Origin of the sequence: Streptomyces sp. NPDC001231, assembly GCF_042896885.1 — a bacterium.
GTDB lineage: Bacteria > Actinomycetota > Actinomycetes > Streptomycetales > Streptomycetaceae > Streptomyces.
The window spans coordinates 158,524-203,163 of record NZ_JBIAXS010000016.1 but is presented as its reverse complement, the minus strand read 5'-3'; the positions used below and the strand labels follow the sequence as shown (position 1 = coordinate 203,163).

Genomic DNA, 44,640 nt, shown 5'->3' with positions numbered 1-44,640 from the left:
AACAAGCAACGGGCCAGGCGCCACGACGTCGGCAAGACCGTCAAACGCGCCGAATCGATCAAGGAACACCAAGCCCAGCGAGGTTAAACGCCAAGCTGAGAAGGCGTAACGGACCTCACCACTCGAACAACCCCGGCACGGTCACCCGGCCCCACCGGAGTCGTTACAAAGGAATTAGCGCTCAGAGTGCTGGTGAAGCAACCGGATCCCGGAACTGATCGACTCAGCCGCCGCTCTTGCGCCTGAACGACCGCTGGCTCGCAGCCGGGCCGTGCGCCGCACGCACTTTCGACGCATTGGGGTTGGCGGCAGCATCGGCGGCGTCCGCCTGCGCACCGCGCTTGCGCGCCAGGGCTTCGCGGAACTTGCGCTTGAGGTCGTAGTTGCCGTCGCTGTCCGGCGTCAGAGAGGACGTCTCCGGGGTAGCCGGCTCCGAACCTTCCGTAGATACGGGCTCTGCGGTCATGGTGACCTCCTGGGTTCGGGGGTGGGCAAGCACAGCTTGTCATGCCGGGCGTAGTGCGGGGCGCCGGCAACATCATCCTGCTCCGTTGCGGCGGGTATCTCTTTCGTGGTCGAGGGCGTTCGCTTCGCAAGTGGGGGCACCGGACGGGCTTCGGGCCGGGCCGAGGGCTCGAGCCCGTAGCCAGGACATTCACTGCCAGGGCAACGGCTCTCAGCCGTTGCGACGCACGAGGGCGGCCTTGCGGGCCTCGGCGAGCTTGCGGGCCTCGCCGCCCTTTCGGGACTTGCCGCCGGCGCCGCGGGCGCGACGGGCGCCCTCGACGCCACCCAGCCGATCAGCCACCGCCTGCCGTGTCCGAGACCATGCAGGGCTACGACATCTTCACCCGCAGCGCCGAGACCGGCGCCCTGAAGGTCGTCCTCACCAACGACTGACCGCTTCCGCAACGGCCGTCAATCCGGGTCCCGTCCTCCCCTACGGGCCCGGCTTGACGGTCTTCATCGTGAAGTGCGAGGTGACGTTCTTGATCCTGGGGATAGTCATGACCCGTTGACTGAGGAACGTCTCGTAGGCGGAAAGATCGGCGACGGCGACGAAATAGTCCGGGCTCCCCATCCGCGACGCCGAATGGGATACCCGGCTCCATGAGGACATCGGCCTCTTGCTCTACGCGCGAAACGGCCGACGGCGTCGCGCGGGCGTCTCTCATAAATGACCCTTTGCCAGAGCAAGATCAAAAACGGGAGGTGTGGGGTCGTGGAGATTCTGGCGCCCTGGGCCAGTAGTCGGTTTTCGAGGTCCAGCGGGCGCCGACGACGACCGGTGGAACAGTCGCACGGCTGGCCGGGACGCAGGCGCCACTGTCCACGGTCTGGACATGAGCTGCCGTGAGCGGTGCGGCAGAGACATGGTCAGGGCGGTCGCTGCGGCATCGAGGGGGCAAGGGGCGAGGTGGGCCGCGTTGTGGTGCGGGCATGCGTGAGTGCCATACCGACGACCAGTCCGATGGCGATGGCGGTGACGATCGTGATGAGTTTCTGCAGGTCTTGGAAACCTTCGATGACGTAGCCGCCGGCCAGGGTGGTCAGGCCACGCAGGCCCAGCGAGCCGACGGTGAGGGTGAAGAAGCCAGGAAGGATGAGGATCAATCGAGGCGGGCGGGCGGGGTTGCGGTCCAGCAGATTGGCTGCGGCGGCCAGCACCACGGCAGCGACGAATGTGCCCCCGGTCTCCCGGATCAGCTTGGTGAACAGTGACTGCACCCCGACGGTGGCGTAGACCAGCACAAGGAGAGTCCCGAAGAAGCGGTGGGGGATTGCGAAGGCCAGGACCGTGCCGGCGGTGAAGGCGATCCCGCCCAGGATCAGTGCCCACTTGGGCAGGTCGGCGCTGGCGGCGGTGTCGAAGAGGGCGTTGAGGGGGGTACCGGTGACGAATATGCCCAGCAGGACGCCGAGGTAGAGCTGGACGAGCAGAAATATGGAGTAGACGAGCCGGATCGCGCCAGTGGTGATGAGGCCGACGGCCAGCTCGGTGGTCGATGCGCTCAGGAAGTCACCGGGAACGAAGTAGAACAGCGCCGGGAGCATCAACAGGACCGGGCCGCCGTGTGCCGGATCGCCGGTGAACACTTCGATGGTCACGACGGAGACAACGGCTGAGACCACCAGAGGGAGGACTTTGGACAGTCGCGGCGCATGAACGGCGGCGACCACGAGCGCCGCGGCGATCGCGCCCAGGACGGCTGTGGTGGTGATCTCGTACCAGGTGGGCTGGACCAGCGGGGCGAAGCCCAGGGAGAACAGCAGGACGCCGAGGAACTTGAGCCACCAGGGGTACGGAGGCGGTGCGGCCTCGATGCGCGCCAGCCTGCGGTCGGCCTCGGCCACCTTGAGCTTGCCCGCCTCTACGTCGGCCAAGAAGGGCTTGAGCTCCGCGGCTTGGTCCAGCCGGATCACCTCCGGGAAGCCGTGCACGCAGACCGTACGCATGCGGCCGTCGGCCGCGACGATCGAGAGCACGGCTGCTTCGGGCACGAGGACTACGGACGCCTGGCCTCCGAAGGCGTGAGCGCTGGTGCCCACAGCCCGCTCGATGGAGTAGGCGCCCTCGCCGGAAGAACGCAGCAGCAAGGCGGTGAGACGGGCCAGGAAGGCGGTCAGATCGTCCAGGCCGGCGGCCGCATGCCCCATGCCCGCCTCCTTTGCCGGCGCCGGGAACACCAGGGTGCAGGGCGCTAAAGGCGTCGTAGTCCGTTACGGCTTCAATCGATAGGTCGGTGGAAAGAACTGCACTGCCCATCGGCGGAAGTGGAAAATTTCGCTGCCCCCGTGTGATCGGAGGATGTCGACCGTCCGCCTGGCCTCGTTCTTGCCCCGCACCGGAACGAAGATCAGCCATTTGCCCTGGCTCAAGGCAGCAGAGTGAGCCGCTACCGTTTCGCCTTCGTACCCCCCATGCTGCAGCCCACGCATGAAACGGCCGTAAAGGCCATGAGAGGTTCCCTTGCTGTCCAGGAGCCGCTGCCCTTCCGGCCCCTTCAGCACGTTCACGTGGGACAGATTGATCCCGACTTTTTCCAATTGATGACAGGCAGCCGTATACCGTTCTTCGTTATCCAGAACGGCAGCTACACGTTTCATGGGGTACAGGTAGAAGCGCTCTTCGTTCATCCGTGGCTGACCCATATGAACCCCTTCGTGTCGCTTCTCGTCGAGGGTGACGTACCCAAACCCGCATGCTTCACGGTTTTCGCGGGAGCACAGTGAGAACCCGGACCACGTGATCCCGGAATTCCTCCATGAAGTCTCGGAGGAAATGTTCCGTATGCTCGTCGACGACTTCACCATCACTGGTGAAAACATCGGGCCTGAATTTGATATACGCCTCCGGCGCATTCATTTGCGGGGAGTCACAGAAGCTCAGGACAGCGCGCAGGCTCTGCTGGGCGAGGGCAGTGCCGAGGGCGCCGGGGGACGCTCCGATCACAGCGGAGGGTTTGTGCGCGAATGAGTTGCTCCCCCAGGGGCGACTGGCCCAGTCGATGGCGTTTTTGAGGGCGCCCGGAATGGATCGGTTGTACTCAGGGGTCACGAACAGGACGGCGTCAGAGGAGGCGATGGCATCCTTGAGCGCCTTGCCCTCGGCGGGGTAGTCGCTGTCGTAGTCGTAACTGTAGAGGGGCAGATCCTTGATCGGGATCTCAAAGAATTCCAAATCAGATGGGGCCAGCCGGATCAGAGCTTTCGAGAGCGTCCGGTTGATGGAATGAGTCGCCAGACTTCCCACGAAGTAGCCGACCCTGTACGTAGTCATCGGTTCCTCGATTCGATGCGCGTCTTGCGTTCTTGCGTATCGCGCGCTCGGACGGGCAGGGAGTTCCGCAAGGAACGAAACCACGGCCGGGAGCGGAGCGCGTGCTGGCAGATCCGTCCAGGTGACCGCGTGCGTCCACCGCCGACCACCCGCATTCCTTAACGGAGGTGTGAAGCGCGGCGCTGAGAACCGCAGCCGCGCCAGCTGCGCAGACTGCCGCCGAGGCGGTCGATTGCTCTGTGCTGCGGCATCAGAGGCGAACCGGCCGGAAGGCTCATCGGCTCATACGGCCCGGTTTCCCGAGATGGGTGAGTGCGGCTGTGACCAGAGCCTGGACGCCGGTGTCCAGTGTGGGCTGCAGGACTGGTGCGAAGCGGGGGCTGTGGTTGACCGGGATCTCCTGAGCCACGGTGCCGCGTTGCCGGGCGGCCTGGTAGGCGTCCGGATCGACACAGCCCAGGGCCCAGTAGGTGTACGGGGCCCCGAAGGCGTCCGGGATCCGGCTGAAGTCCTCGCTGGCGCTCTGCAGCTCGATGGTGACCGCGCGCTCCCCGAACATCGCGGCGAAAGCGTCGGAGACCTCGCGAGTCACCACGTCGTCGTTGACGGTCGGCGGAAAGCGGGTGCCCTCCTCGATCTGCGGCGCACGAGTCGCCCCGGAAGCCTCACACTCTGCATCGACGATGCGCCGCACGGCGGCCAGGACGGCCCGTGCTCGCCACCCAGCGTGACGGAAAATCGGGCGCATCCTCCACTCTTCGTGTCCGTAAGCTGACTCAGCGTACGGGGTGCCGTACTCGCCCCCACCCGCATCCGGCCACCACTCTGGCGCCATGGAGAGCGAGGAGAGACCGTCCGGTCCCGCAACGGGAGCCACGGCAGGCAAGGAGCTGTACGCACCCGCCCATCTGGTGCGTGCGGCGGTGCTGGGGGCGCTGATCGCGGCACGTCGGCAGCCGGCCATCAATAACACAACTCAGCCAGTCTATTAACCGGGTTCAGTTATGCTGTGACCCGGAAATCGCCGTCCGGCCCGGCCGGACGGTGCGCAAGACCGTCACTTCGGAAAGGTCTCGATCGATGACGTCACACGTCCAGGACACGTACGGCACCCAGGAGGCCGTCGGACTCGACGACGCGCTGGCCCTGGAGCGTGCGTACGTCGCGGTGTGCCGCGAGGCGATGACCCGTCAGGTGGACGATGCCCAGTACCAGGTCGTCGCGGGCGAGGACGTGTCCGGCGACGGCGCGAGCGCCGAGGCGCTCGGACGCTACCTGCGCACCCGCGCACGGCAGATGGCGGAGGAACCCGACAGCCCGCTGTTCTTCGGCCGGCTCGACTTCGAGGACTCCGACGAGGCGGGAGACCACCGGCGGCAGCGGTACTACGTCGGCCGCAGGCGGGTCTCGGAACACCCGTCCGCACCGCCGCTGGTGATCGACTGGCGCGCTCCGGTCTCCCGCACCTACTACCAGGCGAGCGCCCTGGAGCCGCGCGGAGTCGCGGTGCGGCGGCGCTTCGGGTGGGCGCCGTGGAGCCACGGCGCTCCGGAGGACCTCACCGGGCTGGAGGACGAGCACCTCGACCACGCCCGGGATGACGGCGACACGGCGAGCGCGATCGTCGCCGCCGAGATCGAGCGACCCCGCCTCGGCCCGATGCGCGACATCGTCGCCACCATCCAGCCGGAACAGGACAACCTCGTCCGCAGCGAGCTGACCGAATCGGTCTGTGTCCAGGGCGCACCGGGCAGCGGGAAGACCGCCGTCGGCCTGCACCGCGCCGCGTACCTCCTCTACACGTTCCCCCAGCGGCTGCAGCGCAGCGGTCTGCTCATCATCGGGCCGAACCGGACCTTCCTGCGCTACATCTCGGAGGTGCTGCCCTCGCTCGGCGAGATCGACATCGCCCAGCTCACGGTGGAGGACGTGGTCACCCGGCACCCGGTCCGGCGGGTGGACGCGGAGGACGTCAGCGCCCTCAAGCACGGCGACCGGATGGCCACGGTCCTGGAGCGGGCCCTGTACGCCCGCGTCCGGCATCCCGAGGAGTCCATCGCGGTCACCGACGGCTCGTACCGCTGGCGGGTCGATACGGGCGAGCTGGCCCGGGTCATCGACGAGGTGCGGGCCATGGGGGTGCCGTACGCGGTCGGCCGCGAGCACGTGCGCTCGCGGGTGGTGACGCTGATCCAGCAGCAGGCCGAACGACGGGCCGGTCCGAAGAGCGTCACCTGGGCCCGGAAGATCGGCCGTTCGAAGCCGGTCGCCGCGCTCCTGGAGGTCGCGTGGCCGGTGGCGCGACCGGAGGAGGTGGTGGCCTCGCTGCTGAGTGATCCGGCGGTGATGGAGACCGCGGCGGACGGCGTGTTCGACGCCGCAGAACAGGCGGCCCTGCTGTGGGCCAAGCCGCCGAGGTCGGAGAAGAGTGCCCCCTGGTCGGTCGAGGACATGCTGCTGCTGGACGAGGTCGCGGGGCTCGTCGAACGCCCCGAGGGCTTCGGCCACGTGGTCGTGGACGAGGCCCAGGACCTGTCGCCGATGCAGTGCCGGGCGATCGCCCGGCGCAGCGCCTTCGGCTCGATCACGGTGCTGGGCGACCTGGCCCAGGCCACCGCGCCCTGGTCGGCGCGGACCTGGCAGGAGCAGCTCACGCACCTGGGCAAGGCGCAGGCCACGGTCGTCCCGCTGACCACCGGTTTCCGGGTCCCCGCAGCCGTCATGGAACTGGCCAACCGGCTGGTGACCGACCTCGGCGTCGACGTGCCGCCGGCCCGCTCGCTGCGCCGCGACGGCGAGTTGACGGTCAGCGCGGTCGACGACACGTCGGCCGCCACCGTGTCCGCCGTCCGCGCGGCTCTCGAACGCGAGGGGTCGGTCGCCGTCATCGCCGCCGACGACGCGGTGGCCGCCACCACGGCGGCCCTGTGCGAGGCGGGCATCGAGCCGGCGACCGCCGAGGAGGTCGGCACGGCCGCCCGGGTGAGCGTGCTGCCCGCGACGGTCGTCAAGGGCCTCGAGTACGACCATGTCGTCGTGGTGGAACCGGCCGCGATCGTCGAGTCCGAGCCGCGCGGTCTGCACCGGCTGTACGTCGTAATGACGCGGGCGGTGTCCCGGCTCGACGTCCTGCACGCCCGGCCGCTGCCGGAGCCGCTCGCCGGCTGACGGTCGTGGACGCGTGCGTCCGAGATGTGCGGCCCGGGACTCCCTCGAAGACGCGCATGCGGCCCACGAGATCGCCGACTCGTCCGCCAAGCGGCAGCAGTGCGCCGAAGGCGAGGATGTAGGAGGTCACCACCCGCTGCCGGCTCGCGTCCGACATCCCGGTGTCCTGCTGGGCCCCGGGGACGCGCAATGTTCACGATGGTCATGTCCAGCATGACCATCAGCTGAGCCAGGGCGATCACCCCCAGCCCCCACCACCGGTAGCGCACCGACCTCTCCGTGGAGGCCGCTGTTGACTGTGCCGTGCCCTGACGCCCTTCCGTCACACCAGGGGCGGTGACCCGTCCCGTCCGTGTTCCGCTGGCGGACACTGGAGCAGATAAATTAACCAAGTCAATTCACAGACTCGGTAATCTGATTGCCTGGGTAAGAGATGTGCTAGGATGGCCTGGTGAATGCGCCGATGGGCTTGCGGGAGCGCAAGAAACAGCGAACGCGAGAGACGATCTCCGATACGGCGATCACGCTCTTCTTGGAGCACGGGTTCGACCAGGTCTCGGTCGTCGACATCGCGGCCGTGGCCGAGGTCTCCAAACCCACGCTGTTCAAGTACTTCCCCACCAAGGAAGACCTGGTCGTCCACCGGTTCGCCGACCATCAGACGGTGAGCAGCTCCGTCGTGGCGGAGCGGCCCCCGGGAATGACCGCGATCGACGCCCTGCACCAGCACTTCCTGAACGGGCTGGCGGCGCGGGATCCCATCACGGGGCTCAACGACGACGAGGGCGTCCTGGCCTTCCACAGCCTCGTCTACTCCACGCCGAGTCTCGTGGCGCGCGTCAGCCAGTACCTGGCCCAGGCCGAGGAGGCGCTGGCCCGGACCCTGGTCGACGCGCTCGACACGGGCCGCGAGATCACCGCGGCCCTGCTGGCCGGCCAGGTGATCGCCACGGAACGCATCCTGGCGTCGGAGAACTGGCAGCGCATCGTCGCCGGCCGGTCCGCGGACGAGGTCTACTCCGAAGCGGTGGCCGACGCCGACCACGCCTTCGCCCTGTTGCGCCACGGCTTGGCGGGGGTCGCCCCGCAGAAGTGAACGACGACGGCGCCGCCTCCGAAGAGGCGGCGCCGTCGTCGTCCTGCCGTCGTGTGCCGGGTCAGTCCGCCTGGTCCGCGGGCTTCGCCGCGTCGTGGCCGGGCTCCGGCCCGGACAGGTTGTTGTGCCGCTCGATGTAGTCGGCCAGCCGGTCCATGCTGTCCGTGCCGCGCTCCCGGAAGGCACTCGCCTGGGCCGTCATGTCGACCGGGGACTTGTTCTGGCCGAGCTTGTACACGCCGTCGATGCGCCCGATCGGAATCTCGAACCCCTGGATGAGCCGGAGATATTCGTCGAACAGCGCACTCGCCCGACGTGGCAGCGACCAGGGCCGCTTCGGCGCGAGCCTGCTCTCCTGATCCTCGATCAGGTCGACCAGCAGGCGCAGGGCGCGCACATCGTCCAGGAGCCGCGGCCGTCCCATGACGTGCACGGCCGCACAGGCACAGGTGGGGAAGTGCGGCCGGCTGGCGTAGTGGTCGGGCGAGATGTAGGCGCTGGGCCCCAGGAACGCCACCACCACCTCGACGTTGCCGGCGAGCGCCTCTCAGATCGGGTTGCCCCGCGGCAGATGCCCGCGCGGCTTGCCGTAGGGCCAGGCGTGCCGGTCGAGCACGAACGGATATGCGGACGGCGGCGGGCCGGCCCTCCACCGACAGCGCCATCAGGCCCAGCACCCTCCCCGGGTCAGCACCGCGGCGCGGCTGCCGCACCTGCGCTCGGTCGAGAAGCGACTCGACCTGGAGGAGGTGGTCGAGGCGCTGCTCGGTTCGGCGCAGGTGCTTCGTCACGGGGTGGCCGAGGAGGGGCCCGTCGCCGCCGACGGCCGCCCGGCACCGGCGTGACCGCGTGGTCGTCACGCCACGGGCGAGGCGCCCACGTGCCCGGGTCCGATGAACGCCACGGTCCTGCTCACCGGGCCGCCTCCGCGGTGGTGCCAGGGCCGGCGAGGCCCAGTTCACGGTCGCCGAGCGGGGCGAAGAAGCGGTTCACGTCGGCGTCGGTCACCTCGGCGAGGGTCTTGGGGGACCAACGCGGGTCGCGGTCCTTGTCGATGACCTGGGCGCGGATGCCCTCCACCAGGTCGGGGCTGCTCAGGGCGGCGCAGGAGACGCGGTACTCCTGGTCGAGGACCGGCTCCAGCGATCCGAGACGGCGGGCGCGGCGCACGGCGGCCAGGGTGACCTTCACGGCGGTCGGTGACCTGGTGAGCAGGGTTTCGGCCGCCTCCTTGGCGGCGGGCTCGCCGTGGTCGAACAGCCGGCCCAGGATGTCCTCGACCGTCCCGGCGGCATAGCAGGGGTCGATCCATTCCCTCTGCGCCTCCAACTCCCCTTGCGGCAGCGGTCGGGCATGGCGCGCCAGCACCTCCCGTACGGGCGTGCCTGCGAGGTCGTCGACGAGGGCCGGCAGGGCCGCTGACGGCACGTAGTGGTCGGCGAGCCCGCAGAGCACGGCGTCGCCGGCGCCGATCTGCGCACCGGTCAGCGCGAGATGGGTGCCCAGTTCCCCTGGGGCGAGGGCCAGCAGATGGGTGCCGCCGACGTCGGGGACGAAGCCGATACCGGTCTCCGGCATCGCGATCCGCGAGCGCTCGGTGACGATCCGGACGCTGCCGTGCGCGGAGACGCCGACGCCGCCTCCCATCACGATGCCGTCCATGACGGCGACGTACGGCTTCGGGTAGCGGGCGATACGGGCGTTGAGGCGGTACTCGTCGCGCCAGAAGGCGGCCGAGGCGGTGCCGTCCCGGTCGCGGACGTCGTCGTGGATGGCGCGGATGTCACCGCCCGCGCACAGGCCGCGCTCCCCCGCGCCGGTGATGACCACGGTCTCCACGGCCGGGTCGTGCTCCCAGGCCGTCAGCGCCTCGTCGATACGGCGCACCATCTCGCGGTTGAGGGCGTTGAGGGCCTTCGGCCGGTTGAGGGTGATGTGGGCGGCCCGCCCGTCGGTGTGGAACAGGACGGGTTCCTCGGCGGCGGTCATCCGAACGCCTCCGTCCGGCCGCGGGCCACGATGACACGCATGATCTCGTCGGTTCCTTCCAGGTTCTGATGGACGCGCAGGTCACGGACGATCTTCTCAAGGCCGTACTCGCCGAGGTAGCCGTAGCCCCCGTGCGGTTGGAGCGCCGGTCGGCGACCGAGTTCCTGGTGCGCGTTGGCGCGATCACGCCGTGCATGCCGTGCACGCCGTGCACACCGGGCGTCGGAATCGGCGGATCCGCGCGGTCCTCGGGTCCTGGAGCCTCCTGCAGTCGAGGTATGTGCATCGTCTCCCTGCTGCCCGCCGCGACCGACATCGTCGCCGAACTCGGGCTGTCGGAGCAGTTGGCCGGCCGGGGCCACGGGTGGTACGCGGGGCGGAGGTGCTCGCCCAGATCCTGCACGGCGTACAGGCCGGCGAGGCAGTCACACCGGCCGAGGCCCGCCCGTTTCCCGGCCGGTGACGACGGTCGGCCTCCTCGCACGTGCGGACCTCCCCGCGCGTGCGGACCTCCCCGCGCGTGCGGGCCTCAGGAGTCCGTGGGACGCCGTGGCGGCGTGATGGCGTAGAGGTCGAGGATGTCCGGCAGGGGAGCCACTCCCGGGCCACCGGCGCGTACCCAGGCGACGATGTCCTCGGTCGCGTCCGCATCGTTGACGAGCCCGAGCCAGACCGGTCGCGCACCGGCGGTCCGGCCCGCGGCGGACGGCTGGACCACGATGACGTTCGCCTGCTCGCACACGTCGAGGCAGTCGGAGATGCGCACCGGCACCTCCGCACGCAGCCGCGCGGTCTGCGCCGCGTGATCGACCCCGGCCACCTTGGGGCTGCCGCAGCAGCAGTCCCGGCACACGACGACCCGGCACGGCACCGGACCGCTCCCCGCCACGGCACCGTCCGGCGCCTCGTCCGTCGGCTTTTCGGACACGCCGCACCACTCCCCTCCCGGGGAGATCCGCCCCGGTGTCGATCGAGGAGGCGACCGCATGAGTCTCCTGGCTCCCGGGTCGTCACTCGTCCCGCCTTCCCACCCCGGGCGGGGGCAGTGGCCTTCCGGAACTCGCTCACCGGTCACAGTGGCGGGACCGCGCCGGATTCACACCGGCTTCCTCGGACCGCCGTCGCCTTATGTCGCCGACCATCATCCCATTGCCGTTCGCTCACTGGGGAACGGTCGCTTCGCTCATTGCCGGCACTGGGGGCACCAGACCGTGCGGCGTCCGCCGACGCGGTTCGAGCACAGGGGCCACCCGCAGCGAGGACATGTCGGCTCGCGGTCGTCCCGGTGCCCGGTGAGCCAGGAACGACGCGGTGGCACGCACCCGGCGCGCACGGATGTCTCAAGGACCCGGCCCATCCCCGCGTGGATACGCCGAAGCGCGGATCACTCAGGTCCCGTGCCGGGGTCCGCGGTGCCACCCGGGCCCGCCAGAGGATCTCGTCGCACAGGAGGTTCCCGAGGCCCGCGATCACGGACTGGTCCATCAGCGCGCTCTTGATGGCACGCCGTCGTCCCGACAGCAGCTTCCGCAATTCCGCTCCGCTCAGTGTGAGGGCGTCGGGCCCCAGACCGTCCGTGATCCGTGCGACCTGTGCGTCGTCGGCCAACTGCACACCTTGGAGCTTGCGTTGATCGCGGTAGCGCAGGTGCCGGGAGTCGTCGAGCGTCAGCACGATGCGGTCGTGCGGTGCGAGGGGCTCGTCCGGGGCACAGCACCGCAACGATCCCGTCATACCGAAATGCCAGACCAGTACGCGACCGCCGTCATCCACCGGCACGAACAACCACTTGCCGTGCCGCCACCCCTCCCCCAGACGCCTCCCCTTCAGCCCCCTCCGGAACCGCTGCGCGCTGACACCCCGCAGCACCCCGGTGTCCCGCACCTCGACGTCCGTGACACACCGCTGCCGGCCGCAGGTCATCAGCACCTCGCGGAATCCCTCGACATCCGGCAGTTCGGGCATGCGCGCGTCCGGGCTCTTCGTCGTACGGTCGTCAGACCGCCGTACGCGCTGACGGGTACCCGTGGAGGACGAGCCCACGCGCTCGGCCCCCTGCTCCGAGGCGTCATGCCTCCGATCGGACGCTCGCCGGTTCGACGGACGGCTCGACCGGGATACCCATGGCCCGTGATCCCGTCCGAGGTCGACGACACGCTGCCCGAGCTGGCTCCCTTCGTCCACGCCGTGCAGGGCCGAAGGCCCGACGACGGCACGTGGTGCGAGGTGTGGACGGTGCGTGACGTCCTGGTCCACCAGACGGGGAACGCCGAGGTACTGGCCCGCGTGCTGCGAGCATTCCTCGCCGGCACACCGGTGGAGACCAGGAGCTTCGAGCGCGAGGCTCCCTACCGGCGGATGTCGGACGCCGAGCTCTGGGCGGCGTTCATGACCAACTGTGAACAGCTCACCGAGATCGCCGCGGCCGCCGCGCAGGACCTCTCCCCGGACACCGAGGTGATGTGGACCGGCCGTTCCGTGAAGGTCCCCTTCTTCGCGGAACACATGCGTGAGGAAATGATCCTCCACCGCTGGGACCTGACCGGCGACGACCGGACGGCCGTGCAGTCCCTCAGCGAGCCGTGGATGACCGAGCACAGCGTGGTGTCGGTCGGCCGTCCCTTGCTGGTCCGGGGCCGCGCCGGTCTGGACCTGGGGCCCGGGGGACGGGTCGAGGGCCGCCTGCGCACCCCGGGCACGGACGACATCGTGGTGACCGCCGACGCCGAGGGCGGCACGATCCGGTTCGCCGCCCCCGAGGGCCCGGCCACGCTCAAGAGCGACGCGGCCACCCGCGTCCTGCTGCTGTGGGGCCGCCGCCCCGCCGAACCCACCCGCTGTCACAGCACCGCGGGCCCGGAGGCGTTGCGCAGGGTACGGACCCTCCTGGGCGGCTACTGAGCGATCGTTGCTTTCGGGCCGACCTGGCCCACGGCCTGCCGGCGCTTCACCCAACGGGTGTGGCTGCCACGGCGAACAGCCCCTCGTAGGGTGGACCGTCATGGCCGAGTCTCACCCACTGCTGGGCATGTTCCTCAATGCTGCCGACGGACGCTTCCCGCCTGCAGACGGCCGCGTAACAGTTCTTCCGCCCCTGCCGGGTGGGCTGGAGTGCTCGGTCGCCTTCACCGGGCACGCCGTGATCGCCACCGCCCTGTCCACTTCCGACGTCCAGGCTCACGGACCAGACGGTTACGGGGCTTCAATGGCTCCTGGTTTCCTGCGTTACCTCGCCGGTCGCGAGGGGTGGATCGACAGCGTCGACGTCACACTCGTCGCGCGTGGCTCGCCGGCCCCTCGCCGCCTGCCCGAACGTCTTGATGTCGATGACCACCCACGTGTTCGCCGTGCTCGGGCTTTGCGTACCGACGTCCGTGTCTACGGAGATGAACGCGGCCTTGTCACACTGGCCGACGGCCTGGCTGGACGGCGCGAGATAAGCATTGAACTCAACCACCCTGGTAGCAGTGCGGCTGGGCTCGGTCGCTCCCTCCTGCGTGACGCGCTCACCTTGCTCCCCGCCGGTGAGCCGGTTTTCGCCGCTGTCGCCCCAGGCAACGCTCGATCCCTTCGGGCTTTCCTCGCAGCCGGCTACACACCACTGGGCAGCGAGGTCGTCGTCCGTCCCTCCAGACCGTGAAGTGGTGCAGCAGCGAGAGGCTGCGGCCCACAACACACGGTTACTCCGCCACGAAACCGAGGAAATCCGCCCACGTCGAGGAGGCGACCCCGAATCGCGGCCCGTCACTCTGCTTGGAGTCGCGTACGTGCACGGCTCCGGGAGCGAGGGCGACTTCCACACAGCTGTCGCCTTCGGACCCGCTGTAGCTGCTCTTGAACCATTCCAGCTCACTGTTGGTGTTCATAGCGCTCCTCGCATCCGCTGCAACAACTCGGCCGAGTCCGCGGGGGACAGAGCCTGCGAGCGCATCTTGGCATAGCGCATCTGCATGACGCTCACCGCTTCCCGGTCGGAAACCAGCTGCCCGGTCTTCTGCCCCTCCGAATACCCCAGCCACTGGCGCTCCGGGGTCTCCAGCAGCTGCATGGGCCCGTCCGTACCCGCGTGGTAGGGCTGCCGCAAAGGCATGATCTGCAGCTCCACGTTCCACAGTTCCGTGCGGACGAGAAGGTGGTCGAGCAGTTCCCGGGTGACTTCCTCACCTCCCGTGTGCCGCAGCAGCACCGACTCCTCGACGATGAAACTGAACGCGACCGGCGGCCTGCGCGTCAACAGGTCCTGCCGCGCCAGCCGGGCGGCGATCCGCTCCTGCAACTGCTCCTCCGTGGGTGGAGGCGGCACGTTGAGCATCACCGCGCGCGTGTAGGCCTCGGTCTGGAGCAGCCCCGGCACGACCCGGCACTCGTACGTGCACAGGCTGACCGCCGTCTCCTCCAACTGCGCCCACTCCCGGAACCAGACCGCCAGCCCCCGCTGCCGTCCCACGTGCCGGGCCACCGCGCGCAGCACGCCGAACGACTCCAGTGCCTCCTCCGCCCGCTCGATGAAGTGAGCGGTGGGCATCCGCCGGCCCTGCTCGACCGAAGCGACCGAGGCATGCGAGTAGTTGAGCCGTTCGGTCAGTTGCTCCTGCGTCAGCAGGGCCCGTTCCCGGAAGACCTTCAGGGCCGCCCCGAACGCCTTCATACTGCCGGACGAATCCAGCGCACTGCCACTTGCCATGAATGACGACCCCCTTGTCACACCCGCGTCACCTCTTGCAACGAGTACAACGGCTCGACCTTGAGCAGTGGTTACGTGCCTGGCACGGCTGGAACCAGTACAGGACGGCCTGTACGGGCAGCGGGACAGCATCCGCGCGAGACCGGGACAGACACTGCGGTGGCGTCACTTGCGGTCACGATCAGCGATTCTTGAGACTCTTGAGCTTGGCCATCGCTGCGACGAAGCTGACTTGGAGTCCTTCTTTGACGGCACGCCCCGCATACGAACAGAGCTGGACGATCTACGGTCAACGCCAGCTGGACTACGGCTACTCACCGCCGGTACCGGACCGCATCGACTGGGGATTCTGGCCCGGTGTGGGTCCCGGAGCCGAGATCCTCGGGGACATCCGCGGCAAGCGGATCCTCGACGTGGGATCCGGTCCCGGACACCACGCCGTCCACCTGGCCCGCGACTACGGCGCCCTCGTGGATGGCGTCGACCTGTCCCCCACCCAGCACCAGCGCGCAGTGAACGCTCACGGCAGCGAGCCCGGAGTCCGCTTCTTCTGCGGTGACGTCGCCGAGCATCTGCGTCGCGCGGAACCGTACGAGGCCGCCTACGGCATCCGCACCTTCGCCTGCATCGACCCGCACCACCTGCTGCCGGCCCTGCGGGACGGACTGGTCGACGGCGCGCCCCTCGTCTTCTCCGCCCTCCACACCGACGCCGACGCACAAGGACCGTCCAACGAGGTGGTGTCCCGGCAGGAATTGATCCGGCTGCGCGACGGGGAGCCCATCCCCACCCGGATGTGGGTGCTCACTCCGCAGCTCTGGGAAGACCTCCTGTCCGAGCACGGTTTCCGGGTGGAAGGGGTCGAACTCCTCACCGCACCGGAACCCGACAACCCCGTGATACTCCAACTCGTCCAAGCCCGACGCCAGCACAGGACCAGCCCACCTCATGTGACCAGTCGTCCACGGACCGCCCGCCCGCCCGTACCCCACGCCGCGATCGGCGTCGGGGCCATCGTGTTCGGTGAGCGGGGCCTGCTGTTGGGACGGCACCGGCACGGCACCTGGGAGCTGCCCGGGGGCACCGTCGAGCCCGGAGAATCCCTCCCAACCACCGTCGTACGCGAACTCGCCGAGGAAACCGGGCTCCACGCCCGCTCTGAGGACGTGACTCTGCTGGGCACACTCCTCGACCACGTCGACGACGTCGTACGCGTCACCGTCGGCGCCGTCGTCACGGCCTGGCAGGGCGAACCCGCCGACCAGCCGCACGAGAGCGTGGGCGACTGGCGCTGGTGGGCCCTGGACGAGCTGCCCCAGGGACTCTTCGTATGCAGCGCCCAGATCCTCACGTCCTGGCGCCCGGACTTGCCGCCCATCGATCATGCACCGGCTCACTTCACTCCGTACGCAAACCGAACACCGCCGCCTAGGAAGGCGAACAACACGACCCCCTCCCGGTAGCGTCCAGCTCCATGGACGATGTCGTGAAGACAGTTGTCGAGCGTCGGTACGCCCCGGACCCGATCGACTACGAGCACCTCGTCTCGTTGGTCGAGTCCACCGGCGAACGCGTCGTGCTCACCGAGGGCGGCGTACCGGTGAGTGTCCTGTTCCCGGCGAGGGTGGTGGCCCGGCTGGAGCACTGGGCCCGCGCCGACTTCGCCACGCCCGCGCCGATACCGCAGGGCGAAGAAGCGGAGGACGCGAACGAGCCGAGGTGGGACGTCGGTCGGCTTCGGATCGAGCCGCCTGCCGATCCGCAGGAGTACGGGCCCTACACCCGGTACGTGCGGGCCGACGGCAGACGCGTGAGCTTCGTCCGGAGCGGGACGGTGGTGGCCGTGCAACTGACCGCCGACGAGGCGGCGTGGCTTGAGGACAGAGCCATGCATGAGCGCCAGGGATACATGGACCCCAAGCAGGCAGCGGCATTCGAAGAATTCCTGGCCCGCCGGCCACCGCTCGGCGAGCAGTGACTGCGAGCCGGAGCCGCTTATCGGAGGGCTCTGACATCATGCGGCCGTGACCGCTGCGGACGACAACCTGCTGGCTGACCTGGACGAAAAAGTGGGCTGGGCAAACCTGAACCACGCCTACGGGGCGGCCGATGATGTCCCCGGCCGACTGCGCGCCCTGTGCGGGGACGACGAACAGGCGCAACAGGAGGCCTTCAGAGGCCTGTTCGATCATCTCGCGCACCAGGGCGTCCGCTGTCAGGCATCTCCGCATGTGGTGCCGTTCCTTGCCCGGATCGCTCTCGGCGGCCCGAGGTCGGCGCGTGAGCTCGCGTTGAGGCTCCTGACCGGCCTCGCGGTCAACGGGGACGAGGAGCGCGAGATCATCGACGGGGCCGACATCGCCGCCTGGCGCGCGGAGGCCGCCGAGAACTCCTCCGACAAGCTCCTCGCCCTGTACGAGGAGGCTCTGGCCACCGAGCAGGACGAGCAGCGACGCCGGGACTTGCAAGGCACCCGGGATTGGCTGGCGGCCGGCAATCCGATCGACCTGCGTGACTCTTCGATGCGTTCGTACGACGCCGTCCTCGCCGAGCTCCCCGCCCTGCTCACCCTCCTCGACGATGACAACCCTCAAATCCGAACCCGGACCTCCTACCTGCTGGCCTGGTTTCCCGACCTGGCGGACACCTCCCTGCCGCTCCTGCTCGACCGTGCCGCCCACGAGCACGATGCCGTCGCCAAAGCCACCTCACTCGTAGCCGTCGGCATCCTCGGCACGACCGCTCTCGCGGGGACCCTCGCCGCCGAACTGGACGCCGAGAACAGCCTCGTGCGCTGGGCAGCAGCCACCGCCATCGCCCAGACCGCCCGAAACGCCGACGCGGAACTCGACGCCCGGCTCCTCGACCGGGCCATTGCCGAACTCGCTGCCGCGGGCGCGGCCCCTACGCCCGTACCCGCGACCGACTACAACCAGGGCGACTTCCACGGCCACACCGCCGACACCCTGCTGGCCCTCCCGCCTTCCCCCGCCTCGCGCGCCGCAGTCGCCGCCTGCCTGCCATCCATCGACCCGTCAGACAGGGCGTTCTTGGCGAATGCGGTCCTGCCGGACCTGTTCCCCAGCCCCCTGCCCGAGCCCCGCCCCCCGTACGAGCGCCTCCCCCGCCCCCAGCAGCAGCTTTTGCATGCCCTCGCCGACCTCGGCGAGGGATGGTGGAACACGGCGGGTGACATCGGCGAGAACCTGGCCACCTACGGACTTCCGGTCACTCAGGCAGGGCTGCGTACGTACATCGGGCTTCCCCTGGCAGGCTACGGATGCCGGCCGCCGAGGATCTGACCGCGCGGCCGGGGCGCAACCCGGGAACTGCCCGCTGCTACACAGCGCCCGGGGGGCCGCTCTGAGCGGCCCCCCGGCGCTGCCCCTGCTCCGGTGGTCAGGCGTTCTGGTGCGGGCCGCCGTATCGGAGTTGGTCGATGAGGGCGAGAAGGAGGAAGAGGTTCGGGATCTTCTTGACCTGCACCTGGGCCCAGGGCAGCTTCTTGCCGGGCTTGCGCAGCACCAGCATTCCCTGGGAGATTTCGATCTTCTCGATCTCCGCCCAGGTCAGGCTGCCCTTTGCCGTGGCCACACCGCCCAGGTTCACCGAGAGGCTCCCGTAGGCCAGGGTCCGGCCCTGCTCCAGCCCGGAGAGCAGCCCGGGCAGCTGCGCCCGGGTGATCTCCTGCTGGAACGCCGGGCCCCAGCGCTCGGGATGGGCGTAGAAGTCGGTCACCTTGAGCGTCGTTCCGTCCTCGCGGTAGAGCGTGTAGACGTAGGTGGTCCCGACGTAGATGCCGTTTGCGTACCGCTCGGTGATCTCCTGGAGCACCGTCATCGAGTCCCAGCGGAAGACGGAGACCTCGCCGTTCTTTCCCACCTCGGCCAGGCCGTGCTCGAAGAGGTGCAGTCGGCGGGCGGCCTGCTTGCGCGAGAGGTTGGGCGTTTTGAAGGCGAGCCAGATGAAGTAGGCGCCGAGGGGAGGAAGGATCAGGGAGACGATTCCCATGAACAGGACGGCGACTATCCGCACGGTGCCGATGCGCTTCGGCAGGAACGTCTCCCGCAGCTGCCCAAGCCTTTCGGTCCCCGGGGGCGCCGCGTCATGGGCTGTTGTCTGCCCGGGGTCCTGCTGAGCGGTGGGTCCTGCCATGAGCCGTGCTCCTCGCCGTAGTGATCAGAGATTCGGCGATCATTCTGCGGTCGGGGCCGACGCTCGTACACGTCGGGGCCTCCTGAGCAGTTACAGCGGTGAGGAAGGCGGCGAATGCCCTTGGGGTCGCCGTCGGCGCAACCGCCCTGCACGTACGGGACTCCAAGGAACGCGGCGGCCCCCAGCTCGCGTTCGCGCGGAGCGCATGGGGCGGGTTCGTCACGGAGCTCGGGGGTCCCCGGCCGGGGCTTTCGGCCGGCTCTCGGTACCTCCCGTCGGCCAGGGCTGTTTCGTGCGCCTGTACGTCCTGGCGACGGCTCCGCACTGCAACGCCATCGACAGCGCCATGGCCGAGCAGATGCCTGGCAGGCCCCACCCCGACAGGCTGTACGCGAGGGCCAGTTGCAGCGCCACTCCGCACGAGGTGATCCGGGCAAGCGCCGGGCTGCCGCCGCTGCCCTCGAACACGCCGCCCAGTGCGATGAAGCACGCGAGCAATACCAAGTAGGGTCCCACGCAGCGCAGACAGAGCGTTCCCGCCTCGGCCGTCTCGCCCCCGGCGCCGAAGAAGCGCATGATCCACGGTCCGGTGGCAAGCAGGGCCAGGGCGGCCGCGAGCCCCAGCGCCCCGGCCAGGAGCAGCGCCTGGCGTCCGATGGTCCGGCGCTCGTCCTGCCCGGCTCCGAGTTGGTGGGCGGTGTGGATGGCGGCGGCCTGGCGCACCGCGTAGAAGGCCATCGTGGCGACGTACATCGCCTTGGTCGCGATCCCGTACGCCGCGACGTCGCTCACGCCGACCCGGGCGACCACGGCGACGAGCGCGAGTGCCCCGGCCATTCTGACGACGAAGTCGGCCGACATCGGCAGACCGGTCGCAGCCGTCCTGCGCGCGTCGGTGCCCAGTTCTTTGATACGGAGCGAGGTTCCTCCGCCAGTCCGCGGGAGTGCGCCGCTTCGGCGCAGCGTGAGGAAACCGCACACGAGCGCGGCCGTCCGTCCCAGCACGGTGGAGATCGCCGCCCCGCGCACTCCGAGTCCGAGACCGAGGATGAGCAGGGGATCCAGCACGAGGATCAGCCCGTTCGCGAGCAGTGAGAGTTTCATCGGGGTGCGGGTGTCGCCCGTGCCCTTGAGGATGCCGTCGACGACGTTGGTGGCGAAGAACACCGCGATCCCGGGCAGCGCGATCGAGAAGTACCCGGTGGCGAGGGCCAGTGAACGGCCTTCGTCGCCGCCGAGCACGAGGTGGGCCAGCGGCACGCGGCAGAGGTATCCGCCGATGGCGACGACGGGTGTGACGAGTGCCCACAGCCCCCAGCCGCCGCGTACGGCGGAACGGAGCGCCGTCGGATCCCCCGCCCCCCTGGCCCGTGCGACCAGCACGGTCGTACCGGAGCCGGCGACAAGGATGACGCCGAGCAGCAGGTTCTCGACATTCGTGGCGACTGCCACCGCGGCGACGGCCTGCCCACCGAGCCGGGCCACCCACACCATGTTGATGATTCCGGCCATGACCCCGGCGAGAAGCTCGAAGTAGACCGGAAGCGCGAGCGACACCAGCCTGCGCCGGTGCTCCGCTGCACTCATCACTCCCCCTCTTTTCGCTGTACCTCGATTCGAGGTACAGCGAAAAGAGATAGCATGGCGGCGCCGAGCGGACAAGCGCGCGGGTGGCGCCGAAGGGGACCGGTTCATGCTGGAGTTGTCGATTCTGGGCTTCCTCCACGAAGCACCCCTGCACGGCTACGAACTGAAGGCGCGCATCCAAGGCCTCAGCGGTCACATCCGCCCCGTGAGCGACGGCGCGCTCTATCCGGCCATCAGCCGACTCGTGAAGGCGGGCCTGATCGAGCAGCGCACCGAGCCCGGAGCCGGTGCCGCGCACCGCCGGACGCTGTCCCTCACGGAGGCGGGCCGTGCCGAGCTTCTGGAGCGCTTGAGGAGCCCCAAGGAAGTCGAAATCACCGATGGGCAGCGGTTCTTCACGCTGCTCGCGTTCTTGCGGCACCTTCCGGACCGTGCCGAGCAGGCGGCCGTCCTTCGTCGCCGGCGAACGTTCCTCGACACCCCGGCGAGCTTCTTCTACCGCGACGGTGAGCCAGTACGGGCCGAGGACGCACCGGACCTGTTCCGGCAGGGCATGCTGCGCATCGCCCGTGCCACGGGAGCCGAAGAGAGGAAGTGGCTGGACGAGGCGATCGGCAGACTGGAGAGCTGAGCGAAGCTGCCCCCTGGACCGCTTCCGGTGTGCGGCTCGACCTCAACGCCGAAAGACGGTGGACGTCGAGCATCACCTGATGTCTGTGATGCCTGCGATGTCTGCTGAGTTCGACTCCGCGACCGGCCGTACCGCCGCGTGGTACGGCCTGGGTACTCATCCAGCAGTGGGCCCGACGTGTGCACGGTGAGGAGGGCCATGAGGCGATGACGGTGTTCGCCGTCAACCCGACGGACAGCGCCTCGGTGCTGGCCGCCTTCGGTGCGCTGGGGGTCCTGGTCGTGACCTTCGCGGAGTCGGGTCTGGTCGTGGTCGGCTTCTTCCTTCCCGGTGACACCCTGCTGATCCCGGCCGGTGTGCTGTGCGCGCAGACCGACGGCCAGGCGCCGCGGATGGCGTTGTGGCAGGTGCTGGTGTGCGCCGCGGTGGGCGCGGTGGCGGGCGGGCAGGTGGGGTTCCTGCTCGGGCGGCGGGGCGGGCGGACCCTGCTGGCCCGCTCCTCCGACCGGCGGCTGAAGGAGCGGGCGGCGCGGGCGCAGGAACTCCTGGCCCGCTACGGGCAGGGCAAGGCGCTCGTGATCGGCCGCTTCATCCCGTTGCTGCGGTCCGTGCTGCACCCGGCGGCCGGGGCGCTCGGCGTGCCCACGCGGACCTTCACGCTCTGGGCGACCGTCGGGGGCGTGCTCTGGACCCAGAGCCTGGTGCTGGCCGGATACGTCCTGGGGGCGTCGGTCCCCCGCATCGGCGACTACCTCCTGGTCATGGTCGCCGTGCTCGTCGTGCTCTCCCTGGTGCCTCTGCTGGTGCAGGCGCGGCGTACCGGGCACACCCGGCAGCCGCCCTCGCGATGAGAGCGCCCTCGCGGTGACCGGGCGGCCGCCAGTACCAGGTGTCGCCTACGCCACCGCTTCCCCGGCCACCGCGATCTCCGGCGCCGCCCCCGCTTCCCGCGCCTCCTCGGCCCGCTGCTCGAACTGCGTGCGGTGCAGCTCCGCGTACCGGCCGTCCGCCGCCAGGAGTTCGTCGTGGGTGCCGCGTTCGACGATCAGCCCGCCCTCGACGACCAGGATGAGGTCGGCGGCCCGCACCGTGGACAGCCGGTGGGCGATCACCACCGCGGTCCTGCCCTCCAGGGCCTCGGTCAGTGCCTCCTGGACGGCCGCCTCCGAGGTGTTGTCGAGGTGGGCGGTGGCCTCGTCGAGGATGACCACCCGCTGGCGGGCCAGCAGCAGCCGGGCGATGGTCATGCGCTGGCGTTCCCCGCCGGACAGTCGGTAGCCGCGCTCGCCGACGACGGTGTCGAGGCCGTCGGGCAGGGAGCGCACGAGGTCGTCGAGGCGGGCCCGGCGCAGGGCGTCCCACAGTTCCGCGTCGGTCGCCGAGGGGCGGGCCAGCAGCAGGTTGGCGCGCACGGAGTCGTGGAAGAGGTGGCCGTCCTGGGTGACCATGCCGAGGGTCGCCCGCAGGGACGCGGAGGTCAGGTCGCGGACGTCGACGCCGCCGACGCGCACGGCGCCCTCGTCGACGTCGTACAGGCGCGGCAGCAGTTGCGCGATCGTCGACTTGCCGGCGCCGGAGGAGCCGACGAGGGCGACGGTCTGCCCGGCCTCGGCGCGGAAGGAGACGCCGTGCAGGACCTCGGCGCCGTCGCGGGTGTCGAGGCCGGCGACCTCCTCCAGTGAGGCGAGGGAGACCTTGTCGGCGGACGGATAGCCGAAGCGGACGCCGTCGAACTCCACGGCGAGGGGGCCCTCGGGCACCGGGCGGGCGTCCGGCTTCTCCTCGATCAGCGGCTTGAGGTCGAGCACCTCGAAGACCCGCTCGAAGCTCACAAGGGCGCTCATCACCTCCACGCGCGCCCCGGCGAGCGCGGTGAGCGGCGCGTACAGGCGGGTCAGCAGCAGGGCGAGCGACACGACGGCGCCCGGCTCCAGGGTGCCGCGCAGGGCGAAGTACCCGCCGAGGCCGTAGACGAGGGCCAGCGCCAGCGAGGACACCAGGGTCAGCGCGGTGATGAAGGCGGACTGCGCCGTCGCCGTACGGATGCCGATGTCCCGTACCCGGCCGGCGCGGGCCGCGAACTCCTCCGACTCCTGCTCCGGGCGGCCGAAGAGCTTGACCAGGGTGGCGCCGGGGGCGGAGAAGCGCTCCGTCATCCGGGTGCCCATCGCCGCGTTCAGCGTGGCCGCCTCCCGCTGCATACGGGCCATCCGGCTGCCCATCCGCCGGGCCGGCACCACGAACACCGGCAGCAGCACGAGGGCGAGCAGAGTGATCTGCCAGGACAGGGTGAGCATGACGGCGAGGGTGAGCAGCAGCGTGACCACATTGCTGACGACGCCCGAGAGGGTGTTGCTGAAGGCCCGCTGGGCGCCGATGACGTCGTTGTTGAGCCGGGAGACGAGCGCCCCCGTACGCGTGCGCGTGAAGAACGCCACCGGCATGCGCTGCACATGGTCGAACACCGCCGTGCGCAGATCGAGGATGAGTCCCTCGCCGAGCGTGGCCGACAGGCGTCTGCCGAGGATGCCGAACGCCGCCTCGGCCACCGCGATCAGGGCGATGAGCAGGGCCAGGCGTACGACCGTGCCCTGGTCGCCCCGCGACACGATCACGTCGACGACGCGCCCGGCGAGTACGGGGGTCGCCACCGCGAGCAGCGCGGTCACCACCCCGAGGGCGACGAACTGCGCGATACGGCGGCGGTGGGGCCGGGCGAACGCGCCGATACGGCGCAGTGTCGCGCGGGCAAGCGGACGCCGCTCCTGCTGGGCGGTCATGACGCTGTGCAGCTGCGTCCATGCGGTGGTCTCCATGCTCATGGAGAAGAACCTAGAACCTCAAGCGTCGTTGAGGTCAATGTGCGCACCCCGAAGACCCCGACGGCTCCGTCTCCTCCCGACCCGCTTCCCGCTCGTAAGGCTCCGTCCTCGGTTCCGCCACCCGCTGTTGGCGCGGCGGGGAAACCCTCTCCGGATGTGACCCCGGATGTGACAGCGGCCGAACTTCGCGAGCTGCGGCCAGGGCGGCTCCCGCGGCGCCTGCCCCTGCGCCAGGTGCTGTGTCTGCTGCCGGTGCTGCTCGTGGCGGTGGCCGCGGTGCGGCACCGGTCGGTGCTGGCCGAAGGCTTCGCGCACCTGCGGAGCGCCGAGTGGCCGTGGCTGCTGGCCGCGGTCGGCACGACCTGTCTGACCTGGGTCGCGGCGGCCGTCACCCGGCAGGGCGCGGTCGTCCAGCGGTTGCCGAGACGGCGGCTGCTCGCCACCCAGTTCGCGGCCGGCGCCGCCAACCACCTGTTGCCGACGGGCCTCGGGGCGAGCGCGGTGAACCTGCGGTTCCTGACGGTGTGCGGGGTCTCCCTGGCCCGGTCCTCCGCCGCGCTCGCGCTGTACATGCTCGCGGAGAGCATCGCCCGGCTGGCGCTGCTCGCCGCCCTGCTCCTCGCGTTCCCGAACGCGCTGCGGCTCGGCGGCCTGCTGCCCTCCGGGGTGGCCGGTCCGTTGCTGTACACCGTTGGCGCGGTCCTGGTCGCCGCCGCCGGAGCGGCGCTGTGCGTACGGCGGCTGCGCGCGGCGGTCGCCTCCTTCGTGCGCACCGCGCTGAGCGAGGCGCGCTCGGTGCACTGCCGTCCGGCGCGGGCGCTCGCGCTGTGGGGCGGCTCGCTGGCCTTCCCGGCCCTTCAGGCGGTCTCACTGGTCGCCGTGGGGCGAGCGCTGGCGCTGCCGGTGCCGTCCGTGCACATGGCGCTGGCGTACCTGGCGGCCACCACCGCCGTCGCGCTGGTGCCCACGCCCGGCGGGTTCGGCTCGGTGGAGGCCGCGCTCGTCGTGGCGCTGGTGGCGGCGGGCGGGCCGGCCGCGGTCGCCACGGCGGTGGTGGTCGCCTACCGGATCATCACCGTGTGGCTGCCGCTGCTGCCGGGCGCGCTCACGCTGGGGGCGCTGGTACGGCTGAAGGTCATCTGACGCCCGCTCCGACCCCGCCCTCCGCGGATCTTCGTCTCCCGCACGAGGTGACCGAGGAGTAACCTGCCCTCCCACCACGCAGCAGGAGGTCGCCGCCATGCCGGTCCGGATCGAGCGCCAGGGGTACGTCACCACGGTCGTCCTGTCCCGGCCCGGGGCCCGTAACGCGGTGGACGGCCCGGCGGCCGCCGAACTCGCCGACGCCTTCCGCCGGTTCGAGTCCGACGCGGAGGCCAGGGTGGCGGTGCTGTGGGGCGAGGGCGGCACGTTCTGCGCGGGCGCGGACCTGAAGGCGGTCGGCACGGGGCGGGGCAACCGGGTCGCGGAGGACGGCGACGGGCCGATGGGGCCGACCCGGATGCGGCTGTCCAAGCCGGTGATCGCGGCGGTGGCCGGCCATGCCGTGGCGGGCGGACTGGAACTGGCGCTGTGGTGCGATCTGCGGGTGGCGGAGGAGGACGCCGTGTTCGGTGTGTTCTCCCGCCGCTGGGGCGTGCCGCTGATCGACGGCGGCACGGTACGGCTGCCCCGGCTGATCGGCACCAGCCGCGCCATGGACATGATCCTCACGGGACGGCCGGTCCCGGCCCGGGAGGCGTACGAGATGGGCCTGGCGAACCGGCTCGTCCCCACCGGCCGTGCCCGCGCCGAGGCCGAGCGGCTGGCCGCCCGGCTCGCCGGCCTCCCCCAGGCCTGCCTGCGTGCGGACCGCGCCTCGGTCCTGGACCAGGAGTCCCTGGACGAGGTGTCGGCCCTGCGCGGGGAGCTCCGGCACGGCAGGGGCGTACTGGCCGAGGGCCTTCAGGGCGCGGCCCGGTTCGCCGCCGGGGCGGGACGGCACGGCTCGTTCGCGGACGAGTGAGCCCGCCCCCCGGGAACGAGTGAGCCGACCCTCCGGATCCGGGGCGGACCCCTGTCGAGCCGGGGACCGTCACGAGATATCTTGATGTCGAGCAATGTTGCAGACGTGGAGCGGAGCACCCGGTGACTGACTCGACCATCATCTACACACACACTGACGAGGCCCCGGCCCTGGCGACGTATTCCTTCCTGCCGGTGGTCCAGGCGTACGCCTCGCAGGCGGGTGTCGCGGTGGAGACGCGTGACATCTCGCTGGCCGGGCGCATCATCGCCGTGTTCCCGGAGTACCTCGCCGAGGACCAGCGGATCCCGGACGCGCTGACCGAGCTGGGCGAGCTCGCCAAGACGCCCGAGGCCAACATCATCAAGCTGCCGAACATCTCGGCCTCCATCCCGCAGCTGAAGGCCGCGGTCGCCGAGCTCCAGGGCCAGGGCTACGCGCTGCCGGACTACCCGGACGACCCGAAGACCGACGAGGAGCGCGAGATCCGCGCCCGCTACGACAAGGTCAAGGGCTCCGCGGTCAACCCGGTGCTGCGCGAGGGCAACTCCGACCGCCGCGCCCCCGCCTCGGTGAAGAACTACGCCAAGACCCACCCGCACCGCATGGGCGCCTGGACCTCCGAGTCCCGGACCAACGTGGCGACCATGGGCGTCGACGACTTCCGCTCCACCGAGAAGTCCGCGGTGATCGCCGAGGACGGCGCGCTGCGCATCGAGCTGAAGGGCGACGACGGCTCCACCACCGTGCTGCGCGAGTCCGTGCCCGTCCTGAAGGGCGAGGTCGTGGACGCCTCCGTGATGCGCGTCGCCGCGCTGCGCGAGTTCCTCACGGCCCAGGTCGCCCGCGCCAAGCAGGAGGGCGTCCTGTTCTCCGTGCACCTGAAGGCCACGATGATGAAGGTCTCCGACCCGATCGTCTTCGGTCACGTGGTGCGCGCCTTCTTCCCGAAGACGTTCGCGAAGTACGGCGAGGCGTTCGCCGCGGCCGGCCTGACCCCGAACGACGGTCTGGGCGGCATCTACAAGGGCCTGGAGAACCTGCCGGAGGGCGCCGAGATCAAGGCCTCCTTCGACGCCGAGCTCGCCGAGGGCCCGGAGCTGGCGATGGTCGACTCCGACAAGGGCATCACCAACCTGCACGTCCCCTCCGACGTGATCGTCGACGCCTCCATGCCGGCCATGATCCGCACCTCCGGCCACATGTGGGGCCCGGACGGCCAGGAGCACGACACCCTCGCGGTCATCCCGGACTCCAGCTACGCGGGCGTCTACCAGGCCGTGATCGACGACTGCCGCGCCCACGGCGCCTACGACCCGTCGACCATGGGCTCGGTCCCGAACGTGGGTCTGATGGCGCAGAAGGCCGAGGAGTACGGCAGCCACGACAAGACCTTCGAGATCCCGGTCACCGGCACCGTCCGCCTGGTCGACCAGGCCGGCAACGCCGTGATCGAGCAGACGGTCTCGGCCGGTGACATCTTCCGCGCCTGCCAGACCAAGGACGCCCCGATCAAGGACTGGGTGAAGCTGGCCGTCACCCGCGCCCGCGCCACCGGCGACCCGGCCGTGTTCTGGCTGGACGAGGGCCGCGCCCACGACGCCAACCTGATCGCCAAGGTCGAGCAGTACCTGCCGGAACACGACACCGAGGGCCTGGACATCAAGATCCTGTCCCCGGTCGAGGCGACGAAGCTGTCGGTGGAGCGCATCCGCCGCGGTGAGAACACCATCTCCGTCACCGGCAACGTGCTGCGCGACTACCTCACCGACCTGTTCCCGATCCTGGAGCTGGGCACCAGCGCCAAGATGCTCTCCGTGGTCCCGCTGATGGCGGGCGGCGGCCTGTTCGAGACGGGCGCCGGCGGCTCCGCGCCGAAGCACGTGCAGCAGCTGGTGAAGGAGGACTACCTGCGCTGGGACTCCCTGGGCGAGTTCTTCGCCCTGGTGCCGTCCCTGGAGCAGTACGCCGAGACCACCGGCAACGCCCGCGCCAAGGTGCTCGCCGACACCCTGGACCGGGCCACGGCGACCTTCCTCAACGAGGACAAGTCCCCGACCCGTCGCGTCGGCGGCATCGACAACCGCGGCAGCCACTTCTTCCTGTCCCTGTACTGGGCGCAGGAGCTGGCGAAGCAGACCGACGACGCCGGCCTGGCCGAGGCCTTCGCGCCGCTCGCCGAGACCCTCGCCGCCAACGAGCAGCAGATCGTCGACGAGCTGATCGCCGTCCAGGGCAAGCCGGCCGAGATCGGCGGCTACTACCAGCCCGACCCGGCCAAGGCCGCCGCCGTCATGCGCCCGTCGGCCACCTGGAACGAGGCGCTGGCCGCCCTCTGAGCCGACCCGGGCTCCGGCACACCGCCGGGCCCGGCAGACCTCACCGCTCCGCCCCGACCGGCATCCCGCCGGCCGGGGCGGAGCCCTTTTGTGACGGCTGCGTGTCATCCCCGCTCCGGCGCTGGTGCGCCGTGGAGCCCTGTGTTTACCTGGGTCGCATGATCGCGCTCGTGAGCCGCCGCCACGTCGACTACGGACGTGTCACCAGCACGGGTTGTCGCCTCACCGGCTGACGTACCCGCGAGCTCTCTTCTCTCGCGGCTTTGTCGCGCCTTCTCTCGCATTCCTCTCGCAGGTCACGCACGTGCTCACGCACGCCCCGGGACGCCCCTCGCGGCACTCGGCGCTCGGCACTCGGCATCCAGGACCTGCGGCACACCCGTGGCGCTCCGCGCCACCGCACTCCGTACGAGGAGCACCATGAGCGACCCCACCCAGCCCATCGACGCCGTCGCCGCCGGTCACACGCCCGACGAGGCGTCCGCCGGGCCCGACACCTCCGCCTGGTCGTTCGAGACCAAGCAGGTCCACGCCGGGGCCGCGCCCGACCCGGCCACCGGCGCGCGGGCGACACCGATCTACCAGACGACGTCGTTCGTCTTCCGGGACACCCAGCACGCCGCCGATCTGTTCTCGCTCGCCGAGCCCGGCAACATCTACACCCGCATCCACAACCCCACCCAGGACGTCTTCGAGCAGCGGATCGCCGCGCTCGAGGGCGGAGTCGCCGCGGTCGCGCTGTCCTCCGGGCAGGCCGCGGAGACACTCGCGCTGCTGACGGTCGCGCGCGCCGGCGACCACGTCGTCTCCAGTACGTCGCTGTACGGCGGCACGTACAACCTGTTCCGGCACACCCTGCCGAAGTTCGGCATCGAGGTGTCGTTCGTGGACGACCCGGACGACCCGGAGGCCTGGCGGGCGGCGATCCGGCCGAACACCAAGGCACTGTTCGCGGAGACGCTGGGCAATCCGCGCGGCAACGTGCTGGACGTGCGGGCGGTGGCCGACGTGGCGCACTCGGCGGGCGTGCCGCTGATCGTGGACAACACGGTGCCGACGCCCTACCTGCTGCGTCCGATCGAGCACGGCGCGGACGTCGTGGTGCACTCGGCGACCAAGTTCCTCGGCGGGCACGGCACCGCGATCGCGGGGGTCGTGGTGGACGGCGGCACCTTCGACTTCGGCGCGCACGCCGAGCGCTTCCCGGACTTCACCGAGCCCGACCCCAGCTATCACGGTCTGCGCTACTGGCCGGCGCTCGGGCCGGGCGCGTTCGCCGCCAAGCTGCGGGTACAGCTGCTGCGCGACCTGGGACCGGCGCTGTCCCCGCACTCGGCGTTCCTGCTACTTCAGGGCGTGGAGACGCTGAGCCTGCGCATCGAGCGGCACTCCGCCAACGCGCAGGCGCTCGCGGAGTGGCTGGAGCGGCGCGACGAGGTGTCCGCGGTCCACTACGCGGGGCTTCCCTCCAGCCCCTGGTACGAGGCGGGGCGCAGGTACCTGCCACGGGGCGCGGGGGCGGTGGTCTCCTTCGAGCTGCGCGACGGGGTCGCGGCGGGCAAGCGGTTCGTGGACGGGGTGGAGCTGTTCAGCCATCTCGCCAACATCGGCGACGTGCGGAGCCTGATCATCCACCCGGCGTCCACCACGCACAGCCAGCTGGACGAGGAGCAGTTGGCGGCGACCGGGACCGCGCCGGGCCTGGTGCGGCTGTCGGTCGGCATCGAGAGCCTCGCCGACCTGAAGGCCGATCTGGAGGCCGGCTTCCGCGCGGCCAAGGGGGCGTCCTGAACAGCGTGCTCGCCTCCCCCGCGGACGCGCTGTCCCGCCCGCCGGCCTCCGGGGCCTGGCGGGCGGGGGATCCGCCGGGGCGCCGTCGGTGGCACGGGCTCCGCCGGCCCCTGCCGCTGGAGGCGGGGGGTGAACTGGCTGGCGTACAGCTGGCGTTCGAGACGTGGGGCAGCCTGGCCCCGGACGCCTCCAACGCGGTGCTGGTGCTGCACGCCCTCACCGGTGACAGCCATGTCACCGGGCCCGCCGGGCCCGGTCATCCCACGCCGGGCTGGTGGGAGGGGCTGGTCGGGCCGGGCCGGGCGCTGGACACCGACCGGTGGTTCGTCGTCGCGCCGAACGTGCTGGGCGGCTGCCAGGGCAGTACGGGACCGGCGTCGCCGCGACCCGACGGGGCGCGGTGCTGGGGCGGGGCCTTCCCGTTCGTGACCCCGCGGGACCAGGTGGCGGCCGAGCGGGACCTGGCGGACGCGCTGGGCATCGAGAGGTGGGCCCTGGTGGCCGGCGGCTCGATGGGCGGGATGCGGGCCCTGGAATGGGCGGTGTCGTACCCGGAGCGCACGGGTGGCCTGCTGCTCCTCGCCACGACGGCGGCGGCGAGCGCGGAGCAGATCGCCTGGGCGAACGTCCAGTTGCACGCCATCCGCAGCGACCCGCACTGGCGCGGCGGCGACTACCACGACACCGGCCTCGGACCGCACGCCGGCCTGGGACTGGCCCGCCGGCTCGCCCATGTCACCTACCGGAGCGAGCCCGAACTCCAGCTCCGTTTCGGCCGTTCCCCGCAGGGCGCGGAGCACCCGTGGCACGGCGGCCGCTACCAGGTGGAGTCCTACCTGGACCACCACGCGGGCAAGCTGGTACGGCGGTTCGACGCGGCCAGCTACGTGGTGCTGACCGAGGCGATGAACGCCCACGACGCCGGCCGTGCCCGGGGCGGTGTGCGCGCCGCCCTGCGCCGGGTGACCGCCCCCACGCTGGTGGCCGGGGTCGACTCCGACCGTCTCTACCCGCTCGCCCAGCAGGCCGAGCTGGCCGACGGCATCCCGGGCGCCGACCGCCTCCGGGTGGTCGAGTCGCCGTACGGCCACGACGGCTTCCTGATCGAGACGGAGCAGGTGGGAGGGTTCGTCCGGGAGCTGCTGGGGGCGGTCTGAGCCGCGTTGTCAGTGGGGTGCGGCAGGATCGAGGGGCCATGGCGTCGAGACCCGCGTGGCGACGCGAAGAGAGACAGGAACAGCCCCATGCACGACACCCCACCGTCCTTCGAACTGCTGCCCGGTGCCGCCGAGTCGCCGGTGATCCTGCACGTGCCGCACGCGGCACGTGCGATACCGGCCGGCGTCCGGGCCGGGATCGTGCTGGACGACGCGGCGCTTGAGCGGGAACTGGACCACATCACCGACGCGTACACCGACCGGATCGCCGAGGCGGCGGCCGAGTTGGCGGGCCTTACGCCGTGGCGGTTCGTCAACCGGCTGTCGCGGCTGGTGGTGGACCCGGAGCGGTTTCCGGACGAGCGGGAGGAGATGCTCGCCGTCGGGATGGGCGCGGTGTACACGCGGACCACGCACCGGGAAGTCCTGCGGCCGGCGGACACCGACCCTCAGCCGCTGATCGAGCGGTACTTCCGGCCGTACGCCGAGGCGATGACGAAGGCCGTGGCCGACCGGCTGGCCGCCACCGGGCGGGCCGTGATCATCGACGTGCACTCCTACCCCGGCGCCGCGCTCCCCTACGAGCTGCACGGCTGGGGCCCGCGGCCGCCCGTGTGCCTGGGCACCGACTCCTTCCACACCCCGCCCGAGCTGACCGGGCTCGCCCGTGCGGCGTTCGCGCGCTGCGGCGGGACGGGACTGGACAGCCCGTTCAGCGGCGCGTACGTCCCGCTGGAGTTCTACGGCGAGGACGCCCGCGTCGGCGCCCTGATGGTGGAGATCCGGCGGGACACGTACATGACCGAGCCGGGCGGTCCCGCGGGCCCCGGCCTCGACCGGCTCGCCGGGGCGCTGGCCGCCCTCGTCGACGGTCTGGGGCGCTGACCGCCGGCTGAAGCACGCCGCGCCGAGCGATGCGGGCTTGGCCGGGGTGACCGTACGACGCGGGAGCGGAGGCCGGGTTACTGCTCGACCGGATGACGGGGCCGCGGCTCACGGGCCCCGGCGACCAGATCGCCTGGCGGCGGAGGACGATGATCCGCGGCCCGCGGACCCTGCCGGTCAGCCGGTGAGGCGCGCCGGGCCGGTCACGCCCGCAGCCACTCCGTGACCACGACCTCGCCGCCGGCGCGCAGCCGCAGCGCGAACGGGCCGGCGGGCGGCGCTTCGCCGGTGAACCGGCCCAGTTCGTCGGCGGTGAGGGCGGGGCCCGGCCGCCGCGGGCCGGCCAGCACCTCGATCCGGACCTGCTGCGGCGGCAGCACCTGCCCCAGCAGCCCGTCCCCGGTGACCTCGACGTCCACGGTCAGCTCACCGGCCTGGAAGGTCAGCATCCGCGGTGTGTCCGTCGCGCCCCGGACCGGAATGGAGTCGACCAGCGAGTCGAAGGTCAGCTCCGCGATCCGGGCGTCGAGGTCACGCAACGCGTAGGCTTCAACGGCGAGTTGACGCAGGCTGTCGGGCACCGGGTCGAGAATGGCGGCGGCCTGCCGCAACTCCTCCTCCAGCAGGCCCGCGACCACTTCCTCCTCATCGAACGACCCTTCCCGGTCAAGGAGTTCGTCGCCGTTGCGGTCGTCGTCGTGGATGTCGCTTCCGTCGCTCACACTGTCCCCCGTGCGTCGAGTCGTGCGCGCAGACGCCTCAGACAGCGCTGGCGCAGTGGTCCGATACTGCCCACGGCCACCCCGAGGGCCGCGGACACCTCCTGGTAGCTGGGCGGCGGCGAGGCGATCAGCACCCGCAGCAACTGGCGGCAGCGGTCGCCGAGTCTCTCGAACTCCTGCCACAGCCTGCGGATCCGCTCGCTCTGCGCGGCGGCCTCCTCGGAGTCGAGCAGCGACTGCTCGGGCGTACGTTCCTCGCTGACCCGGTCCAGCAGCTGCGGATCGCTCGTCACCGTCAGCCGGCTGAGGCTCCTCAGCGTCTTCAGGCACTCGTTGCGCGCGGTGCTCGCCAGCCACGAGCCCGCCTTGTCGGGTTCCCGGATCCGCCCGAGGTGCTGGGCGAAGCGGAACCACACGGTCTGGTACACCTCGTGTCCGTCGGCGTCCGAGAGTCGGTGCGCGCGCACGACCGACCACACGAGCGGACTCAGGCCCTCCACCAGTGCCTTCCAGGCCGCCGCGTCACCGTCGACGGCGGACTGGACGAGCACGCCGACTTCTGCACGATCCACGAACTCACCCCTCGAATACGGCATGTCATCGTACGCCGTGGAGGGGACTGTTCCGGACCTCATGCCGGCGGAGCGAGCCGGACCACGGGGACCGGACTCCAGGTCGGCGGACGCAGCGCCGGGACGTGCGCCCCGCGTACTTCCGCGTATTCGGTGTTCGCCTCGAGCACTTGGCGTCGGGCCGCGCGCGGGTCGCGCTCCTTGTGCGCGGTCATGTGCGCCGCGATCACGCCGGCGGCCACGGGGGTGGCGAAGGAGGTGCCGCTCCACTGCGCGAAGCCCTCGAACATCACCTGGTCCGCCGTCGCCGGAGGGCTCTGCTCCGCCTCGCTGAGCACCCCGGTGTGCCGGGGGGACTGGCAGGTGCAGTCGTAGGAGAAGCCGAACCGGCAGGCGTCGTAGGTGGAGTGCTGGTAGACGTACGGCACGGGCGCCTGGAAGCCGGTGAGGGCGCTGGTCAGCCGCTCGCCCGGGGCGTACGCCTTCACCCAGGCTCCGTGGTTGCTGAAGCAGGCGCCGTGCTCGCCGTCACCGCGCAGGGCACCGACCGACAGCACGGAGTCGGCGTAGTCCGGCAGGCCGGCGTAGGCCGCGGGCCAGAACGGGGTGCCGCTCGCGTTGTTGCCGGCGGCCGCGACGAGCAGGGTGCCGCGGGCGCGCAGTTCCCGCATGAAGGCGTCCACGCCGAGCAGGCCGTCGGTGCGGCCGTTGGAGGTGCCCGCGGACAGGCTGAGGATGTCGGGCCAGCCGCCCGCGTCGACGGCTTCGAACAGCCGGTGACCGAAGTCGGACTCCAGGACGGCGCCGGCGTCGTTGAGGGTGCCGCGCACGGTGATGTCGGTGTTGGGGGCGACGGCCGCGACCAGCCCGGCGATGAACGTGCCGTGGCCGACGTACTGCTGGAGGACGCCGGCGTCGTCGGTCTCCTCCACCTGCGCGTCGCCCTGGACGTGGGCCAGCATCGGGACCTCGCGGTAGTCGTGCATGAGGCCGGTGTCGACGACGAGGACACCGACGGCGGTGTCCCCGTCGTAGGCGGTGTCGGCGGGCGCCGGGTTGGGGCCCTGGGCGAGCGGGGCGGGCACCGGCTCGTCGCCGGGACAGGCGTTGACCGCGATCGACACCACGTGGTTGCGGCTGATCAGCCGCCGTCCGGCTCTGCCCTCGTGCTCGCGCAGGGCGCGCAGCGCGTGCGTGACGGCGAGGTCGCCGCCGCGGTCGCCGCGGCCCGGGTCGCCGACCTGGATACGGGTGACGCCGGTGCGGTTGGTCTCGGGGCCCGCCCGGCGGACACGGTCCGCGGTCAGGTCGGGCGCCGCGGTGAAGTGCGTGCGCACGGTGTCCTCGACCAGGCGGGCCTCCTCGCCGTCGCGGGCGAGGACGACGCCCTTCTCGTAACAGAACTCGGCGGCGTCGTCCGGGCCCATCGCGAGCGGCACGTCCGGCATCGAGCGCTGGATCTGAGCGAACTGCTCACGGAATCGCTGAGGTGCCATGGCGTGTCCTCCCGTTGGTGCGACGGTCGTCAGTCTGAGCCATGGGGCTCACGTTTGATACAGCGTCAACCGGCATGCGCCGGTTCCAGGCGCCCCACCAGGCCACTACCATCCGACGCGTGACAGCGGGAAGCGACTCGGTCCTCGAACTGCTGCCCATGGTGTTCGCCGCGCCGGGCGAGGCCCTGGCGCGGGCCCGTGGGCTGCTGGAGGCCGGTCCGCCGCCGCTGAACGGCTCCGTGGCGCACCAGGTGATCGGCATCTGGCAGCGGGACTTCGGCGACACCCGGCTGGCCCTGCGGCATCTGCGGCGGGCCCGGGATCTGGCGGCGCGCGCCGACTCGGCCGAGCGGGAGGCCGACGTACTGGCCACGCTGGGGGTCGCGTTGGTGCACGCGGGGCGCACGCGGCAGGGACTCGTGGCATTCGAGCGCGGGGTCGCGCGCGGGACGGGCCACACCCGGGCGCGGGTGCTGTTCCGGCGGGCCTACGTGTGGTGGGTGCTGGGCCGTCATCCTGAGGCGCTGGAGGACGTGCGGCGGGCGATTCCCGTGCTGCGGCAGGCCGGTGACGTGATCTGGACGGCGCGGGCGCTGACACTGCGGGCCACCGTGCACCTGGCGCTGGGCGCGGTGGAACGGGCGGACGCCGACTTCACCGCGGCCCAGGCGCTGTGGGACACCACCGGCCAGGAGCACGACAAGGCCGACGCCGTGGAGAGCCGGGGACTGGCGGCGTTCCGGCAGGGTGACATCCCGGCGGCGCTGCGGCTCCTCGACGAGGCCGAGGAGCAGTACGCCAAGCTCGGCACGCCGACGTTCATGCTGGACATCCGGCGCTGCGAGGTCCTGATGGCGGCCGGTCTCGCCCCCGAGGCGCTGGCCGGGGCGGACGCGGCGATCGCCGAACTGGACGGCATCGGCGGCCAGTCGACCCGCAAGGCGGAACTGCTGCTGGCCGCGGCGCGGGCGGCGCGGCTGGCGGACGACCCGCACACGGCGACCGCGCGCGCGGCGCTGGCCGTGCGGCTGTTCGCCGGGCAGCGGCGCACCTGGTGGGAGACGCACGCCCGGCTGGTGCTGATCGAGGCCCGGGTGGCCGACGGGCGCCGCTCGGGGCGGCTGGTCGCGGACGCCGCGGCGGTGGCCGAACGGCTGGCCTCCTTCGGCTCGCCCGCCGCGCCCGAGGCGTCGCTGCTGGCGGGCCGGATCGCGCTCGCCCTGGGCCGGCCGGAGGACGCCGAGAGCCACCTCGCCGTCGCCGCGCGCAGCCGGTACGGCGGACCGCCGCTCGCCCGGATGACGGGCTGGGCGGCGCAGGCGCTGCGGGCGCGGGCGGCGGGCTCCCGCCGAGGCGTGCTGGAGGCGTGCCGACGCGGGCTCGACGTGCTCGACGACCACCGGATGACGCTGGGCGCCTCGGAGTTGCGCGCTCGGGCGACCGCGCAGGGCGCCGAACTGGCCGCGCTGGCACAGGAGTCGGCTCTCGCCTCCGGTGAGCCGCGACGGCTGCTGGTGTGGAGCGAACGCTTGCGGGCCACCGTGCTGTCCGCGCCGCCCACCCGGCCGCCCGCCGACCCGGCCCTGCTCAGCGGGCTGACCGCCTTCCGTGAGATCGCCGCCCGCGCGCAGGACGCCCGCCAGGACGGCCACCCGGTTCCCGCCCTGGAACGCGAACAGCGGCGTCTGGAGCGGGAGATCCGCTCCCGCACCCTGCGTCTGCGCGGCGACGCGCCCGGCGGCGGCGACCGGTTCGACCCCGGCCGGCTGCTGGCGCGGCTCGGGGACGCGCGGCTGGTCGAACTGGCCGTGCTGGACGGGCGGGTGCACGTGCTGCTGTGCGGCGGGGGGCGGGTACGGCGCTTCGAGGCCGGGCGGCTCGCGGACGCGGTGACGGAGGCCGAGCACGTGCAGGCGGGACTGCGGCGGCTGGCCCACCCGGGGGCGGCGGCCCGGCTGCCGCTGGTGGAAGCGGCGGGGCGCCGCCTGGAGGAGCTGCTGCTCGGCCCGGCCGCCCGGCATCTGGGCTCCGGGCCGGTCGTGGTGGTGCCGCCGGGCTCGCTGCACCGGGTGCCGTGGGCGCTGCTGCCGTCGCTGCGGGAACGGGTGCTGAGCGTGTCGCCGTCGGCGAGCAGCTGGCTGCGCGCCCACGAGACCGAACCGCCGCCGGGGGGCCGCCGGGTGCTGGTGCGCGGGCCGGGTCTGGCGACCGGGGGCGCGGAGGTGCCCGAACTCGCCGACCGCTACGGCACGCCGACCGTGCTGGAGGAGGCCGACGCGCACGTGTCGCGGGTGCTGCGGGAGCTGGACGGGGCCGCGCTCGCGCACATCGCGGCGCACGGCACCTTCCGTGCGGACAGCCCGTTGTTCTCGTCGCTGACGATGGCCGACGGCCCGCTCATCGTGCACGACTTCGAGCGCCTCGACCGCAGCCCGTACCGGATCATCCTGTCCTGCTGCGACACCGCCCGGTTCGCCTCGGTGGGCGCCGACGAACTCCTGGGCCTGGTCACGGCGTTGCTTCCGCTGGGCACCGCCGGGGTGGTGGCGTGCAGCGCCCCCGTCAACGACGAGGCGGTGGTTCCCCTGATGCTCGCCCTGCACAAGGGCCTGGACGCCGGACTCTCCCTGGCCGAGGCACTGCGCGACGCACGGGCCGCGCTGCCGGACGACGCGACACACCAGGCGACGGGCTGGGCCTTCGCGGCATTCGGCGCGGCCTGAGACGGAGGACGGGGCCACCCGAGACCACGGACGGGGCAGCTCGAGTCCGCGGACGAGGCAGCCTGGGACGGAGGACGGGGCAGCCTCGTACCGGTGACGCGGCGGCCCTTGGCGGAACTATGCATTGTCATGTTTCCGCCATGCACGATCATTTCGGCGGCACCACGCCGCGTGCCACTCTCCGCGGGTCCGGACGGGCGATCCCCGTCCGGTCCTTCCACGAGGAGAGGGGTACGAGTGCGCACATACTCCACACGCTCCACACGTGTGCGGCGGACCGTCCTGGCGGTGGCCACGGCGTGCATCGTCGCGGTCATCCAGACACCGTCCGCCGGTGCGGACCCAGGCCCGGCACAGCCGCCGTCGTCGGGCTCCGGTTCGGGCATGCTCGGCGCCCACGACCACGGCAAGCCCGACAAGGACCTGCCCGGGGCCCACAGAGCCCCGTCGGCCAAGGCCAGAGGCGCGGCGGCCGAGGCCGACGCCCGGGTCCGCTGGAGCCGATACGGCACCCCGACCACGGTCGTACCGGACGGCGAGGGCACCACACTGGCGACCGGGCTGCCGACCGCGCCCGACCGGGCCGCCCGCGCGTATCTGAAGGACAACGCGGCCCTGTTCGGCATCTCCCCCGACCAGGTCGACGACCTGAAGCTGGTGTCGAACACGCCGATCGGCAAGGGCGCGGCGGTGCTGCTCGCCCAGGAGGTGGACGGCAAGCCGTTCGGCCGGGACGGCCTGGTCTCCGTGGGCGTGGTCGACGGCACCGTGGTCAGTGTCACCGGCGCGCTCACCCCGGTCACCGGCACCCCGCAGCCCCCGACGCTGTCGGAGCAGGACGCCATCAAGGCCGCCCTGGCCGACGTGACCATGTCGCCGGGCAGGCTGACCGGGACCACGGGCACCGAGAAGTGGCAGAAGTACGAGGCCGCCGACCTGGACGGCACCCAGATGGTGCGCCAGGTGGTCGTCGCCGACCCCGACGGCACGGTGCGCTCCGCCTACCAGGTGCAGGCGGGTACCGCCGGCGAGGAACCGGAGCTGTACGACAGCATCGTCGACGCGCGCACCGGCGAGGTGCTGGCCCGGCGCTCCCTGGTGGAGTCCGAGCAGGTGGTGGACGGGACCGAGGACGGCAACCCGCGGTGGAAGGTGTTCCCCTTCTCTCCCCCGCTGAACGACTCCTCCGCCGACACCCGGGAGACCTGGTGCTGGACGGCGGCCCCTGGCTGCGACCGGGTCGTCGGCGACGACGCGCCGGGCGCGCCGCACCGGGCCTGGGACATCGCCTCCGGCACGGGCGGCGGCACCTACGGCGGCTCCTACAAGCCGGGCACCACGCTGGGTGCCAACGCCTTCGCCAGTGACGGCCTGACGGCCACCGGGCGCAACTGGCTCGGCATCACCCCGAACGTGCGGCCCGAACGGGTCTACGACTACTCCTACGTCGACGCCTGGCACGCCAGCGGCTGCGACCCCAAGGTGCTGACCGACCCGGCCCAGCCGGACCGTGACGCCGCGATCGGCAACCTGTTCGCGCAGCACAACGGGATGCACGACTTCTCGTACCACCTCGGGTTCACCGAGAAGGCGTGGAACATGCAGCACGACAACTACGGCCTGGGCGGCAAGGGCGGCGACCCGGAGATGGGCGTCGCCCGGTCCGGCGGCAGCAACCCCAGCACCCGTAACAACGCCAACCAGAGCACCGGCGCGGACGGCGGCGTGGCGCTGACCAACATGTACCTGTGGCAGCCGCAGGCCGGCGCCTTCTACGGGCGCTGCGCCGACGGCGACTTCGACGCCTCCGTCATCGGCCACGAGTACACCCACGCCATCACCAACCGGATGATCGGCGGCCCCGACGCCGGTATCTCCGGCAGCCACGGCGGCTCGATGGGCGAGTCCTGGAGCGACCTGGTCGCCAGCGAGCGGCTGATCGAGACCGGCGTGGTCCCGGACGGGGTGGACCCGTGGGTGGTCGGCCCGTACGTGACCGACAACGACGAGCGCGGCATCCGCAACTTCGCCATCGACCGCAGCCCCCTCAACTACTCCAACTTCGGCTACGACATGGGCGGGGCGGAGGTGCACTCCGACGGCGAGATCTGGAACGCCGTGCAGTACGAGGTGCGCCAGGCGCTCGTCGGCAAGCACGGCGAGCCGTCCAAGAAGGTCCTCGCCTCGTGCGCGGCCGGCAAGTCCGCGGTGGAGGACTGCGGCGGTGGCCGCCGCTGGATCCAGCTGATGTTCGACTCCTACCTGCTGATGGCCGACGGCAGGATCACCATGGTCGACGCCCGTGACGCGATGCTCGCCGCGGACCGGATCCGCTTCGGCGGCGCCGACGTGGACGTCATGTGGGCGGCGTTCGCCAAGCGCGGCCTCGGCATCGGCGCCACCGCCACCTCGACGAGCGACACCCGGCCGCACGCGGACTTCTCCACCCCGAACGGCAAGAACGGCACGGTGACCTTCAAGATCACCGGCGCCGGCGGCAGCCCGATCGACGGAGCCAAGGTCTCCATCGGCCACTTCAGCACCCGCACCACACCGGTCGCCGGGACGGCCTCCGGCCTCGACACCACCGCGCGCCTCACCCCCGGCCGCTACGACGCGGTCGCGGTCGCCCCGGGCTACGGCCTCGTCCGGTTCGACTTCCAGGTCGGCGGCAAGTCCAACCGGACCGTTCCGGTGCACATGGAGCGCAACCTCGCCTCGGCGGCGGCCGGCGCCACCGTCACCGGCGACGGGCTGAACCTGGCCCGGCTCATCGACGACGACGAGGGCACCAACTGGGCGTTCGTCGGCGACAAGACCAGGACGTCGGTGGTCGGCAAGGGCGTCAGCATCCACCTGGCCGGCGACGGCCCGAGCAAGATCCGCCGCGTCCAGGTCAGCGCCCTGAACCGGCCGACCGACAGCAAGGACCCGGGCGGCGACACCGGCAGCCAGAGCCGCTTCTCGGCCCTGCGCCAGTTCCAGATCTCGGCCTGCATCCGCACCGAGTCGGTGGACTGCTCCCAGCCCGGCCAGTTCAAGCCGGTCTACACCAGCGCGGCGGACGCCTTCGCGGCGGCCAAGCCGCGTCCGGCGGCGCCGGACCTGACGATGCGCAGCTTCGACATCCCGCTGACCACGGCGACCGACCTGCGCTTCGAGACCGTCACCAACCAGTGCATCGGCGGCCCGGCGTTCGCGGGCGAGCAGGACAACGACCCGAACAACGTGACCGACTGCGCCACCGGTTCCACGGCGGCGTTCAACGTGCGGGCCTCGGAGTTCCAGGTGTTCGAGCACTGATCCTCTTGCGGTGACGGCTTGTTCGGCGCCGTCACCGCGCAGGGTTCCGCGTTCTCGCGAGGGGCCCCGACCCGGCCGTACGGGTCGGGGCCCCTCGTGCGCGACGACCGTCCGTCACAGCCAGCCGCGGCGGGAGGCCTCCCAGGCCAGTTGCATCCGGGTGCGGACCCCGGCGAACTCGATCAGGTCGCGGATGCGGCGCTGGACGGTGCGCAGGCTCGTGCCCAGCTGGCCGGCGATGGCGGTGTCCGTCAGCCCGGTGAGCAGCAGCGACAGCAGGAGCAGGTCCTCCGGCGGAGGGGTCCGGTCGGATACCGCCGCGCCGACCAGCCCGTCCTGGGTGAGCACCAGCGGCGAGGCGCCCGCCCACAGGCTCTCGAAGAAGGCGATCAGGGCATCGAGCAGTGCGCCTGGGCGGACCAGGACGGCGGACGGCTCGGGCGTGGGCTCCGCGCCGGGGGCGACGGACGGCCTGGCGGCGGGGGCGGGCGGCGGTTGGACGGGCGGATCGCCGGGATCGCCAGTCGCGTCGCCGGACGCGTCGCCCACCGGGTCTCCGGTCAGGTCTCCGGTCGGGTCTCCGGTCGGGTCTCCGGTCGGGTCTCCGGTCGGAGCGTCTACCGGGCCGCCCGTCGGATCGCCCGTCGGGACGCCTGTCGGGACGCCGGTCGGAGCGTCTACCGGGCCGCCCGTCGGATCGCCCGTCGGGACGCCTGTCGGGACGCCGGTCGGAGCGTCTGCCGGCCCACCCGTCGGATCGCCGGTCGGGCCGCGCGCGTCCAAGGCGCCTGCGAACGGAGACACCAGCATGGCCAGCTGCCGGTCGGCGACCACCATCTTCACCGGGACCTCCGCGGCGACCCGGGCCTGTTCTCCGCTCTCGACGAACTCGCGGATCCGGTACACCTCGGGCGGCATCTCGAGCGCCGACGGCTCGTAGACCGCGCGGTACGTCACCCCCGAGGCCAGGACCTCCAGTTGGGTGTCGTTGCCGCGGGACGGCACCGCCACGTTCGGCGGCTTGCACAGCGCCAGGATCTCGTCCCGGGCGCCGCGCTGAAGCTGGTCGAACGTCCGGGCCATCGCCTGTGCCCCGGTCACCGTCTCGACCGCCTCGCCCGAACCCCGGCGCCGGGCCTCGCTGTGGTACTCCTCGGTGAGCTTCGCCATCACCGACTGCGCGGCCTGCAACTCCTGCTGCCGGCTCAGCAGCAGTGGGCCGAGCGCCAGGTCCGGGGGCGACGCCCGGAAGCGGTGTGCCGAACCCTCAGCACGGCTCACCAGCCCTTTGGCCTCCAGCGTGTCGAGGAGCCTGGCCGCCTCCCGCCCGGACAGACCGAGACGGCGGGCGAGTTGGGACGGCGTGGCCTCCGGCACCCTGACCAGGCTGCGGTACGCACGTACCTCCACGGAGTTGAGACTCGCGGTCTCGAACATCTCGCTCCTCTCCTCCTCCGGTCGTGCACCGGCCCTCACCGGTACCGGCTCCCGGCCGGCCGGAGCCGCCGCGGAAGAGATCTTGACCTGTCACCATCCACTCGCGCCAGACTGTGGGCGGCGGGAGATCGCGCTCTGCCGTCCCGGCCATGGGCTCGCGCCCGCGCACCACGCCAGGGGCGGACGAACCGGGCGGTGAGGCCGGGCCCGATGGGCCTGGCACCGCCTCGCCACGGGTTCCGGTCGCCAGGGTCGGACCGTGTGGCGGTCAGGCCGGTGAGAAGACGTGGTCGCTGATCAGCCGGGTGGCGCCGACGACGCCGGCGACCTGGCCGAGCTCGCCGAGGACGATCGGCAGGTTGCCGGTCGCCAACGGCAGGGACTGCCGGTAGACCTGGGTGCGGATGCTCGCCAGGAGGTTGTGGCCCAGTCCGGTGAGCCCTCCCCCGATGACCACCAGGCCGGGGTTGAAGAAGCTGACCAGACCGGCGATGACCTGACCGGTACGTCGTCCGCCCAGGCGGATCAGGTCCAGGGACGCGGCGTCCCCGGCACCGGCGGCGCCCGACACGTCCTCGGGGGTCAGCCTCCCGGCCGCTTCGAGCCGTCCGGCCAGTTCCGTCGAACGGCCGGACTGGGCGAGCGCGGTCGCGTCGCGGACGAGGGCGCTGCCGCCGAAGTACGCCTCCAGGCAACCGATGTTGCCGCAGGCGCACCGCGGACCGTCCGGGTCCGCCTGGATGTGGCCGATGTCGCCGGCGCTGCCGGTGACACCGCGGTGGACCTCGCCGCCGACGACGATGCCGCAGCCGATGCCGGTTCCGAGCTTCACGCACAGGAAGTCGCGTACGGACCGGGCGACGCCGGCCTGCTGCTCGCCCAGGGCCATCAGGTTCACGTCGTTGTCGACGAGGACGGGGCAGCCCAGCTCCTGGCTCATCGCCTCACGGACGGGGAAGCCGTCCCAGCCGGGCATGATCGGCGGCGCGACGGGGACGCCCTCGGGGAACCGGACGGGTCCCGGCACGCCGATCCCGGCGCCGTCGAAGTGTTCCGCCAGCCCCGCCTCGCGCAGCTTGCCGGCCAGGGCGAGCACCCGCTCGAAGACCGCGACCGGGCCTTCGCGCACGTCCAGTGTCTCGGCCACGTGGCCGAGGACGTCCAACTCGGCGTTGGTGACCGCGACGTCCACGGAGGTGGCGCCGATGTCCACGCCGAGGAACCGCAGCGACGGGGCGATCCGGACGTTGTGCGAGCGGCGGCCACCGCGGGAGGCGGCGAGGCCGTCCGGCACGACCAGACCTGTCTCCAGTAGCCGGTCGATCTCGAAGGCGATCTTGGAGCGCGACAGCTCGACCTGCTCCCCCAGGGCGACCCGGGACTGCGGGCCGAGGTCGCGCAGGAGGCGGAGCAGCCGGGCCTGATGAAGATTGGCCGGTCGAGCAGTCATGGACCTCACGCCGCCCCCGTCATGGCAAGAATCGTTCGCATGCCCGGCACTTGGGGGGCACGACTTTGGAAAGGACCGTAGCACCGAGCCGCCGCCGATGAAAGAAACTTGTGCACTAACGAGTGGAACTTTCATCTGCGGATGGACAAAGCCATGCGCGGCAGTTTCATGGGCCCGGCGCCGGAGGTGCCCTGGCGGGCTGCTGAAGCGGCCCGCCAGGGCTCACGGTTCAGGCGGTGTCACCGCCGCGGCCGTGACTCACGCGTCGGACGACCCGCGGTTGGGCTTGCCGACGTCGGACTGGCCCGCCGCCTTCTTGATCTCGGCGGCCTCACGCTGGTCGATGACGCCCTCGTCCTTCAGCGTCTGGACGACCTTTCCGACGTGGGAGACGAACGTGCCGTGGTTCTCCCAGGCCCGGTGGTCCTCGATCAGCTCGTTGATCGTGCAGCCGTCGGCCGTGACGCGGTTGGGGATACCGGTGTTGATCGAACCGACGAACACGGTGGCCCGGTCGTCCCTTTCCGGACAGTCGGTCGGCGGCTCGCTGTTGACGACGGTGAGGGACAGCGACTTCGGCGTGGACGTGTTGCCGGCCTTGTCGGTGGCCCGGTAGAGGAAGACGTGGCTACCGGCCCTGTCGATCACCACCGGTGCCGAGTACTGGAGGTAGGGGCCGCCGTCGAGGGAGTACTCGATCCTGGCCACTCCGGACCCGGCGTCAGAGGCGGACACCGTCACGGTCGCGCTGCCCACGTAGTTACCGGAAGCATCCTTCGTACCCGACACCGTCGCCGACGTCTCCGGCGGCGTCTTGTCCTCCGGCTGCGCCGCCACCACGGTGAAC

Annotated in this window: 38 protein-coding genes, 4 pseudogenes and 1 riboswitch; of the genes and pseudogenes, 17 read left to right on the top strand and 25 right to left on the bottom strand. The window is 71.3% G+C overall.

Annotated elements, in window-relative coordinates; all coding sequences use genetic code 11:
* Positions 1 to 223: 223 nt before the first annotated feature.
* The 7 genes from ACFY3J_RS21160 to ACFY3J_RS21130 form a co-directional block, all read right to left on the bottom strand.
* Positions 224 to 466 carry a DUF5302 domain-containing protein gene (locus ACFY3J_RS21160; protein ID WP_384176612.1) on the bottom strand — a complete coding sequence of 81 codons (243 nt, stop codon included), beginning with the start codon at positions 464 to 466 and terminating at the stop codon, positions 224 to 226.
* A gap of 210 nt (positions 467 to 676) precedes the next feature.
* The gene (locus tag ACFY3J_RS21155; protein ID WP_390841469.1) at positions 677 to 808 is read right to left on the bottom strand and encodes a hypothetical protein; all 132 of its coding nucleotides are present in this window, start codon (positions 806 to 808) and stop codon (positions 677 to 679) included.
* A gap of 132 nt (positions 809 to 940) precedes the next feature.
* The gene (locus ACFY3J_RS21150; protein ID WP_390841468.1) at positions 941 to 1,120 is read right to left on the bottom strand and encodes an Lrp/AsnC ligand binding domain-containing protein; all 180 of its coding nucleotides are present in this window, start codon (positions 1,118 to 1,120) and stop codon (positions 941 to 943) included.
* A gap of 257 nt (positions 1,121 to 1,377) precedes the next feature.
* Entirely contained in the window at positions 1,378 to 2,658 is a 1,281-nt protein-coding gene (locus ACFY3J_RS21145) for a threonine/serine exporter family protein (protein ID WP_384176608.1), read from the bottom strand.
* Between the two features lie 63 nt (positions 2,659 to 2,721).
* Positions 2,722 to 3,138, bottom strand: coding sequence for a hypothetical protein (locus tag ACFY3J_RS21140; protein WP_390841467.1), 417 nt, complete (start codon positions 3,136 to 3,138; stop codon positions 2,722 to 2,724).
* Between the two features lie 70 nt (positions 3,139 to 3,208).
* A complete protein-coding gene (locus tag ACFY3J_RS21135) occupies positions 3,209 to 3,781 on the bottom strand; it encodes an NADPH-dependent FMN reductase (RefSeq protein WP_384176604.1) in 573 nt (190 codons plus the stop codon).
* 274 nt (positions 3,782 to 4,055) lie between these two features.
* Positions 4,056 to 4,376: a hypothetical protein gene (locus ACFY3J_RS21130; RefSeq protein ID WP_390841466.1), complete on the bottom strand. Its 321-nt coding sequence runs from the start codon at positions 4,374 to 4,376 to the stop codon at positions 4,056 to 4,058.
* Positions 4,377 to 4,861: 485 nt separating this feature from the next.
* Here ACFY3J_RS21130 and ACFY3J_RS21125 point away from each other — a divergent pair, with 485 nt between their 5' ends.
* A complete protein-coding gene (locus ACFY3J_RS21125) occupies positions 4,862 to 6,949 on the top strand; it encodes a HelD family protein (RefSeq protein WP_390841465.1) in 2,088 nt (695 codons plus the stop codon).
* A 46-nt stretch (positions 6,950 to 6,995) separates the two neighbouring features.
* On the opposite strand, the pseudogene ACFY3J_RS21120 reads toward ACFY3J_RS21125, so the two are convergent.
* A pseudogene (locus tag ACFY3J_RS21120) lies at positions 6,996 to 7,218 on the bottom strand (MFS transporter); the annotation flags it as partial.
* Positions 7,219 to 7,400: 182 nt separating this feature from the next.
* Here ACFY3J_RS21120 and ACFY3J_RS21115 point away from each other — a divergent pair.
* Entirely contained in the window at positions 7,401 to 8,045 is a 645-nt protein-coding gene (locus ACFY3J_RS21115) for a TetR family transcriptional regulator (protein WP_390841464.1), read from the top strand.
* Between the two features lie 61 nt (positions 8,046 to 8,106).
* Here ACFY3J_RS21115 and ACFY3J_RS21110 read toward each other — a convergent pair.
* The 5 genes and pseudogenes from ACFY3J_RS21110 to ACFY3J_RS21090 all read right to left on the bottom strand — a co-directional run.
* Positions 8,107 to 8,574, bottom strand: a pseudogene (locus ACFY3J_RS21110) (FMN-binding negative transcriptional regulator); the annotation flags it as partial.
* A 383-nt stretch (positions 8,575 to 8,957) separates the two neighbouring features.
* On the bottom strand, positions 8,958 to 10,034 hold the full coding sequence (locus ACFY3J_RS21105) for an enoyl-CoA hydratase/isomerase family protein (protein ID WP_390841462.1): 1,077 nt from the start codon (positions 10,032 to 10,034) through the stop codon (positions 8,958 to 8,960).
* Positions 10,031 to 10,180 (bottom strand): annotated as a pseudogene (locus tag ACFY3J_RS21100) (acyl-CoA dehydrogenase family protein); the annotation flags it as partial. The pseudogene ACFY3J_RS21100 and the gene ACFY3J_RS21105, both read right to left, overlap by 4 nt.
* A 383-nt stretch (positions 10,181 to 10,563) precedes the next feature.
* On the bottom strand, positions 10,564 to 10,962 hold the full coding sequence (locus ACFY3J_RS21095; RefSeq protein WP_390841460.1) for a (2Fe-2S) ferredoxin domain-containing protein: 399 nt from the start codon (positions 10,960 to 10,962) through the stop codon (positions 10,564 to 10,566).
* Positions 10,963 to 11,022: 60 nt separating this feature from the next.
* Positions 11,023 to 11,146: riboswitch (cobalamin riboswitch) on the bottom strand.
* Positions 11,106 to 11,999: an Fpg/Nei family DNA glycosylase gene (locus ACFY3J_RS21090; RefSeq protein WP_390841459.1), complete on the bottom strand. Its 894-nt coding sequence runs from the start codon at positions 11,997 to 11,999 to the stop codon at positions 11,106 to 11,108. (Overlaps the previous riboswitch by 41 nt.)
* Before the next feature lie 165 nt (positions 12,000 to 12,164).
* Between ACFY3J_RS21090 and ACFY3J_RS21085 the strand changes: the two genes are divergently transcribed.
* Positions 12,165 to 12,935 carry a maleylpyruvate isomerase N-terminal domain-containing protein gene (locus ACFY3J_RS21085; protein WP_390841458.1) on the top strand — a complete coding sequence of 257 codons (771 nt, stop codon included), beginning with the start codon at positions 12,165 to 12,167 and terminating at the stop codon, positions 12,933 to 12,935.
* A gap of 301 nt (positions 12,936 to 13,236) precedes the next feature.
* Here ACFY3J_RS21085 and ACFY3J_RS21080 read toward each other — a convergent pair whose 3' ends face one another.
* The 3 genes from ACFY3J_RS21080 to ACFY3J_RS21070 form a co-directional block, all read right to left on the bottom strand.
* Positions 13,237 to 13,491 (bottom strand): hypothetical protein, encoded by a 255-nt coding sequence (locus tag ACFY3J_RS21080; protein ID WP_384176588.1) that lies wholly within the window; start codon positions 13,489 to 13,491, stop codon positions 13,237 to 13,239.
* A 223-nt stretch (positions 13,492 to 13,714) separates the two neighbouring features.
* The gene (locus tag ACFY3J_RS21075; RefSeq protein ID WP_384176587.1) at positions 13,715 to 13,900 is read right to left on the bottom strand and encodes a DUF397 domain-containing protein; all 186 of its coding nucleotides are present in this window, start codon (positions 13,898 to 13,900) and stop codon (positions 13,715 to 13,717) included.
* Positions 13,897 to 14,718 carry a helix-turn-helix domain-containing protein gene (locus ACFY3J_RS21070; RefSeq protein WP_390841456.1) on the bottom strand — a complete coding sequence of 274 codons (822 nt, stop codon included), beginning with the start codon at positions 14,716 to 14,718 and terminating at the stop codon, positions 13,897 to 13,899. The genes ACFY3J_RS21075 and ACFY3J_RS21070 overlap by 4 nt, the downstream gene beginning before the upstream one ends.
* Before the next feature lie 245 nt (positions 14,719 to 14,963).
* Between ACFY3J_RS21070 and ACFY3J_RS21065 the strand changes: the two genes are divergently transcribed.
* From ACFY3J_RS21065 to ACFY3J_RS21055, 3 genes are read left to right on the top strand one after another with little or no spacing between them, the layout of a single operon-like run.
* Positions 14,964 to 16,181, top strand: coding sequence for an NUDIX domain-containing protein (locus ACFY3J_RS21065; protein WP_390841455.1), 1,218 nt, complete (start codon positions 14,964 to 14,966; stop codon positions 16,179 to 16,181).
* 11 nt (positions 16,182 to 16,192) lie between these two features.
* Entirely contained in the window at positions 16,193 to 16,696 is a 504-nt protein-coding gene (locus ACFY3J_RS21060) for a type II toxin-antitoxin system Phd/YefM family antitoxin (RefSeq protein WP_390841454.1), read from the top strand.
* 46 nt (positions 16,697 to 16,742) lie between these two features.
* Positions 16,743 to 18,020, top strand: coding sequence for a hypothetical protein (locus ACFY3J_RS21055; protein ID WP_390841452.1), 1,278 nt, complete (start codon positions 16,743 to 16,745; stop codon positions 18,018 to 18,020).
* A gap of 97 nt (positions 18,021 to 18,117) precedes the next feature.
* Here ACFY3J_RS21055 and ACFY3J_RS21050 read toward each other — a convergent pair whose 3' ends face one another.
* On the bottom strand, positions 18,118 to 18,873 hold the full coding sequence (locus tag ACFY3J_RS21050) for a DUF6585 family protein (RefSeq protein WP_384176577.1): 756 nt from the start codon (positions 18,871 to 18,873) through the stop codon (positions 18,118 to 18,120).
* A 98-nt stretch (positions 18,874 to 18,971) separates the two neighbouring features.
* Between ACFY3J_RS21050 and ACFY3J_RS21045 the strand changes: the two are divergent.
* Positions 18,972 to 19,052 (top strand): annotated as a pseudogene (locus ACFY3J_RS21045) (hypothetical protein); the annotation flags it as partial.
* Positions 19,053 to 19,092: 40 nt separating this feature from the next.
* Here ACFY3J_RS21045 and ACFY3J_RS21040 read toward each other — a convergent pair.
* Entirely contained in the window at positions 19,093 to 20,460 is a 1,368-nt protein-coding gene (locus ACFY3J_RS21040) for an MATE family efflux transporter (RefSeq protein ID WP_390841451.1), read from the bottom strand.
* Between the two features lie 106 nt (positions 20,461 to 20,566).
* Between ACFY3J_RS21040 and ACFY3J_RS21035 the strand changes: the two genes are divergently transcribed.
* Together ACFY3J_RS21035 and ACFY3J_RS21030 are read left to right on the top strand one after the other, a co-directional pair.
* On the top strand, positions 20,567 to 21,091 hold the full coding sequence (locus ACFY3J_RS21035; protein ID WP_384176574.1) for a PadR family transcriptional regulator: 525 nt from the start codon (positions 20,567 to 20,569) through the stop codon (positions 21,089 to 21,091).
* A gap of 212 nt (positions 21,092 to 21,303) precedes the next feature.
* Complete coding sequence (locus tag ACFY3J_RS21030; RefSeq protein ID WP_384176899.1) at positions 21,304 to 21,942, top strand: DedA family protein; 639 nt, start codon at positions 21,304 to 21,306, stop codon at positions 21,940 to 21,942.
* 45 nt (positions 21,943 to 21,987) lie between these two features.
* Here ACFY3J_RS21030 and ACFY3J_RS21025 read toward each other — a convergent pair whose 3' ends face one another.
* Positions 21,988 to 23,907, bottom strand: a complete 1,920-nt coding sequence (locus ACFY3J_RS21025) for an ABC transporter ATP-binding protein (RefSeq protein WP_384176897.1) — start codon at positions 23,905 to 23,907, stop codon at positions 21,988 to 21,990.
* A 174-nt stretch (positions 23,908 to 24,081) separates the two neighbouring features.
* Between ACFY3J_RS21025 and ACFY3J_RS21020 the strand changes: the two genes are divergently transcribed.
* From ACFY3J_RS21020 to ACFY3J_RS20995, 6 genes are all read left to right on the top strand, one after another.
* Positions 24,082 to 25,056 (top strand): YbhN family protein, encoded by a 975-nt coding sequence (locus ACFY3J_RS21020; protein ID WP_384176895.1) that lies wholly within the window; start codon positions 24,082 to 24,084, stop codon positions 25,054 to 25,056.
* Positions 25,057 to 25,153: 97 nt separating this feature from the next.
* Positions 25,154 to 25,918: a crotonase/enoyl-CoA hydratase family protein gene (locus tag ACFY3J_RS21015; protein ID WP_390841450.1), complete on the top strand. Its 765-nt coding sequence runs from the start codon at positions 25,154 to 25,156 to the stop codon at positions 25,916 to 25,918.
* Between the two features lie 122 nt (positions 25,919 to 26,040).
* On the top strand, positions 26,041 to 28,257 hold the full coding sequence (locus tag ACFY3J_RS21010; RefSeq protein WP_384176570.1) for an NADP-dependent isocitrate dehydrogenase: 2,217 nt from the start codon (positions 26,041 to 26,043) through the stop codon (positions 28,255 to 28,257).
* 420 nt (positions 28,258 to 28,677) lie between these two features.
* Positions 28,678 to 30,048 (top strand): bifunctional o-acetylhomoserine/o-acetylserine sulfhydrylase, encoded by a 1,371-nt coding sequence (locus ACFY3J_RS21005; protein ID WP_384176568.1) that lies wholly within the window; start codon positions 28,678 to 28,680, stop codon positions 30,046 to 30,048.
* Positions 30,045 to 31,205, top strand: coding sequence for a homoserine O-acetyltransferase (locus tag ACFY3J_RS21000; protein ID WP_384176893.1), 1,161 nt, complete (start codon positions 30,045 to 30,047; stop codon positions 31,203 to 31,205). The genes ACFY3J_RS21005 and ACFY3J_RS21000 overlap by 4 nt, the downstream gene beginning before the upstream one ends.
* An 87-nt stretch (positions 31,206 to 31,292) precedes the next feature.
* A complete protein-coding gene (locus tag ACFY3J_RS20995) occupies positions 31,293 to 32,090 on the top strand; it encodes an N-formylglutamate amidohydrolase (RefSeq protein WP_390841449.1) in 798 nt (265 codons plus the stop codon).
* Between the two features lie 203 nt (positions 32,091 to 32,293).
* Here the strand turns inward: ACFY3J_RS20995 and ACFY3J_RS20990 are convergent, their stop codons facing one another.
* The 3 genes from ACFY3J_RS20990 to ACFY3J_RS20980 are packed head-to-tail and all read right to left on the bottom strand — an operon-like array spanning position 32,294 to position 34,880.
* Entirely contained in the window at positions 32,294 to 32,812 is a 519-nt protein-coding gene (locus tag ACFY3J_RS20990) for a hypothetical protein (protein ID WP_384176564.1), read from the bottom strand.
* The gene (locus ACFY3J_RS20985) at positions 32,809 to 33,384 is read right to left on the bottom strand and encodes an RNA polymerase sigma factor (RefSeq protein ID WP_384176562.1); all 576 of its coding nucleotides are present in this window, start codon (positions 33,382 to 33,384) and stop codon (positions 32,809 to 32,811) included. Before ACFY3J_RS20985 ends, ACFY3J_RS20990 begins: the two co-directional genes overlap by 4 nt.
* Positions 33,385 to 33,443: 59 nt before the next feature.
* The gene (locus tag ACFY3J_RS20980; RefSeq protein WP_384176560.1) at positions 33,444 to 34,880 is read right to left on the bottom strand and encodes a S8/S53 family peptidase; all 1,437 of its coding nucleotides are present in this window, start codon (positions 34,878 to 34,880) and stop codon (positions 33,444 to 33,446) included.
* Between the two features lie 158 nt (positions 34,881 to 35,038).
* Between ACFY3J_RS20980 and ACFY3J_RS20975 the strand changes: the two genes are divergently transcribed.
* A complete protein-coding gene (locus ACFY3J_RS20975) occupies positions 35,039 to 37,603 on the top strand; it encodes a CHAT domain-containing protein (protein ID WP_384176891.1) in 2,565 nt (854 codons plus the stop codon).
* Positions 37,604 to 37,870: 267 nt separating this feature from the next.
* Positions 37,871 to 40,906 carry a M36 family metallopeptidase gene (locus ACFY3J_RS20970; protein ID WP_390841447.1) on the top strand — a complete coding sequence of 1,012 codons (3,036 nt, stop codon included), beginning with the start codon at positions 37,871 to 37,873 and terminating at the stop codon, positions 40,904 to 40,906.
* 114 nt (positions 40,907 to 41,020) lie between these two features.
* Here the strand turns inward: ACFY3J_RS20970 and ACFY3J_RS20965 are convergent, their stop codons facing one another.
* The 3 genes from ACFY3J_RS20965 to ACFY3J_RS20955 all read right to left on the bottom strand — a co-directional run.
* On the bottom strand, positions 41,021 to 42,343 hold the full coding sequence (locus ACFY3J_RS20965) for a helix-turn-helix domain-containing protein (RefSeq protein ID WP_390841446.1): 1,323 nt from the start codon (positions 42,341 to 42,343) through the stop codon (positions 41,021 to 41,023).
* A 268-nt stretch (positions 42,344 to 42,611) separates the two neighbouring features.
* On the bottom strand, positions 42,612 to 43,793 hold the full coding sequence (locus tag ACFY3J_RS20960) for an ROK family protein (protein ID WP_384176554.1): 1,182 nt from the start codon (positions 43,791 to 43,793) through the stop codon (positions 42,612 to 42,614).
* Positions 43,794 to 44,051: 258 nt separating this feature from the next.
* On the bottom strand, positions 44,052 to 44,640 hold a 589-nt coding region (locus ACFY3J_RS20955), incomplete at its 5' end, for a chitobiase/beta-hexosaminidase C-terminal domain-containing protein (protein ID WP_390841445.1).

Coding starts and splice junctions, on each gene's coding strand:
- ACFY3J_RS21160 (WP_384176612.1), bottom strand. CDS start 466: ATGACCGCAGAGCCCGTATCTACGGAAGGTTCGGAGCCGGCTACCCCG.
- ACFY3J_RS21150 (WP_390841468.1), bottom strand. CDS start 1,120: ATGTCCTCATGGAGCCGGGTATCCCATTCGGCGTCGCGGATGGGGAGC.
- ACFY3J_RS21145 (WP_384176608.1), bottom strand. CDS start 2,658: ATGGGGCATGCGGCCGCCGGCCTGGACGATCTGACCGCCTTCCTGGCC.
- ACFY3J_RS21140 (WP_390841467.1), bottom strand. CDS start 3,138: ATGAACGAAGAGCGCTTCTACCTGTACCCCATGAAACGTGTAGCTGCC.
- ACFY3J_RS21135 (WP_384176604.1), bottom strand. CDS start 3,781: ATGACTACGTACAGGGTCGGCTACTTCGTGGGAAGTCTGGCGACTCAT.
- ACFY3J_RS21125 (WP_390841465.1), top strand. CDS start 4,862: ATGACGTCACACGTCCAGGACACGTACGGCACCCAGGAGGCCGTCGGA.
- ACFY3J_RS21105 (WP_390841462.1), bottom strand. CDS start 10,034: ATGACCGCCGCCGAGGAACCCGTCCTGTTCCACACCGACGGGCGGGCC.
- ACFY3J_RS21090 (WP_390841459.1), bottom strand. CDS start 11,999: ATGCCCGAACTGCCGGATGTCGAGGGATTCCGCGAGGTGCTGATGACC.
- ACFY3J_RS21075 (WP_384176587.1), bottom strand. CDS start 13,900: ATGAACACCAACAGTGAGCTGGAATGGTTCAAGAGCAGCTACAGCGGG.
- ACFY3J_RS21070 (WP_390841456.1), bottom strand. CDS start 14,718: ATGGCAAGTGGCAGTGCGCTGGATTCGTCCGGCAGTATGAAGGCGTTC.
- ACFY3J_RS21060 (WP_390841454.1), top strand. CDS start 16,193: ATGGACGATGTCGTGAAGACAGTTGTCGAGCGTCGGTACGCCCCGGAC.
- ACFY3J_RS21050 (WP_384176577.1), bottom strand. CDS start 18,873: ATGGCAGGACCCACCGCTCAGCAGGACCCCGGGCAGACAACAGCCCAT.
- ACFY3J_RS21040 (WP_390841451.1), bottom strand. CDS start 20,460: ATGAGTGCAGCGGAGCACCGGCGCAGGCTGGTGTCGCTCGCGCTTCCG.
- ACFY3J_RS21035 (WP_384176574.1), top strand. CDS start 20,567: ATGCTGGAGTTGTCGATTCTGGGCTTCCTCCACGAAGCACCCCTGCAC.
- ACFY3J_RS21025 (WP_384176897.1), bottom strand. CDS start 23,907: ATGGAGACCACCGCATGGACGCAGCTGCACAGCGTCATGACCGCCCAG.
- ACFY3J_RS21015 (WP_390841450.1), top strand. CDS start 25,154: ATGCCGGTCCGGATCGAGCGCCAGGGGTACGTCACCACGGTCGTCCTG.
- ACFY3J_RS21005 (WP_384176568.1), top strand. CDS start 28,678: ATGAGCGACCCCACCCAGCCCATCGACGCCGTCGCCGCCGGTCACACG.
- ACFY3J_RS20995 (WP_390841449.1), top strand. CDS start 31,293: ATGCACGACACCCCACCGTCCTTCGAACTGCTGCCCGGTGCCGCCGAG.
- ACFY3J_RS20980 (WP_384176560.1), bottom strand. CDS start 34,880: ATGGCACCTCAGCGATTCCGTGAGCAGTTCGCTCAGATCCAGCGCTCG.
- ACFY3J_RS20975 (WP_384176891.1), top strand. CDS start 35,039: ATGGTGTTCGCCGCGCCGGGCGAGGCCCTGGCGCGGGCCCGTGGGCTG.
- ACFY3J_RS20965 (WP_390841446.1), bottom strand. CDS start 42,343: ATGTTCGAGACCGCGAGTCTCAACTCCGTGGAGGTACGTGCGTACCGC.
- ACFY3J_RS20960 (WP_384176554.1), bottom strand. CDS start 43,793: ATGACTGCTCGACCGGCCAATCTTCATCAGGCCCGGCTGCTCCGCCTC.